Annotated in this window: 48 protein-coding genes and 1 pseudogene (2 of these 49 only partly in view); 28 read left to right on the forward strand and 21 right to left on the reverse strand. The window is 73.3% G+C overall.

Annotation, left to right across the window (positions count from 1 at the left end; all coding sequences use genetic code 11):
- Positions 1–5510, reverse strand: partial view of a hypothetical protein gene (locus OIB37_RS28900; protein WP_330460548.1) — the 5' portion only. The gene continues 2746 nt to the left of window position 1, outside the view; only the first 5510 of its 8256 coding nucleotides appear in the window; it begins with the start codon at positions 5508–5510; its stop codon lies beyond the left edge, outside the window.
- 448 nt (positions 5511–5958) lie between these two features.
- Between OIB37_RS28900 and rsgA the strand changes: the two genes are divergently transcribed.
- The 5 genes from rsgA to OIB37_RS28925 all read left to right on the forward strand — a co-directional run bounded on the left by rsgA (position 5959) and on the right by OIB37_RS28925 (position 11278).
- A complete protein-coding gene (rsgA, locus tag OIB37_RS28905) occupies positions 5959–7116 on the forward strand; it encodes a ribosome small subunit-dependent GTPase A (RefSeq protein WP_330460549.1) in 1158 nt (385 codons plus the stop codon).
- A 222-nt stretch (positions 7117–7338) separates the two neighbouring features.
- Positions 7339–8763 (forward strand): DNA-3-methyladenine glycosylase 2 family protein, encoded by a 1425-nt coding sequence (locus tag OIB37_RS28910; RefSeq protein WP_330462000.1) that lies wholly within the window; start codon positions 7339–7341, stop codon positions 8761–8763.
- Between the two features lie 95 nt (positions 8764–8858).
- Entirely contained in the window at positions 8859–9377 is a 519-nt protein-coding gene (locus tag OIB37_RS28915; protein ID WP_330462001.1) for a methylated-DNA--[protein]-cysteine S-methyltransferase, read from the forward strand.
- A gap of 26 nt (positions 9378–9403) precedes the next feature.
- The gene (locus OIB37_RS28920; protein WP_330460550.1) at positions 9404–9748 is read left to right on the forward strand and encodes a hypothetical protein; all 345 of its coding nucleotides are present in this window, start codon (positions 9404–9406) and stop codon (positions 9746–9748) included.
- Positions 9749–10054: 306 nt separating this feature from the next.
- The gene (locus OIB37_RS28925) at positions 10055–11278 is read left to right on the forward strand and encodes an SGNH/GDSL hydrolase family protein (RefSeq protein ID WP_330460551.1); all 1224 of its coding nucleotides are present in this window, start codon (positions 10055–10057) and stop codon (positions 11276–11278) included.
- A gap of 67 nt (positions 11279–11345) precedes the next feature.
- On the opposite strand, the gene OIB37_RS28930 is transcribed toward OIB37_RS28925, so the two are convergent.
- Both OIB37_RS28930 and OIB37_RS28935 read right to left on the reverse strand, forming a co-directional pair.
- Positions 11346–11828, reverse strand: coding sequence for a DUF456 domain-containing protein (locus tag OIB37_RS28930; protein WP_330460552.1), 483 nt, complete (start codon positions 11826–11828; stop codon positions 11346–11348).
- Positions 11829–11864: 36 nt separating this feature from the next.
- Positions 11865–12854 carry a helix-turn-helix domain-containing protein gene (locus OIB37_RS28935; protein ID WP_330460553.1) on the reverse strand — a complete coding sequence of 330 codons (990 nt, stop codon included), beginning with the start codon at positions 12852–12854 and terminating at the stop codon, positions 11865–11867.
- A gap of 501 nt (positions 12855–13355) precedes the next feature.
- Between OIB37_RS28935 and OIB37_RS28940 the strand changes: the two genes are divergently transcribed.
- From OIB37_RS28940 to OIB37_RS28950, 3 genes are all read left to right on the forward strand, one after another.
- On the forward strand, positions 13356–15164 hold the full coding sequence (locus tag OIB37_RS28940; RefSeq protein ID WP_330460554.1) for a protein phosphatase 2C domain-containing protein: 1809 nt from the start codon (positions 13356–13358) through the stop codon (positions 15162–15164).
- Positions 15165–15244: 80 nt separating this feature from the next.
- Positions 15245–16987, forward strand: coding sequence for a pyruvate dehydrogenase (locus OIB37_RS28945; protein ID WP_330460555.1), 1743 nt, complete (start codon positions 15245–15247; stop codon positions 16985–16987).
- A 324-nt stretch (positions 16988–17311) separates the two neighbouring features.
- On the forward strand, positions 17312–17785 hold the full coding sequence (locus OIB37_RS28950; RefSeq protein WP_330462002.1) for an ATP-binding protein: 474 nt from the start codon (positions 17312–17314) through the stop codon (positions 17783–17785).
- A 106-nt stretch (positions 17786–17891) separates the two neighbouring features.
- On the opposite strand, the gene OIB37_RS28955 is transcribed toward OIB37_RS28950, so the two are convergent.
- A complete protein-coding gene (locus OIB37_RS28955) occupies positions 17892–18929 on the reverse strand; it encodes a DUF2637 domain-containing protein (RefSeq protein ID WP_330460556.1) in 1038 nt (345 codons plus the stop codon).
- Positions 18930–19268: 339 nt separating this feature from the next.
- Entirely contained in the window at positions 19269–20114 is an 846-nt protein-coding gene (locus OIB37_RS28960) for a (2Fe-2S)-binding protein (protein ID WP_330460557.1), read from the reverse strand.
- Between the two features lie 224 nt (positions 20115–20338).
- Between OIB37_RS28960 and OIB37_RS28965 the strand changes: the two genes are divergently transcribed.
- Positions 20339–21097: a GntR family transcriptional regulator gene (locus OIB37_RS28965; RefSeq protein ID WP_443058291.1), complete on the forward strand. Its 759-nt coding sequence runs from the start codon at positions 20339–20341 to the stop codon at positions 21095–21097.
- Between the two features lie 267 nt (positions 21098–21364).
- Here the strand turns inward: OIB37_RS28965 and OIB37_RS28970 are convergent, their stop codons facing one another.
- Positions 21365–22147 carry a hypothetical protein gene (locus tag OIB37_RS28970; protein ID WP_330460559.1) on the reverse strand — a complete coding sequence of 261 codons (783 nt, stop codon included), beginning with the start codon at positions 22145–22147 and terminating at the stop codon, positions 21365–21367.
- A 151-nt stretch (positions 22148–22298) separates the two neighbouring features.
- The gene (locus OIB37_RS28975; protein WP_330460560.1) at positions 22299–23972 is read right to left on the reverse strand and encodes a PucR family transcriptional regulator; all 1674 of its coding nucleotides are present in this window, start codon (positions 23970–23972) and stop codon (positions 22299–22301) included.
- A gap of 358 nt (positions 23973–24330) precedes the next feature.
- Here OIB37_RS28975 and OIB37_RS28980 point away from each other — a divergent pair, with 358 nt between their 5' ends.
- From OIB37_RS28980 to OIB37_RS29000, 5 genes are all read left to right on the forward strand, one after another.
- On the forward strand, positions 24331–25233 hold the full coding sequence (locus OIB37_RS28980; protein WP_330460561.1) for an FAD binding domain-containing protein: 903 nt from the start codon (positions 24331–24333) through the stop codon (positions 25231–25233).
- On the forward strand, positions 25233–25835 hold the full coding sequence (locus OIB37_RS28985) for a (2Fe-2S)-binding protein (RefSeq protein ID WP_330460562.1): 603 nt from the start codon (positions 25233–25235) through the stop codon (positions 25833–25835). Before OIB37_RS28980 ends, OIB37_RS28985 begins: the two co-directional genes overlap by 1 nt.
- A gap of 1 nt (position 25836) precedes the next feature.
- Positions 25837–28257, forward strand: a complete 2421-nt coding sequence (locus OIB37_RS28990; RefSeq protein ID WP_330460563.1) for a xanthine dehydrogenase family protein molybdopterin-binding subunit — start codon at positions 25837–25839, stop codon at positions 28255–28257.
- Between the two features lie 118 nt (positions 28258–28375).
- Positions 28376–29611, forward strand: a complete 1236-nt coding sequence (locus tag OIB37_RS28995) for an XdhC family protein (protein ID WP_330460564.1) — start codon at positions 28376–28378, stop codon at positions 29609–29611.
- A gap of 183 nt (positions 29612–29794) precedes the next feature.
- On the forward strand, positions 29795–30436 hold the full coding sequence (locus OIB37_RS29000; protein ID WP_330460565.1) for a LysE family translocator: 642 nt from the start codon (positions 29795–29797) through the stop codon (positions 30434–30436).
- A gap of 43 nt (positions 30437–30479) precedes the next feature.
- Here OIB37_RS29000 and OIB37_RS29005 read toward each other — a convergent pair whose 3' ends face one another.
- Positions 30480–30920 carry an SRPBCC family protein gene (locus OIB37_RS29005; protein ID WP_330460566.1) on the reverse strand — a complete coding sequence of 147 codons (441 nt, stop codon included), beginning with the start codon at positions 30918–30920 and terminating at the stop codon, positions 30480–30482.
- 305 nt (positions 30921–31225) lie between these two features.
- Here OIB37_RS29005 and OIB37_RS29010 point away from each other — a divergent pair, with 305 nt between their 5' ends.
- Positions 31226–31876 (forward strand): phosphoribosyltransferase, encoded by a 651-nt coding sequence (locus OIB37_RS29010; protein ID WP_330460567.1) that lies wholly within the window; start codon positions 31226–31228, stop codon positions 31874–31876.
- Positions 31877–31893: 17 nt separating this feature from the next.
- Complete coding sequence (locus OIB37_RS29015) at positions 31894–32472, forward strand: TIGR03668 family PPOX class F420-dependent oxidoreductase (protein WP_330460568.1); 579 nt, start codon at positions 31894–31896, stop codon at positions 32470–32472.
- 124 nt (positions 32473–32596) lie between these two features.
- Here OIB37_RS29015 and OIB37_RS29020 read toward each other — a convergent pair whose 3' ends face one another.
- The 6 genes from OIB37_RS29020 to OIB37_RS29045 all read right to left on the reverse strand — a co-directional run bounded on the left by OIB37_RS29020 (position 32597) and on the right by OIB37_RS29045 (position 40012).
- Positions 32597–33439, reverse strand: a complete 843-nt coding sequence (locus OIB37_RS29020) for a patatin-like phospholipase family protein (RefSeq protein WP_330460569.1) — start codon at positions 33437–33439, stop codon at positions 32597–32599.
- A gap of 86 nt (positions 33440–33525) precedes the next feature.
- Positions 33526–34698, reverse strand: a complete 1173-nt coding sequence (locus OIB37_RS29025; protein ID WP_330460570.1) for a magnesium and cobalt transport protein CorA — start codon at positions 34696–34698, stop codon at positions 33526–33528.
- 233 nt (positions 34699–34931) lie between these two features.
- Complete coding sequence (locus OIB37_RS29030) at positions 34932–35723, reverse strand: S1 family peptidase (protein WP_330460571.1); 792 nt, start codon at positions 35721–35723, stop codon at positions 34932–34934.
- Positions 35724–35924: 201 nt separating this feature from the next.
- Positions 35925–38825: a helix-turn-helix transcriptional regulator gene (locus tag OIB37_RS29035; RefSeq protein WP_330460572.1), complete on the reverse strand. Its 2901-nt coding sequence runs from the start codon at positions 38823–38825 to the stop codon at positions 35925–35927.
- A 33-nt stretch (positions 38826–38858) separates the two neighbouring features.
- The gene (locus tag OIB37_RS29040; RefSeq protein ID WP_330460573.1) at positions 38859–39068 is read right to left on the reverse strand and encodes a hypothetical protein; all 210 of its coding nucleotides are present in this window, start codon (positions 39066–39068) and stop codon (positions 38859–38861) included.
- A gap of 107 nt (positions 39069–39175) precedes the next feature.
- The gene (locus OIB37_RS29045) at positions 39176–40012 is read right to left on the reverse strand and encodes a response regulator transcription factor (protein WP_330460574.1); all 837 of its coding nucleotides are present in this window, start codon (positions 40010–40012) and stop codon (positions 39176–39178) included.
- A gap of 269 nt (positions 40013–40281) precedes the next feature.
- Here OIB37_RS29045 and OIB37_RS29050 point away from each other — a divergent pair, with 269 nt between their 5' ends.
- Together OIB37_RS29050 and OIB37_RS29055 are read left to right on the forward strand one after the other, a co-directional pair.
- On the forward strand, positions 40282–41955 hold the full coding sequence (locus tag OIB37_RS29050; protein WP_330460575.1) for an AMP-binding protein: 1674 nt from the start codon (positions 40282–40284) through the stop codon (positions 41953–41955).
- A complete protein-coding gene (locus OIB37_RS29055; RefSeq protein WP_330460576.1) occupies positions 41952–43562 on the forward strand; it encodes an AMP-binding protein in 1611 nt (536 codons plus the stop codon). The genes OIB37_RS29050 and OIB37_RS29055 overlap by 4 nt, the downstream gene beginning before the upstream one ends.
- Positions 43563–43634: 72 nt before the next feature.
- Here OIB37_RS29055 and OIB37_RS29060 read toward each other — a convergent pair whose 3' ends face one another.
- Together OIB37_RS29060 and OIB37_RS29065 are read right to left on the reverse strand one after the other, a co-directional pair.
- Positions 43635–44402, reverse strand: a complete 768-nt coding sequence (locus OIB37_RS29060; RefSeq protein WP_330460577.1) for a hypothetical protein — start codon at positions 44400–44402, stop codon at positions 43635–43637.
- A gap of 459 nt (positions 44403–44861) precedes the next feature.
- Positions 44862–45095 (reverse strand): hypothetical protein, encoded by a 234-nt coding sequence (locus OIB37_RS29065; RefSeq protein ID WP_330460578.1) that lies wholly within the window; start codon positions 45093–45095, stop codon positions 44862–44864.
- A 147-nt stretch (positions 45096–45242) separates the two neighbouring features.
- Here OIB37_RS29065 and OIB37_RS29070 point away from each other — a divergent pair, with 147 nt between their 5' ends.
- The 8 genes and pseudogenes from OIB37_RS29070 (at position 45243) to OIB37_RS29105 (ending at position 52624) form a co-directional block, all read left to right on the forward strand.
- On the forward strand, positions 45243–45770 hold the full coding sequence (locus OIB37_RS29070) for a peptidylprolyl isomerase (RefSeq protein WP_330460579.1): 528 nt from the start codon (positions 45243–45245) through the stop codon (positions 45768–45770).
- Positions 45771–46023: 253 nt separating this feature from the next.
- Entirely contained in the window at positions 46024–48252 is a 2229-nt protein-coding gene (locus OIB37_RS29075) for an N-acetylmuramoyl-L-alanine amidase (protein ID WP_330460580.1), read from the forward strand.
- Positions 48253–48474: 222 nt separating this feature from the next.
- Positions 48475–48714, forward strand: a pseudogene (locus tag OIB37_RS29080) (hypothetical protein); the annotation flags it as partial.
- A gap of 104 nt (positions 48715–48818) precedes the next feature.
- Entirely contained in the window at positions 48819–49181 is a 363-nt protein-coding gene (locus OIB37_RS29085; RefSeq protein ID WP_330460581.1) for a helix-turn-helix domain-containing protein, read from the forward strand.
- Between the two features lie 154 nt (positions 49182–49335).
- Positions 49336–49848, forward strand: a complete 513-nt coding sequence (gene uraD / locus OIB37_RS29090; RefSeq protein ID WP_330460582.1) for a 2-oxo-4-hydroxy-4-carboxy-5-ureidoimidazoline decarboxylase — start codon at positions 49336–49338, stop codon at positions 49846–49848.
- A gap of 4 nt (positions 49849–49852) precedes the next feature.
- Positions 49853–50233, forward strand: coding sequence for a hydroxyisourate hydrolase (gene uraH, locus OIB37_RS29095; protein ID WP_330460583.1), 381 nt, complete (start codon positions 49853–49855; stop codon positions 50231–50233).
- Positions 50234–50239: 6 nt separating this feature from the next.
- Positions 50240–51166 (forward strand): factor-independent urate hydroxylase, encoded by a 927-nt coding sequence (gene pucL / locus OIB37_RS29100; RefSeq protein WP_330460584.1) that lies wholly within the window; start codon positions 50240–50242, stop codon positions 51164–51166.
- A 78-nt stretch (positions 51167–51244) separates the two neighbouring features.
- Positions 51245–52624: an 8-oxoguanine deaminase gene (locus OIB37_RS29105; protein ID WP_330460585.1), complete on the forward strand. Its 1380-nt coding sequence runs from the start codon at positions 51245–51247 to the stop codon at positions 52622–52624.
- 156 nt (positions 52625–52780) lie between these two features.
- On the opposite strand, the gene OIB37_RS29110 is transcribed toward OIB37_RS29105, so the two are convergent.
- From OIB37_RS29110 to OIB37_RS29125, 4 genes are read right to left on the reverse strand one after another with little or no spacing between them, the layout of a single operon-like run.
- The gene (locus tag OIB37_RS29110) at positions 52781–53203 is read right to left on the reverse strand and encodes an acyl-CoA thioesterase (RefSeq protein ID WP_330460586.1); all 423 of its coding nucleotides are present in this window, start codon (positions 53201–53203) and stop codon (positions 52781–52783) included.
- A 52-nt stretch (positions 53204–53255) separates the two neighbouring features.
- Entirely contained in the window at positions 53256–53951 is a 696-nt protein-coding gene (locus tag OIB37_RS29115) for a hypothetical protein (protein WP_330460587.1), read from the reverse strand.
- A gap of 4 nt (positions 53952–53955) precedes the next feature.
- Positions 53956–54171 carry a DUF397 domain-containing protein gene (locus OIB37_RS29120; protein WP_443058218.1) on the reverse strand — a complete coding sequence of 72 codons (216 nt, stop codon included), beginning with the start codon at positions 54169–54171 and terminating at the stop codon, positions 53956–53958.
- Positions 54171–54992 (reverse strand): helix-turn-helix domain-containing protein, encoded by an 822-nt coding sequence (locus OIB37_RS29125; RefSeq protein ID WP_330462003.1) that lies wholly within the window; start codon positions 54990–54992, stop codon positions 54171–54173. Before OIB37_RS29125 ends, OIB37_RS29120 begins: the two co-directional genes overlap by 1 nt.
- Before the next feature lie 203 nt (positions 54993–55195).
- On the opposite strand from OIB37_RS29125, the gene OIB37_RS29130 reads away from it, so the two are divergent.
- Positions 55196–55657: an ATP-binding protein gene (locus OIB37_RS29130; RefSeq protein ID WP_330460589.1), complete on the forward strand. Its 462-nt coding sequence runs from the start codon at positions 55196–55198 to the stop codon at positions 55655–55657.
- Positions 55658–55673: 16 nt separating this feature from the next.
- Here the strand turns inward: OIB37_RS29130 and OIB37_RS29135 are convergent, their stop codons facing one another.
- A complete protein-coding gene (locus tag OIB37_RS29135) occupies positions 55674–56882 on the reverse strand; it encodes a pyridoxal phosphate-dependent aminotransferase (protein ID WP_330460590.1) in 1209 nt (402 codons plus the stop codon).
- An 87-nt stretch (positions 56883–56969) separates the two neighbouring features.
- Here OIB37_RS29135 and OIB37_RS29140 point away from each other — a divergent pair, with 87 nt between their 5' ends.
- On the forward strand, positions 56970–57159 hold the beginning of the coding sequence (locus tag OIB37_RS29140; RefSeq protein ID WP_330460591.1) for a winged helix-turn-helix transcriptional regulator. The gene runs 437 nt beyond the window's last position; 190 of the gene's 627 nt are visible here — the first part of the coding sequence; its start codon is at positions 56970–56972; its stop codon lies off the right edge, out of view.

A 57159-nucleotide genomic window follows, 5' to 3' on the forward strand; every position in this document is an offset into this window, starting at 1 on the left:
CGCAGGATCTCCAGCTCCCGGGTCCGCATCGGCAGGTCCAGATCCTGCTTGGTGGTCAGGGCCTCCTGGTGCAGGGCCGGGTCGCCGCTGCTGCGGGCCGCCTGGATCCACTCCTCGACGGCGGGCGCCAGCCGCGGACGCCCGGGGGCGTACGCCAGTTCATGGACGACCTCGCGGTAGGCCTGCGCGGCCTCGGCGCTCTCCCCGTCCTGCCAGAGCATCCGGGCCCACAGCCACCGTGCGTCCGGGGACACCGCGCGCCGCTGTTCCAGCAGGGTGCGCATCACCCGCAGCCGGCGGTGCGAGGGCTGGTCCCGCCCGAGTTCCGCCGAGCGCGCCTCCGCCAGCTTCTTGAGCGGGCCGGCGCCGAGGAGGCCCCGGACCAACTGGAGGTGGTCGGGGCGGCGCTCGCGCAGCGACGCCGCCACGATCTCGTTGACGTGCTGGATCGGCGGCATCAGGCTCCGGTACGCCTCCGCGACCAGTTCCTGGTCCCTGGCGTCCTGCCCCAGCAGCAGGGCGACCACGCCGAACATGCGCGCGAGGCCCGGCGGGCGGTCGGTGGCCACGGACAGCAGGGTGCGGCCCGCGGCGAGGGGGTCCCCCAGACTGTGCAGCTCGAGTCCGGCCTGCGCCAGCGGCAGGTCGGTACGGCCGAGGCCGAGATCCTCGTCGCGCATCCGGGCGATCTCCTCGATCGCCCCGGCCGGACCGCCGACGGCGTGGGCCAGCGCGACCCGCGGACGGATGAAGGAACTGCTGAACGCGAACCCGTCGACGAGTTGCCGGGCCAGGGCGTGTTCCTCGGTGTGCAGCAGGGCCAGCACCAGACCGGAGGCGACCACCTCGTTGCGCGGGTGGGCGTCGTAGGCCGTACGCCACGCGTCGGCCGCCTCGCGCCAGCGCTTCTCCTGCGCCGCGGTGAGGCCCGTGGTGAAGGCGGCGGCCGCGACCGGGCTCATCCGCATGAGGAGTTCGGGGCTGAGCGGCCCGGGCGCCGGCCGGACGAAGCGCTCGGCCTCCCCGGCCAGTCCCGCGATGAGGCGCTCGTAGTCGGCACGCAGCAGCAGGGTCTGCTGCTGGAACCGGGGGGTGCCCGGTTCGCTGCCGCGCAGTGCGTTGCGGAACGCGTCGCTGAGGCGGCGGTTCTCCCACTCCTCGGGCTTTGCCCGCAGCGGCGCGGCCGGGGACGGCTCCTGTACGGCGCCGAGCCCGGAGGTGTGCGGAGCGGCCCCGTGCGGAGCGGAACCGTCCGGAGCGCTGCCGTCCGCTGAGGAACCGTCCGGAGTGCTGCCGTCCGGGGCAGTGCCGTCCAGAGCACTGCCGTTCGGAGCGGAACCGTCCGGGGAAGGTCCCGAACCGGGAAGTACCGACCGGGCGATGACGGAGGCACTGCTCGGGGTGAGCAGCCCGCGGGGCGACGGCCGGCCCACCAGCCGGAAGATCTCGTCCACGTCCGCCCTGTCCTCCGCCCCCAGCGCCGTCCAGCTGCTGATCTGTGCCTCGATCTCGAGCGTGTCCGCGGCCTGCTCCAGCAGGCCCAGCTGGGCGTACGCCGTCGCGATGTTCCAGGCCGCCATGGAACCGGTCCAGAGCCGGTCCGCGTACCTCCGGTACAGCTCCAGGGCCTCTTCGGCGCGGCCCGCGGTGACCAGGGTGCCGAGCGTGTGCGGGTAGGCCAGCACCTGTCCGGACTCCAGCGCGGCGCACCAGAGGTCGGCGGCCGCTCCGGGGCCGCGCAACTGCTCCAGCTCCTGCGCCTCGTGGAGAGGGGCGGGACCGTCCTCCGGGCGGGACGGCAGCACCAGGTGCGAGCGGCGGGGCAGCAGCCGTACGGCCCGGCCGGGGTCGGGGCGCAGCGGCTGCGCGGGCAGCGGCGGGGTGGTCCGGGCGACGAGCCGGTCGGCCTCCTCCTCCTGCCCGTTGCCACGCAGCAGCCCGACCAGCCGGTGCCGGATCCTGGGCCGCAGGGTCGGCTTGCACTGCTCGGCGAACTCGGTCAGCAGCCGGATGGCCTCCCGGTGGTCCCCGGAGTCGTCGAGCGCCGAGGCGAGCCGCTCGACGAGTTTGGCGTCGCCCCCGGCCACCACCTGCTCGACGAGCCCGGCCGGGGCCTCCAGGTCCGGTTGCTCGGCGACCCGGTCGATCAGCAGGTCGAGCAGGGTCAGACAGACCCAGGGCGCCGTGCGTTCCAGCTGGCGGGCGACCGCCAGGACCGGCGACGGGCCCCGCTCGTCGAGCAGCTGCCGGGCCGGCTCCAGCAGCGAGGCCTTGTTCTGGCGGCCGTTCAGCGCCTGCTGGACGATGTGCTGTTCCGGCGTCGGGGCGGTGTGGCCGACGCCCGGCGCCCGCGGCCCGTTGGGTACGTGCGGGAGCCCGATCCGCCGGTCCAGCTGTGCGATCCAGTCGGCGGGGCCGCCCAGCGCGCCGGCCTGCCGCCGCATGTCCAGGGCGACGTTGGGCCGTCCGGCCGCGACCGCCACCAGACCGGCCTCGTAGCAGAGCCGCCAGTCGTCCTCGCCGAGTGCGCGCCGCTGGGAGACCAGGGCGAGCGCGTCGTCCAGCCGTCGGCTCTCGCGCCAGATCTTCATCAGCAGCAGCCGGCCCGGGGTGCGGGGCGCGGCCTCGACCAGGGCACGCAGCAGCCATTCGGCGTCCCGCAGCCGGCCGACCGTGAAGAGGCGCTTGGCGAGCGACTCGAAGTGCTGCACGGTGGTACTGCTGATGCGGGCGGGCGGCCGGGGGGCGGCCGAGGGACTGTGCGGGGACGGCGGCACCGGAATGCCGGCCGCGGCGAGGCGCTCGGCGACGAGCGGCCACACCGCCGGCGGCGGCTGGTCCCCGGTGCCGAGGGCCCTCTCCAGGTCGCGGGCGGCGCCCTCCGCGTCCCGCAGGAGTTCCCGCGCGCAGGCGCGGTTCCACAGCAGCCAGCCGGAGGCGTCGGCGGGCAGCAGGCTGTCGGCCCAGTCGCCGGCGAGGTCGGCGTCACCGGCCCGGCAGGCCCAGCCGACGGCGCACGCCGCGGCGGCCTGCGCGGCGGCACCGTGGGCGTCGGCGGCCCAGTCGGCGAAGCCCTGCGCGGCCTCCGACGGGTTCTCGATCCGGGTCAGCGCGGACAGGAGCCCCGCGGGCAGGCTGTCCGTGTCCAGTGCCAGCAGGTCCTCGTGCAGCAGGATGGGCGGCAGGCTCCCCGCGTCCGCGTGGGGCCGCGCCGTCGGCGAGAAGGGCGCGCTGTACGCCGCCGGAGCCTGCGCGGGCACCGAAGGCACGGCGACGGCGGGACGGGTGGGCGTGAGCCGGCGGTTCAGTTGCAGCAGGTGCTGCTCCGGAGCCCCGGACACGGCCAGCCGGTCCCGCAGTTCCGTCGCCCGGCGCATGTCACCGCTCTCGGCGGCCACCAGCGCGAGGTCGAACTGGAGCATCCAGTCGGCGGCGCCACGCGAGGTGATGCGGGACACGAACTGCTCGGCGTCGGCGAGCCGGTGCTCCTCCCGGTAGATCTTCATCAGCAGGGAGCGGCCGGGAGCCGTCGCGCTGACCTCGGTGAGTGCACCCAGGAGCAGCTCGGCGTCGGCCGTGCGCCCGCTCAGCCGCATCCGCTTGGCGGTGGCCTCGAACCGCTGTCGTACGAAGGCGTCGATCCGGGCGTCGGGGACCGGACCGTGCTTGAGGGGCGGGCGGAACGGGCAGGGGCGTCCTGCCGCCCGGAAGATGTCCAGCACCGGTTTCACGACGAGCTGGGGCGTGCTGTCGCCCAGCCTGACGACGCTTTCGAAGGCGGTGACGGCGCCGTCGATGTCGCCGAGCGCGGCGCGGGCGCATCCCTCGTTCCAGTACCGGGTCGCCGAGCCGCTGGCCTGCTCGGCGAGCCGCGCGTGCTGCTCCAGCGCGCGGTCGGGCTCCCCGCCGAACACGGACCATCCGATGGCGCACACGGCCGCGGCCCGCTGCGCCCGGCCCGATCCGTCGGCCGCCATCTCCTCGAACGCGGCGGCGGCCGCGCCGGCTCCGGCCGGCGCGCCCACCGCGGTCACCGCACCGGCTCCGATCACGCCGCGCAGGGCCCGCGGCAGCAACGGATGCCACGGTTCCTCCAGCAGCTCCGCGAGCAGCAGGATGGGCGGGACGGACACGGGCTCGCCGCTCGGTACGACGGCTGCTCCCCGCGGTCCGGTGCGGCGGGCACCGCCGACGGCCGCCCCGTCGGGTGTCAGCCGCTGTGCCATCTCCTCGGCCATGGTGAGCAGTTGCTCGGCGGCCTCCTCGTCCTCGGTGCGCTCCGCGGTGTCCACCACCGTCGCGAGACGGGCCAGTCCGGCGTTCGCGTCGCCGGTGCGCTCCTCGTCGTCGCCCTCGGCGCTCCCCGCGCCGCTCTTCGCCAGCTTGTCGCGCAGGGCGCGGGTCCGCTCCAGGCGTCTGCCCCGCGCGACCAGCGGGCGCGCCAGCTCGATGAGCGAGTCGACCTGTCCGGTCCACCCCTGTGCGACCTCCGCGCGGACCTCTTCGAGGAACTCGACCAGTTCGGGGCTCTCCGACATGTGCCGGGCGACGCCGTCGAGACGGCCCCGGACCGACGTCAGGTACGCCTGGGCCTCCGCGACCGCTCCGCCCTTACGGCCCGTCTCGGCGAGCGCGAGCGCGGGACGGACCGCCTCCGGCGCCTCCAGCAGGGACAGGCGTTCCTCGACCAGTTCGAGCACGGGGGCCGGGTCGAACGCCTCGCCGTCCTGCTCGACCAGGTCCAGCAGGACCATCGGCAGCAGACAGCGGGCCGCCTCGGACAGCTGGGCGACGTCGTCGGCACCGAGGCGGAGCGGCTCGGGCGGCGGCGAGTCGCGGACGATGTCGGTGAGTTCCAGCACCTCCCGCATGCGGCCGGCGATCCGCGCCGTCGTCTCCACCGTCTGCTGATACCGGACCCCGCCCATCGTCAGGGGCTTCAGCAAGGCGCCGTTGACCGACTTGACGGCGTCGTCCGGCGTCCTGGTCAGCAGCAGGCAGGTGTCGGGGCCCTCCTCGGTGAACACCTGCAAGGGGCGCAGGAAGAGGTCCTTGCCCATCACGTGGTTGGCGGCGGCGGCCGCCTGGGCCTCCGACTCCAGCCTGCGCCACGCCTCGCGCAGCAGGCCTCCCTGGGCGGCCTGCAGGGCGGGCCGGCCTCGCGCGGACACGATGGTCTGCAGGGAGACCTTGAGGGGGTGGGGAAGGGTCTCGTCGCCGAGGAAGGTCCCGGTGGCGAACCGGCCGGTCCACGCGAAGTGCCAGAAGTCGAGGAGGGCGCCCACGCCTGAGGGGTCGTCCCCCGTGAAGGTCCGCGCCAGGGCGTCGACATGACCCACGGCGAGCGACTTCTCCGGTGCGACGGCGTGCGCGTGGAAGATCGCCTTGCGGGCGATCACGACCGCCACGGGGGCGGCCGCCGCCGCGACGTCCTGATGGAGTGCAGTGCCGGTCGCCAGCGATGTGGTGTAGCAGTCCACAGCCGTTGCCCACTCGACAGCTTCACTCACCCGGCACCCCCGCACCAGCAACGAGTATCTGACGGACAGACAAGTCCCGTCTGAAGAGGAAAAGTTGTGTCACCCCGGAATACCTCAGGTTATCAGCCGGCACCGTTCTCATCCCTGCTCATGCCGGTGTCGGGTCACGTGCCGCGCCGGTGCCGCCGGCGGCCCGGCCGGGGCCTCGTACGCGCGTCGCGGTCCGTCCCGGCGCGCCGGGGAAAAAGGGTGGCGCGCGGACGCCGCCGGAGGTTACGGTCCTTTTCATCCGGTGGCCGCGGGCCACCGGAACGATGCGTGTGTGATCCAGGAGGTGTTGACCGATGACTGTCGCCGCGATGGGCGCTGCCCACATCCGGAAGTTCGTCAAGTCCACCTCCGTGGCCTCCGGCTGATCTCACCTCTCCATCCGCGCGCCACGCGCGACGCCGGGGGCACCTCTGTGAAGGGTCACCCCTTGTCTTCCTCCTCTGTTCCGAACCCGTCCTCCCTCCAGTCGCTCGCGCCCTATGGCTGGGACGCCGGCTGGGAGTCCGAGTTCACCCCCTACGCCGAGCAGGGTCTCCTGCCCGGCCGTGTCGTACGGGTCGACCGCGGCCAGTGCGATGTGGTCACCGCCGAGGGTGTCGTCCGCGCCGACACCGAGTTCGTCGTGCCCCGCGACCCGATGAAGGTCGTGTGCACGGGCGACTGGGTCGCCGTCGACCCCGAGGGCGGCGATCCGCGGTACGTGCGGACGCTCCTGCCACGCCGCACCGCCTTCGTGCGGTCGACGTCGTCCAAGCGTTCCGACGGCCAGGTGCTGGCCACCAACATTGACCACGTCGTCGTCTGCGTCTCGCTCGCGGCCGAACTCGACCTCGGGCGGATCGAGCGGTTCCTCGCGCTGGCGATGTCCTGTTCGTCCGGCGACGCGCTGCTGCGCGGGCCGGGCTCCTCCCCGGAGTCCGCCGCACAGCCCGTGGTCGTCCTCACCAAGGCCGACCTCGTGCCCGACCCGGCGACCCTCGCCCACCTCGCGCAGGACGTGGAGACGAGCGCCCCCGGCGTGCCCGTGCTCCCCGTCAGCGCCCTGAACGGCGACGGCCTCGACGTCCTGCGCGCCCTCACCGGCTCCGGTACGACCGTGCTGCTCGGCCAGTCCGGCGCGGGCAAGTCCACCCTCGCCAACTCCCTCACCGGCGAGGACGTCATGGACGTACAGGCGGCCCGCGACGTCGACGGCAAGGGACGCCACACCACGACCACCCGCAACCTGCTCGTCCTGCCCGGCGGAGGCGTGCTCATCGACACCCCCGGGCTGCGGGGCGTCGGCCTGTACGACGCCGGGAGCGGGGTCGGGCAGGTGTTCACCGAGATCGAGGAACTGGCCCGGCGGTGCCGGTTCCACGACTGCGCGCACGAGTCCGAGCCCGGCTGCGCGGTGCTCTCCGCCCTGGAGAGCGGGGAGCTTGCGGTGCGGCGGCTGGAGAGCTACCGGAAGCTGACCCGGGAGAACCAGTGGATCGTCGCGAAGACCGACGCGCGGGTCCGTGCGGAGATCCGGCGGGACTGGAAGCGGAAGGGCGCCGAGGGGCGGGCGGCGATGCAGGCCAAGCGGGGGCGGTGGGCGTAGCCTCCCCGCGCCGCGCCGTGACGGGTGCCCGGGGGCTGCCGCTCCCGGGCACCCGTCACGGCCCCGCCCCGCCTGACCTGACCCCGCCCGACCTGACCTCGCCTGATCTGACCCCGTCGGTCGTACGCCGGCCGCGCGTCGGTCGTACGCCGGCCGTACACCGACTGCACGTCCGATTTCCGCCAGCCCGGATCGGCGGGTCGTCCGACACTGGAAAGCGTGATGGACGAAGACAGCAGGTACGAGGCGGTGCGGAGCCGGGACGGGCGGTTCGACGGGGCCTTCTTCTTCGCTGTGCGGACCACCGGGATCTACTGCCGGCCCAGCTGCCCGGCGGTGACGCCGAAGCGGCGGAACGTGCGGTTCTTCCCGACGGCGGCCGCCGCGCAGGGCTCCGGATTCCGGGCCTGCCGGCGGTGCCGGCCGGACGCCGTGCCGGGGTCCGCGGACTGGAACGCGCGGGCGGACGTCGTCGGCCGGGCCATGCGGCTGATCGCCGACGGCGTCGTCGACCGCGAGGGCGTGGCCGGGCTGGCCTCCCGGCTCGGCTACAGCGCCCGGCAGGTGCAGCGGCAGCTCACCGCGGAACTCGGCGCCGGCCCGGTGGCGCTCGCCCGCGCCCAGCGGGCACACACCGCCCGCACGCTGCTGCAGACCACCGAGCTGCCCGTCACCGAGATCGCGTTCGCGGCCGGGTTCGGGAGCCTGCGCCAGTTCAACGACACCGTCCGGGAGGTGTACGCCTCCACACCGACCGAGGTACGCGCCGCCGCGCCCCGGGGCAGGGGCGCCCGCCGGGCCGCCCCGGGCGCCGGCATCCCGCTGCGGCTCGCCCACCGCGGGCCGTACCAGTCCGGCGCCGTCTTCGACCAGTTGGCACGGGAGGCCGTGCCCGGCGTCGAGGAGGTGAGCGGCGCCCCGGGTGCCCGCACCTACCGGCGCACCCTGCGGCTGCCGTACGGCACCGCGCTCGCCGCCGTCGACGAACGCGCGCGCGAGCCGAAGGCGGGCGGCGCCACGCATCCGGGCGGCTGGCTCGACGCGCGGCTGCACCTCACCGACCTCCGGGACCTGACCACCGCCGTGCAGCGGCTGCGCAGGCTGTTCGATCTCGACGCCGACCCCTACGCGGTGGACGAGCGGCTCGCCGCCGACCCACGGCTCGCTCCGCTGGTCGCCGCCCGGCCCGGACTGCGCTCACCGGGCGCCGTCGACCCGCTGGAGCCCGCGGTACGGGCCCTGGTGGGGACGGAGGCCGCCCTGGACAGACTCGTACGGCGGTACGGCAAGGCACTCGACGCGCCGTCCGGGAGCCTCACCCATCTGTTCCCCGAGGCTTCCGCTCTCGCCGAGGCCGAGCCCGAGGGGCCCTTGGGCTCGCTGGCCGCCGCCCTCGCCGACGGGGCCGTACGACTGGACCCGGGGGCCGACCGGGACCAGGCCCAGCAGACGCTGCTCGCGCTGCCCGGCATGGACCCGGCCGTCGTCGCCGTACTGCGGGCGCGCGCCCTGGGCGACCCGGACGTCGCCCCGCCCGGGGCGGAGGTGCCCGAGGCGTGGCGGCCCTGGCGGTCGTACGCCGTCCAGCACCTGCGGGTGGCGGGAACGGTGGGAACAGCGGGAACGGCGGGAATGCCGGGGGAGTGAGGGAGGCGACGGACATGAGGGAGACTGCGAGAACCATGAACGCGATGGATGCGATGAATGCGATGAATGTGATGGGCGCGAGGGCGGCGACGGAGATGGCGGAAACGGTGGAGACGACGGAGACGGCGGGGGCCGTCTACTGGACGCACGTGGAGGCGCCGGTCGGGCCGTTGCTGCTCACCGCCGACGCGGACGGCGCGCTCACCTCGCTGTCCGTGCCCGGGCAGAAGGGCGGCCAAAGCGTCCAGGACGGCTGGCGGCACGATCCGGGCCCTTTCCGGGAGGCCGCGCGGCAGCTCGACGCCTACTTCGCCGGTGAACTCAAGGAATTCCGGCTGCCGTTGCGCACCCACGGAACCGAGTTCCGGGAGCGGGTCTGGGACGCGCTGGACGCGGTGCCGTACGGCGCCACGAGCACCTACGGCGAGATCGCCCGGCGTATCGGCGCCTCCCGGGCGGCCGTTCGGGCCGTGGGCGGGGCGATCGGCGCCAACCCCCTGCTCATCGTGCGGCCTTGCCACCGTGTCATCGGGGCCGACGGCTCGATGACCGGATACGCGGGGGGACTTGAGCGGAAGGTGTGGCTGCTCACCCTGGAGGGTGTGCTCGGCTGACCGGTTAGGCTCGTACGAAGCGGACCTTGAGCCAGATTGCGAGCCGCACGGTGATACGAGATTTGTACAACGTCAGGCTGCGGCCCGCGGACGACGCTCCCTCGCCGCTGACCGACGAGGAGGAACAGCGCTTCCGGGCGGTGCTGTTCAGCGAACTCGGCAATACGATCGCCGACCGGGGCTGGGCCCGTTTCCCGGCGTACACGCCCGAGGACCGCCGCCGGCTGGTCGAGGTCGCGCACCGGCTCACCGAGCACTGGGGCCGGCGGGTGATCGTCGAGGCCGAGGACCACTGCCGCCTCCTGCTCCGCCTCGCCGGAGCCGAAGTCGAAGCCGAAGCCGTCCCGGACGCGCTGCCCCGGCACCTCTGAGCCCGCCGGTACGGCACGTCGCGGCGCGCCGCACGCCAGGTGACGACCGCCACCCAGCCCCCTGACTCCGGGTCCTGAACCCACGCCCCGAGCCCACGCGCCGTGCCCACGCCCCGAGCCCGCGCGCCGGACCCACGCCCAGATCCCCTTGTGTCACCCGCCCCCGTGCCCCGCTGGGCCGTGCGGGTGGACCCGCTGGTGACGTTCCGCTGTTGCGCGGCACCCGTGTGGCACGGTCACCTGCGACGGACGGACGGACGGACGGACGGACGGACGGGCCGGGCCACGGGAAGGGCGGACGCATACATGGCGCACAGCGGCAGGGCCGCAGGCATCCTGGCGACACTCCTGCTCGCGACGGTGCCGGGTACGGCGTCGGCGGTGCCCGGGGCAGCGCCGCCCCGGCGTACGGCGGGCACCGCCCATGCCGCCGCGCGCTCGTGGGCCGGAAGCTGGGAGACCGCCCCCTCCGGTACCGCCGCCGCGCTCCCCGGTGCCGCCGTCAGGAACGTCGTCCATCTGAGCGCCGGCGGTGGCACCCTGCGCGTCCGGCTCAGCAACCGGCTCGGCAGTGCGCCTCTGCGGCTCGGCGCGGTCACGGTCGCCCTGCGGCGGGGGTCCGGTGCGGACGCCGTGCGCGGCACGATGCGCACCGCCACCTTCCACGGCGCACGGACCGCCACCGTCGCACCGGGCCAGGACCTGCTGAGCGACCCGGTGCGGCTGGCCGTCCCGGCGGCGGCCGACCTCCTGGTCACGGTGTTCACCCCGGACAACTCCGGACCCGCCACCTACCACCGCACCGCCCTGCAGACCAGCTACCTGGCGCGGGCCGGTGCCGGCCGGGCCGACGACCTGGGCGGTGGCGCGTACACGACGGCCATCAGCAACTGGTACTACGTCACCGGCGTCGACGTCCGCGGCACCGCGGCCGGCAGCGTGGTCGCCTTCGGGGACTCCCTCACCGACGGCGACGGCTCCACCCCCGAGGCCAACCACCGCTGGCCCGACCTGCTCGCCCAACGCCTGCGCGACCGCCTCCTCGGCGTCCTCAACGCGGGCATCTCCGGCAACCGCCTGCTGCGCGACAGCGGCGGACCGAGCGCCCTCGCCCGTCTGGACGCCGACGCACTGGACCGGGCCGGGGCCCGGTTCCTGGTCGTCCTGGAGGGCATCAACGACATCAAGGGCTCCCCGGACGCCCTCGACGCCGGCGCCTACGCGGACGCGTACCGCACCCTCGTCACCCGCGCCCACGCCCGCGGCATCCGGGTCGTCGGAGTCACCCTGACCCCGTTCGGCGGTTACTCCGCCTACACGCCGGCCCGCGAGGCGGTCCGGCAGCGGGTCAACGAGCTCATCCGCACCGGCCGGATCTTCGACGCGGTCGCCGACGCCGACACCGCCGTACGCGACCCCGCCGACCCGCGACGCATCCTGCCCGCCTACGACCCCGGCGACCATCTGCACTTCAATGACAGGGGCATGCGGGCGGTGGCCGACGCCGTAGGCCACGCCCTGCCGCGCTGAGCCCCAGCCCGCCGCTCCGGCCGCTCCGGCCGCGCCCGCCGCGCCGGCTCCACGGCACCGACCATCCTCACCCCCAGATCACCGCCCCCAGCCAGGCCCCCGCGATCAGCTGGCAGGCGAACAGTTCGGCCAGCACGCTGGAGCCGCCCGAGCGCATCACCGTGCGCAGGGCGGCCATGGCCTCGCCGTGCCGGCCGAGGCGGCGCCGCTCGTGCAGGTAGATGCCGGCCATGAAGCCCGGCAGGGCGCCCACCACCGGGAGCAGGAAGAAGCCGAGGAACGCGCCCGCCCCCGCGTACCCGGCCAGAGGGGGCGTGGCGCCGCTCTCGCGCAGCCGGCGCGGGGGCAGGGCCCAGCGGACCAGGAGGGACAGCAGCAGGACGACGGTGGCGCCCACCAGGACGGCCCAGGCGACCGGCCGCGGGTCCTGCAGCGCCCACCACAGCACCCCGGCCCACACCAGCCACGACCCCGGCACCCCGGGCACCAGCACTCCGCACAGGCCGAGCACGATCACCAGACCGACCAGCAGGAGTTCCCACACTCCCATCTGCCCAGAGTGCAGGAGGCCGGGGCGGGCCGCAGGTCAGGAGCCGCCCCCACGGGAAACCCAGCCGCGTTCGTAGGCGTGCCAGCCCAGCTGGAGCCGGGTCGTCGCACCGGTCAGCACCATCAGCCGCCGCACCCGCCGCTGCACGGTCCTCAAGCCCATGCCGAGCTGTTTGGCCACGCTCGCGTCGGTCAGCCCGGCCAGCAGCAGCGACAGCACCTCCAGATCCGTGGCGTCGGGGCCGTCGGGCCGGTCCTCACTCACCCCGGCCGCGCCCAGCCTGAGCGGCAGCGCCTCGCGCCACACCGACTCGAACAGCCCGGCCAGCAGCTCCAGCAGCCCGCTCGCGTGGACCACCAGCGCGGCCGGCCCGGCCGTCCTCGACGTCAGCGGCACCATGGCGAGGGAGCGGTCGGCGATCACCAGCTTCGTCGGCACCCGGTCCGCCACCCGTACGCGCTCGTCCCGGCCGAGCGCCTCCGTCAGGCCGCTCAGCGCGTCCGGCAGGTCCAGCACCGCGCGTTCGACCACCACCCGGTAGCGGACCCCGCGCCCGGCCGCCTGCTCCTCCGCGTCGTTCTCCGCACCGGAGACCACCATCGGATCTCCGGTGACCAGCGCGCACACCTCCTCGGCGGCGCCCAGCTGGAGCTGCAGGAAGCGCTGCGTGACCGCCGACGCTCCGGTCACCACCTCCACCAGGTCGTGCACCTCGGGTTCGGCCGCCGCCGCCCGGTACTCCCGCGCGAGCAGCGCCGCCGCCAGCTCCGCCTTCTCCAGCTCGTGCCGCTGCTGGGTGAGCAGCGCGCCCAGCCCCACCCCGGGCGGCGCCGCGACCCAGCGGCCCGGCCGCGCCGGGGACTGGGCGGCCAGCCCCTGCCGCTCCAGCCTCCGCAACGCGCGCTCGGTGTCCGGCTCTGCCAGCGACAGGCGCCGCGCCAGATCCGCCACCTCGGCCGCGCCCACGGACACCAGCGCCCGGTACGCCGCCTCGTGCGCCTCGTCCAGCCCTATCGCAGCCAGCATCGACCTACGTTCCTCCCCTGAGAGCGGGCGACGGAGAGCCAGGCACCCGACGGCCGGCAATCCGGGCGGTGTGCCGTGGCGGGAACCGGCCACGGCGCGAACCCGCCGCCGGACATCATCGCCGCAGCGGCGGTGACTCTGCCAAGGTGGCTGCACCGCGGCACCCGCGACCGTGCTCGTGGACCGCGGCGGCGACGCCGGAAACCATCGCGATCCGGCCGTTCTGGCAGGCTCCCTCGGTGGGCCGGCCGCGAGAGACGGTGGCCTGGGCCCGGGCGTGCGTGAGGCACGCGAAGGGGAATCCGGGGCCGGGTCACTCCAGCCGTCGCCGGGCGGTTCTCCCCTGGGGGGTGGGGCCGTCCGGCGACCTCCGAGACGGCGGTTCCCCCTTTCGTACGACCGTTCGGCCTGTCCCTCGATACGCCGTTCGAGGGGGGTCGGCGTGCCGCAATTTCCCGATGCACCGTTTTCACGCGGCCCGTGCCGTGGACAATCAAGGGCATGAGCCAGCAGGGGGGAAGGCCCGCCCGTCACGAGGACGACTGGTGGGAAGAGCTGTACGACGACTCCACCGAGGACACCGGCCCCACGGCCGCGCCCGATTCCCTGGACGACCGCTTCACCTCGGCGAAGAACGCGGTGGCGGGACATCCGCGGGGGGCGCGGGGACCGTCCGGGCCGAAGGCGTCTCCGGAGCAGGAGCAGGAGCAGGAGCAGGAGCAGGAACGGGAGCAGGAGTGGGAGCCGCCCGAAGGACCCCACCCGACCCCCACGCTCCCGGCCCAGCGCACCACCTCCCCACCCCCCACGGCGGCTGCACCGCCCAACTTCGCTGAGGCGCCGCCCACCCCTGCCGTACCGCCCACCCCTGCCGTACCGCCCACCCCTGCCGTACCGCCCACCCCTGCCGTACCGCCCACGGCGGCTGTGCCGCCCGCCCCCGCTGAGGCGCCTCCCGCCCCCGCCGTGCCGCCTGAGGCCCCCGCAGGACCACCCGGGCGGCAGACTCCGTGGGATGTTCCGCCCGTCGCCCCCGAACCCCTTCGGAGCTACGCCCCGGCACCGGGCAGGCCCTGGGGGCCGGCCGAGGCGGCGCCCGCCCTGGAGCCACGCCCGGAGCCCGCCTCGGGGGCCGTACCCCCGGCACCCCCGGCACCCCCGGCCGTCGTACCGACCGGCGCCCCCGAGTCCGTCGTACCGCCCAGGCCCGCGACACCACCCGAGGCCACCGCCTCCTCCGAGCCCTTCGCGCCCTCCGCGTCCCCCGAGCGCCCGGCCCCTCAGGGAGTTCCCGCTTCCCTCGAACCGCCCCCGGCGCCGCCCTCCGCTCTCGACTACGTCGGCTCCGGGCCGCCCACCTACGACCCCGAGCCCGGCGCCCTTCCGGGTGCCGATCCCGAGGAGTTGGGGGAGCTGGTCGCCGACACCGTGCTGGACGGGGCGCGGTACGGGGCGTGTGTGCTGCGGGCCGTGTCGTTGCGGGGGGACTCGGCGCGGTACCGGGGCGAGTCGCGCCGGGACGCGTTGCTCACCGCCCGGTTCGGGACGGGGGAGCAGGCGTTGGTGCTGGTCGCGATGGCGACCGGCGCGCGGGGTACGCCGAGTGCGCAGCGGGCCGCGGCCGAGGCGTGCCGGCTGATCGGGCAGGCCGTGGGCCGCAGTCACCAGCGGCTGGCCGAGGACATCCGGGCGGCCCGGCGCGGTGAGCTGAAGTCAGGACTCCAGCGGCTGACCGACCGCAGCCTCGGCAGGCTGCGGGCCGGTGCCGCCGCGCGGGACCTGGACCCGGAGGAGTACACGGCGACCCTGCGCTGTCTCCTGCTGCCCGCCGACCCCGACTGCCGCACCCGCGTGTTCTTCGGCGCGGGCGACGGCGGGCTGTTCCGGCTGCGGGAGGGCGAGTGGCAGGACATCGAGCCGTCCGTGGCACCGGACGGCGTCGCCGGACCCGTCGTCGGCTTCGGTTCGCCGCCGGCCGAGACGCCCGACGGGGACCGTCTCACCATGGACTTCGGCATCCCGACGCCGCCCAGTCCGTACGAACCGTCCCTGGAGCCGCCGCGGGAGCCCGGGCCCCCCCGCGAACCGTTCCGGTTCCGGGCCTCGGTAGCCCGGCCGGGTGACGTGCTGGTGATGTGCAGCAGCGGCCTCGCCGACCCGCTGCGCGGCGAGCCCGCCCTCTGCGCCTACCTGTCCCGCCGCTGGTCCTGCGGCACCCCGCCCGGCCTCGCCGAGTTCCTCGCGGACGCGCGGGTGCGGGTGAAGGGCTACGCGGACGACCGTACGGCGGCGGCCGTCTGGGAGGCGTGAGGAGGCGCGACCCCGGCCCCTGTGACTTGATGGAACGGCAGGGGGGACTTCCGGGTCACCGAAGGGGCAGGACGGCAGCCATGGCCAAGCAGAACGTCGCCGAGCAGTTCATCGACATCCTCGTCCGCGCGGGCGTCAAGCGGATGTACGGCGTCGTCGGGGACAGCCTCAACCCGGTCGTGGACGCGATCCGCCGCAACTCCGCCATCGACTGGGTCCATGTGCGCCACGAGGAGACCGCCGCGTTCGCGGCCGGCGCCGAGGCCCAGATCACCGGCAAGCTGGCCGCCTGCGCCGGTTCCTGCGGCCCCGGCAACCTCCACCTCGTCAACGGCCTGTACGACGCCCACCGCTCCATGGCCCCGGTGCTCGCCCTCGCCTCCCACATCCCGTCCGGCGAGATCGGTCTCAGCTACTTCCAGGAGACCCACCCGGACCGGCTGTTCCAGGAGTGCAGCCACTACAGCGAGATGATCTCCAACCCCCAGCAGATGCCCCGCCTGCTGCAGACCGCCATCCAGCACGCGATCGGGCAGAGCGGCGTCTCCGTGGTCACGCTGCCCGGCGACGTCGCCGCCGAACCCGCCCCCGACACGTCCTTCGAGAGCGCGCTGGTCACCTCCCGGCCCAGTATCCGGCCCGGCGACGCCGAGATCGACCGGCTCGTCGAGCTGATCGACCGGGCCGGCAGGGTGACCCTGTTCTGCGGCAGCGGCACGGCCGGCGCGCACGCCGAGGTCATGGAGTTCGCCGGGCGCATCAAGTCCCCCGTGGGACACGCCCTGCGCGGCAAGGAGTGGATCCAGTACGACAACCCCTACGACGTCGGCATGAGCGGTCTGCTCGGGTACGGCGCCGCCTACGAGGCCACCCACGAGTGCGACCTGCTGCTCCTGCTCGGCACCGACTTCCCCTACAACGCGTTCCTGCCGGACGACGTACGGATCGCGCAGATCGACGTGCGGCCCGAAGTCCTGGGACGACGCTGCCGGCTGGACCTCGCGGTGTGGGGCGACGTGCGCGAGACGCTGCGCTGTCTGATCCCTCGGGTGAAGGAGAAGACGGACCGGCGCTTCCTCGACCGGATGCTGAAGAAGCATGCCGACGCACTGGAGGGCGTGGTCCGCGCGTACACCCGCAAGGTGGAGAAGCACGTCCCGATCCACCCCGAGTACGTGGCCGCCGTCCTCGACGAAGTCGCCGACGACGACGCCGTGTTCACCGTCGACACCGGGATGTGCAACGTATGGGCCGCCCGGTACATCTCGCCCAACGGGCGCCGCCGGATTATCGGTTCCTTCACACACGGCTCGATGGCCAACGCGCTGCCCATGGCGATCGGCGCCCAGTTCACCGACCGGCACCGGCAGGTCATCTCCATGTCCGGCGACGGCGGGTTCACCATGCTGATGGGTGACTTCCTGACCCTCGTGCAGTGCGATCTGCCGGTCAAGGTCGTGCTGTTCAACAACTCCTCCCTCGGCATGGTCGAGTTGGAGATGCTGGTCGCGGGACTGCCCGCGTACGGCACCACCGACGTCAACCCGGACTTCGCCGCCGTCGCCCGTGCCTGCGGCGTCTTCGGGGTACGGGTGGAGAAGCCGAAACACCTCGCCGGAGCTCTCAGGGACGCCTTGCGCCACAAGGGTCCGGCCCTGGTGGACGTCGTCACCGACCCCAACGCGCTGTCGATCCCGCCGAAGATCAGCGCCGAGATGGTGACCGGGTTCGCGCTGTCCGCCTCGAAGATGGTGCTGGACGGCGGCGTCGGCCGCATGCTCCAGATGGCCCGCTCCAACCTGAGGAACGTGCCGAGGCCTTGAGCCCGCCGGGGTCCCGCACGCGCCGGAGAAGGCTCCGCGTCCGTCGGGCCGGGCGGTGGTTTCCGGCCAGTTTCACACCGAGTGACGGACCGTCGGCAGCGCGTGTAGGACCGCCGCTTGCTGCGGCGATGGGGCGCACGTGACGTCGTACGGCCGCCCGGACCGGCCGGAGGCGGGGCCGGGCACGGCCGGGGCGCCCTGCCGGGGTGGCCGAACAGGCGGGCGTCGGCGGGTGGCCATGACTGGCCGGAGGCCCACTGGGCATGGATCCCCGTGAACGTGTTCGACCAGGAGGGGCAGGTCCGAAACGTGTGGGCGGGGGCCATGACGAGGCAGGTGCGAGGGGGAGGTCCCGGGAGGGCCGGTGACTCCTCGGCGACGACGGGGGAACAGGCCGGGACCATCGCAGGACGCGCGCGCAGGCTCAGTCGTACCCTGGGCCGCGCGGACCTGGGGGCGGTCCCCGAGGCGCGCCGGGAACTGCGCGAACTGCTGCGGCACTGGGGCAGGCCGGGCCGCTCGGAGATAGCCGAACTGCTCACCAGTGAACTCGTCACCAACGCGCTCGTGCACACCGACCGCGACGCCGTCCTGACCGCCGTCCTCTCACCGGGCGGACTGCGCGTGGAGGTGAGGGACTTCGTCGCCCGCAGGCCGCGCCTGTGCGCCCCGGAGGCGAGCGACGGCACCCACGGCCGCGGCCTGGTCCTGGTGCAGAACCTCGCGGACGCCTGGGGGGTACGGCCGCACGGGGTGGGCAAGGCGGTGTGGTTCGAACTCGGCACCGAGGCCGCGTGATTCGTACCGGGCACGCGCACGGCGACGGGACGGGGGCGTGACTCACGCGGTCACGCCCCCGTCCCGTCGCCGAGCCGAAACCCTGGCCGAAGCCCGAGCCGAAGCCCTAGCCGAACTGCTGCTCGAGGTCCTTCAGCTTGCGCTCCAGTGAGTCGAGGCGCGGGAGGGCCATGGTGTCGTCCTCCGCGGTGAGGTCGACGGTCGCGGGCTCAGCGCCGTTGCGGACCGGCTGAAGGGAGGGCCGAGAGCGTACGGGCAACTGTTCCGCCGCCGGTATGACAGGCTCCGCGGTCGCCGGCGCCGCACCGCGCTCCACCGCCTGCACCTCGACCTGCCGGCCGCGCCCGACGAAGCCGCGGTGACCCCGGCTGATCGCCTTCAACTGGGCGCGGTCCAGACGCTGCTGGTCGCGCCGGCGCTGGCGCTCCTCCTCCTTCTGGCGCTGGTCGTCGCGGACCTCGTCGACCGCCTCGTCCAGACTTCGCACGTTCTCCAGCAGCATGAGCGACCAGGCCCTGTAGGTCTCGCGGGGGGCCCGCAGCCAGCGGACTATGCGGATCTGCGGCAGCGGGCGCGGCACCAGACCCTGTTCGCGCAGCGCGGCCCGGCGGGTCTGCTTCAGCGCCCGGTCGAACAGGACGGCCGCCGACAGGGACATGCCGGAGAAGAACTGCGGCGCACCGTCGTGCCCCGCGCCCCGGGGTGCGTGCACCCAGTTGAACCACGCAGCCGCGGCGGCGAACAGCCACACGAGCATCCGGGAACCGAGGGCCGCGTCACCGTGGCTCGCCTCGCGCACCGCGAGGACGGAACAGAACATGGCCGCGCCGTCCAGGCCGAACGGCACCAGGTACTGCCAGCCCCCGGTCAGCCCCAGGTTCTGCTCGCCGAAGCCGACCAGGCCGTGGAAGGACAGGGCGGCCGCCACCGCCGCACAACAGAACAGGAGCACGTAGGAGGCCGTGCCGTAGAAGGCTTCCTTGCGCCTGCGGCGCTCCTCGCTGCGTTCCCAGGAGTCGTCCGTGCTCGCGTTCTCCCTGGACGAGCGCTTGCCGCGCGCGAGTACCGCAACCGCCGCCAGCATGCCCAGGAGCAGCACGGCGCCCGGAAGCAGCCAGGTCAGCGATATGTCGGTCAATCTCATCAGGGGGTCCCTTGCATTGGGATAGGGCGTAACGCCCGCCATAGTGGCCCACTCCGGACAGCCCTCAGGGGGTTTCGGGGCAAGAGGCCGCCAAGGAGGTGCAAGGGGATGCCCGGGGCGGCGTTCTGGTCGAACTACCGCATGATGGGCGGGAATTGAGTTCGAATAAGATTGACCGTACGGATGGTTCCGCCAAAAGTTCCCGCAATGTGTGGGGAAGTGGTGGCTTCCTTGCCCGGAGCGAGCGATCCCATCGCGATGATCTCGGTGGGCGCCGGGCTGTGCTCCTGGCTGCGCTCCCGGCTGTTCTCCGGATGGCGGCCCGGGCCTGATTGGCCCTCAGGCGGCTGCGGCCGTCGTCAGTTTGGCGATCCGGTCGGTGTCGCAGGTGCGCGGGCAGGTGACGCAGGTGTCCTCGGGGCGCACGGTGTAGAACATGCAGCAGCTGGCCCGGTCCCGGGTGGGCAGCGGCTCGCCGTCCGGACCCGTCAGCGCCCGGAACGCGGCCGAGCCGACGTACGGCCGGGTCGCCCCCGGCAGCAGCAGTTCCAGCTCCCGTACGGCCCGCCGCTCCTCCGTCTCCCCGAGCACGCCGGCGACGTACCAGAGCCCCTCCACGATCTCGTCGGTCACCATGCCCCACAGCGCCCGCCCGCGCCGCCGCATCCGCGGCCCGAAGGCGGCGAGCAGCGGCTCCAGGTGCTCGGCGACGGCCGCCCGCACCTCGGTGCGCAGCGCCTCCTCGTCCGGTACGACGACGGCGCCGGGCAGGGTGGCCGCCGGGTCGTCCGGCAGGCAGGCGAAGGAGGCGGGGCGTACGGTCATGCGGCCGGCGGTGCGGTCGTACGCGACGTGCGCCGCGGGCAGCCGGGGCACCCGGCGGTGCAGGAACCAGGGGAGGGTGATCAGCAGGCAGGCCGGCCACGCGTAGCGGTGCAGGCCGAAGCTCGCGACGACGTCCGGGCGGGCCCGGCTGCCGTAGTCCCGCAGCACCTGCGCGTCGTCCCAGGCGAGGAAGGCGTCGAGGTGGGCGCCGCCCTTTGCCAGTCCGGCGCCGGTGACCCAGCCGCCGCCCTCGGGCAGCGGTTCCCGTGCAGCCGGGTCCAGGACCTCCACGGTCAGGCCGGGGTATGCCTCGGCCAGGCGGGCGTACGCGGTGGTGAGCGGCGAGGCCGCAGCGGGCATGGCGAGGTCACCGATCCTTGATCGCGGGCTGGAGCGCAAAGGTAAGCCTAACCTTAGCCGTTCTTGAGAGAATTTGAACTGCCGCCTTGTGCGCCTAAGGTGCTTGACGGACAAGTGACAATCCGCCGTCTCTGACCCCGACCGCCGACCAGCCGGAGGAGGATCCCGTGCCGCACGGCCCCTATGACTCCGCCGTGACGCGGGCCGCAGTTGCCCGGGTGCCGATGCAGCAGCGCTCCGCCGCTGCCACCGCCGCCGAGGCCGACGCCGTGGCCGTGGCCCGCGGCCGGGCCACCGGGGCGCCGGAGGTGCGCGGTGAGCACACGCACAGCGAGCCGCCGATGCCGCCGGTGAAGACCGTCGTGCAGCGCTCCTCGGTGCGCGGGCAGATCCTCGACGCGCTGCGTACGGCGCTGGTGTCGGGCGAACTGGTACCCGGCGAGGTCTACTCCGCGCCGGTCCTCGGCGACCGCTTCGGGGTGTCGGCCACGCCGGTGCGCGAGGCCATGCAGCAGCTCGCGATCGAGGGCGCCGTCGAGGTCGTTCCCAACCGCGGCTTCCGGGTCGTCGAGCGGGGCTCCCGCGAACTGGCCGAACTGGCCGAGGTGCGGGCGCTGATCGAGGTGCCGGTGATGCTGCGGCTGGCCCGCACCGTGCCCGCCGAGTGCTGGGCCGCGCTCCTTCCCCTCGCGGAGGAGACGGTACGCGCGGCGTCCTCCGGGTGCGCGGCCGTCTACGCGGAGTCCGACCGCGCCTTCCACCGGGCCGTGCTGGCCCTCTCCGGCAACGAGCAGCTCGTCCGGATCACGGAGGATCTGCACCGCCGTTCCCAGTGGCCGCTCGTCAGCGGTCCGGTCCTGCACGGCCGGGCGAACCTCGTGGCGGACGCGGCCGAACACACGGCGCTGCTCGAGGCGTTGATCGCGCGGGACCTGGACGTGGTGCGCGCGCTGGTGTCCGAGCACTTCGCCGGCGCGGCTTAGAGGTTCTCAGTGCGGCCGGCTTCCGGGTGCGGGCTCGCTGTGGTTGGTCGCGCAGTTCCTCGCGCCCCTGGGGGTGGTCCCGCTGCTTGTCGTGCGGAGCCCTCGGTTACGGGACTCTTCCGGCGGACCTGTGCGCCCATAGGGGCGCGGGGAACTGCGCGACGAGCCCCCACCGGACCGCACCGGCGATGATCCCGCACCCACCCGCAACCGCCCCGCCCCCACCCGCAACCGCCCCACCCCCGAACACCCCGCCCCCGCCCCGCACTACGCGGTAGCCGCTCCCGCGGCCGGTGGGGTCAGTTGGTGGGCCAGCCAGGTGGGGACGCCGCCCAGGAGGCGGAAGAGGCGGCGCGCCTCCTCCCGGAGGCGGGACGCCTCCGGCTCGGACTCCGCGTCGGCCAGGGACGCCAGCGCGGGAGCCGTGCCCACCAGGTACCCCAACTCCTCACGGATGCGCAGGGATTCGGCGAAGCCGTGCCGGGCCTCGGCCAGTTCCCCGTCACGCAGGGCCAGTCCGGCGAGGTGGCGCCACGTGAAGGACAGCAGCAGCGGGTCGGGGTGGGTGGTGGCGCCGGCGTGGGCGCGGCGGTAGGCCGCGCGGGCCGCCTGCGGGGAACGCGCGAGGTTCTCGGCGATCAGCCCGCGCCGGAAGTCCAGCAGGGCCCGTCCCGCCGTCCCCGGAGGGATCAGCGCGGCCGCCCGCCCCAGCGCGGCCCGCGCCTCGTCGGCGCGGTCCCGCACCCCGTGCAGCGTGGCCGCGTAGGCGAGCTGGCCGCGCTCGCACGCGGCGGCCCCCCGCTCCTCGTCGGTGTGCGCCGCCGCCTCGGCCGTGCGCAGCGCGTCCTCCGCCTCCGCCCAGCCCCGCTCGGTGTACAGGCACCGCTCGACCATCAGCGTGGCCCGTTGCAGCGCGGTCGCCGGGGTGTCGTGCGGCAGGAGGGCCGCCGCGTCGGCCCAGCAGGCCCGCGAGCGCAACCGCCACACCGCGGTCTGGAGAGGATCGTCACCGGGGGTCGTTCCGTAACCAGACATGGCGGAATGCGCCACGTTGCCCTCCCCGAGCACGCCGTCGAGCTGTTGAGTGGTGGCGGCATTCCAGCACCAATGCCCGGCCCCGGCCAAGAGGGTGGGTGAAAGATTTCACAAAGTGGCGGGGCGGGGACGTGTCCGGGCCGGACCGCCCCGCACCCCGCTGACCTCAGCTCATGCGCAGTGCCAGGAAGAAATCGAGCTTGTCCTCCAGCCGTGAAAGGTCACGACCCGTCAACTGCTCGATGCGGCCCACCCGGTAGCGCAGCGTGTTGACGTGCAGGTGCAGCCGGGTGGCGCAGCGCGTCCAGGAGCCGTCGCACTCCAGGAACGCCTCCAGCGTCGGGATCAGCTCCGCGCGGTGGCGTCGGTCGTACTCCTTTAGCGGGTCCAGCAGGCGTGCCGTGAAGGCGCGGCGGACGTCGTCCGGGACGAACGGGAGCAGCAGCACGTGCGAGGCCAGCTCCTGGTGGCCGGCGGCGCAGACCCGGCCCGGGCGGGCCGCGGCGACCCGGCGGGCGTGCCGGGCCTCCTCCAGGGCGCCGCGCAGCCCCTCGGCGGAGTGCACGGCCGCGCTGACGCCGAGGGTGAGCCGCCCGTCGTCGGTCAGGCCCGCCGACAGCGGGTCCCGTACGGCCCGGAGCAGCGCGTCGGCGAGCAGGCCGGACTCCGAGCCGTCGTGCTCGGAGGAGACCGCGGGCAGCGGCACCAGGGCGACGGCCTCGTCGCCGGTGTGGGCGACGGCGATGCGGTCCGAGGGCTCCGGGCCCGTGGCCGTCGGGTCGACCAGGACCTCCTCCAGCAGCGACTGGGCGACCGGGCCGCCCTCGCCCTCGGCGCCGTCCCACTCGACGCGGGCCACGACCACCTGCCAGTGCGGGGCCGCCCCGAGTCCGGGCAGCAGCACCGGCGCGGCCACCCGCAGGCGGGCGGCGATCTCGGCGGGCGCGGCGCCCGTCTGCACCAGTTCCAGCACCTCCTGGGCGAGCCGGCGCCGTACCGTGCGCGCCGCGTCCCGGCGGTCCCGCTCGACGGCGATCAGCTGGGTGACGCCCTGGAGCAGGTCCATGCGCTCCTCGGGCCAGTCCCCGGCGTCCGCCTCGACGGCCAGCAGCCAGTCCGACAGGACCGTCTCGCGTATGTCCCGCTCCCCGCGCGGGGAGCGGCCGGAGGAGCGGACCGGGAAGAGGGAGTACGCCGTGCCGTCCAGCACGACCCGGTGGGGCGCGGGCCGGCCCTCACGGGTGGCCGAAAGGTGCTCCGCGGCGAGCCGCGCGCAGGTCTCGGCCGGCAGCTCCGGGCCCGCGACCTTGGAACCGGCGATCAGCCGGCCGGTCGGCGAGAGCACCCAGGCACGCAGGTCCAGGTCGGAGCCGAGCAGGTCCAGGACCACGTCCGGGCCGCCGCCCGCCGGACCCGCGGTCATCATCCGCCGGTGCCGGTCCACCACCGCCGCGAGGTCCCCGGCGCGCTCGCCGGACACCTGCCGTACGACGTGCTCGGTGATCGTCGCGAACGCAACCGACTCGTCCACCGCGAACAGCGGCAGCCGGTGCCGGGCGCAGGCCAGCACCAGGTCGTCCGGCACGTCGCTGAGCTCGGCCTCGCCGGCCGCCAGCGCGGCCACCCCGGCCTGCACCAGGATCCGTACGAACGCCTCGGAGTCGCCGGCGTCCCGGCGCCAGGCCAGGCCCGTCAGCACCAGCTCGCCGCCGGAGAGATAGCGGCTCGGGTCGCGCAGGTCGGTGGTCATGACACCGCGTACCGCGCGGTCCAGTTCGTCCTCGCCGCCGAGCAGCCGCAGGCCCAGCGCGTCGGTGTCCAGCAGTGCGCGCAGCCGCATCTCGTCGCCGCCGTTCTTTGTCTAGAAATCTACGATGAGTCTTGTCGGGTGACGGGGGGAGCGGTCCGGCGCAGGGGCGCGCGGGCCGTACTCCGGGTCGTCCGGCCGTGCCCTGCGTCTCCAGAGGAAACGTTTCCTGAGGAAAACGGAGAGGTTACCGATGACCTCCGTTCATACGAATCTACAAGATTACCGTTGTGGCCAGCCAACTCCTTCATGGTTTCGGTGACTGACCCTGCCGGAGTACGCGGCGGTGTACTGAGTCCGCGCCGCGTGAACAGGTCATGGACGAGCCGGGTCCGCAGGACGGGGATCGGCTCGGTCCGCACGGCCCACAACACGAAGAAGAGAGCCGGTCATGGACTTCCTTCGCCCCGCCAGCTGGGAGGAGGCGCTCGCCGCGAAGGCCGAGCACCCCGCGGCTGTGCCGATCGCGGGTGGCACCGATGTGATGGTCGAGATCAACTTCGACCACCGCAGGCCCGAGTACCTGATGGACCTCGACCGCGTCGGCGATCTCCACGAGTGGGAGGTGGGCGCCGACACCGTACGGCTGGGCGCGTCCGTGCCGTACACCAGGATCATGGAGCACCTCCGTGCCGAGCTGCCGGGCCTCGCGCTCGCCTCGCACACGGTCGCCTCCCCGCAGATCCGCAACCGCGGCGGCGTCGGCGGCAACCTCGGCACGGCCTCGCCCGCCGGCGACGCCCACCCCGCCCTGCTCGCCGCCGGCGCGGAGGTCGAGGCCGAGTCGGCGGCCCGCGGCATCCGGATGATCCCGATCGACGCGTTCTACACCGGCGTCAAGCGCAACGCGCTCCGGCCGGACGAACTGATCCGCGCCGTGCACATCAGGAAGGCCGACGGCCCGCAGCAGTTCTCCAAGGTCGGCACCCGCAACGCCATGGTCATCGCCGTCTGCGCCTTCGGCCTCGCGCTGCACCCGCAGACGCGCACCGTACGCACCGGCATCGGCTCGGCCGCGCCCACGCCGGTACGGGCCACGACCGCCGAGGAGTTCCTGAACGCTGCCCTGGAGGAGGGCGGCTTCTGGGACGGCGGTCAGACCCTCCCCCCGTCGGTCCTCAAGCAGTTCGCGGACCTGTGCTCCGCCGCCTGCAACCCGATCGACGACGTACGCGGCACCGCGAGCTACCGCCGCCGCGCGGTCGGCGTCATGGCCCGCCGGACGCTCACCTGGACCTGGGAGTCCTACCGCGGCGGCCGCCGTGCCGCCTTTCCGGAAGGGGGCGCCGCCTGATGCGCGTCAATCTCACCGTCAACGGACGCCCGCAGGAGGCCGACGACGTCTGGGAGGGCGAGTCCCTGCTGTACGTCCTGCGCGAACGTCTCGGCCTGCCCGGCTCCAAGAACGCCTGTGAACAGGGCGAGTGCGGATCCTGCACCGTCCGCCTGGACGGCGTACCGGTGTGCGCGTGCCTGGTCGCGGCCGGCCAGGCCGAGGGCCGCGAGGTCGTCACCGTCGAGGGCCTCGCGGAGTACGCCAGGCAGCGGTCCCACGCGACCGACGGGACCGACGCGACCGACGCGCCCGGCACGTCACTCGGCGAGCCCGGCACGTCACTGGACGAGGCCAGGCGCTGGGAGGCCAGGCCGGCCGCCGAGGCGCCCGACGCCCTCTCCCCGGTCCAGCAGGCGTTCATCGACGCGGGCGCCGTCCAGTGCGGCTTCTGCACCCCGGGCCTGCTCGTCGCCGCCGACGAGATGCTGGAGCGCACCCCCGACCCGACCGACGCGGACATCCGCGAGGCACTGTCGGGCAACCTGTGCCGCTGCACGGGCTACGAGAAGATCATGGACGCGGTCCGCCTCGCGGCCGCCCGGCAGTCCGAGGGGGTCTGACATGCCACCCCGCAGGCCCACCGCCGCTGCCGCCAGGGACCGCGCGCCCGCCGGCGCCCCCACGAAGATCACGCAGGGCTCCCGGACCAAGGGCGGCGTCGGCGAGTCCACGCTGCGCCCCGACGGCATCCTCAAGGTCACCGGCGAGTTCGCGTACGCGTCCGACATGTGGCACGAGGACATGCTGTGGGGCCAGATCCTGCGCTCCACCGTCGCGCACGCCGAGATCGTGTCGATCGACACGGCCGAGGCCCTCGCCCTCCCCGGCGTCCACGCCGTCATGACCTACGACGACCTGCCCACCGACGCGCGCACCTACGGACTGGAGATCCAGGACACCCCCGTCCTCGCCCACGGCAAGGTCCGCCACCACGGCGAACCCGTCGCCATCGTCGCCGCCGACCACCCGGAGACGGCCCGTCGCGCCGCCGCCAAGATCAGGGTCGAGTACCGGGAACTGCCCGTCATCACCGACGAGGCCTCCGCGACCGCCCCGGACGCGGTCCTCGTCCACGAGCACCGCACCGATCACCACAGCCGTCACGTCCCGCACCCGAACATCGTCCACCGCCAGCCGATCGTCCGCGGCGACGCGGCGGCGGCCGCCCGGCGGGCCGACGTGATCGTGACCGGCGAGTACACCTTCGGCATGCAGGACCAGGCCTTCCTCGGCCCCGAATCCGGCCTCGCCGTCCCCGAGGAGGACGGCGGCGTCCACCTCTACATCGCCACCCAGTGGCTGCACGCCGACCTGCGCCAGATGGCGCCCGTCCTCGGCCTGCCCGAGGACAAGGTCCGCATGACCCTGTCGGGCGTCGGCGGAGCCTTCGGCGGCCGCGAGGACCTGTCGATGCAGATCCACGCCTGCCTGCTCGCCCTGCGCACCGGCAAGCCCGTGAAGATCGTCTACAACCGCTTCGAGTCCTTCTTCGGACACGTGCACCGGCACCCGGCGAAGCTCACCTACGAGCACGGAGCCACCAGGGACGGCAAGCTCACGCACGTCAGGGCCCGCATCGTCCTGGACGGCGGCGCGTACGCGTCCTCCTCCCCGGCGGTGGTGGGCAACGCCGCCTCACTAGGGGTGGGACCGTACGTCGTCGACGACGTCGACATCGAGGCCCTCGCGCTCTACACCAACAACCCGCCCTGCGGCGCCATGCGCGGCTTCGGCGCGGTCCAGGCCTGCTTCGCCTACGAGGCGCAGATGGACAAGCTGGCGAAGCGCCTCGGCATGGACCCGGTGGAGTTCCGGCAGCGCAACGCGATGGAGCAGGGCAGCCTCCTGCCGACCGGACAACGGGTCGACTCCCCGGCCCCGGTCGCCGAACTCCTGCGCCGCGTCAGGGCGATGCCCCTGCCGCCCGAACGCCAGTGGGAGTCCAGCGAGGGCGCCGACGTACGGCAGCTGCCCGGCGGTCTGTCCAACACCACCCACGGCGAGGGCGTCGTACGGGGGATCGGCTACGCGGTCGGCATCAAGAACGTCGGCTTCTCCGAGGGCTTCGACGACTACTCCACCGCCAAGGTGCGCATGGAGGTGGTGGGCGGCGAACCCGTCGCCACCGTGCACACCGCGATGGCGGAGGTCGGCCAGGGCGGGGTCACCGTCCACGCACAGATCGCCCGTACCGAACTCGGCGTCTCCCAGGTGACCATCCACCCCGCCGACACCCAGGTGGGCAGCGCCGGTTCGACCTCCGCCTCCCGGCAGACGTACGTCACCGGCGGCGCCGTACGGCACGCCTGCGAGCTGGTCCGCGAGCAGGTCCTGGAGCTGGGCCGGCGCCGGTTCGGCAGCTACCACCCCGCCTGGGCCACCGCCGAACTCCTGCTGGAGGGCGGCAAGGTCGTCACCGACGCGGGCGAGGTGCTCGCCGGCCTGGCGGACGTCCTCGGCGACGAGGCCGTCGAGGTCGAGGAGGAATGGCGGCACCGGCCGACCGAGCCCTTCGACCTGCGCACCGGCCAGGGCAACGGGCACGTCCAGTACTCCTTCGCCGCGCACCGCGCGGTCGTCGAGGTCGACACCGAACTCGGCCTGGTCAAGGTGATCGAACTGGCCTGCGCCCAGGACGTCGGCAAGGCCCTCAACCCGCTCTCCGTCACCGGGCAGATCCAGGGCGGTACGACCCAGGGTCTGGGCATCGCCGTCATGGAGGAGATCGTCGTCGACCCGAAGACGGCGAAGGTGCGCAACCCGTCGTTCACGGACTACCTGATCCCGACCATCCTCGACACGCCGAGCATCCCCGTCGACCTCCTCGAACTCGCCGACCACAACGCCCCGTACGGCCTGCGCGGCGTCGGCGAGGCCCCCACCCTGTCGTCCACACCGGCCGTCCTCGCGGCGATCCGGGACGCGACCGGGCTGGAGCTCGACCGTACGCCGGTACGGCCCGAACACCTCACGGGGCCATGACCCTCCGGGGCCTCGGCCGGCGCACGTCCGGGGCCGTGACTCCCGCGCGCGTGCGGTGCGCGGGAGACGTCCCCCGCCGAACTCCCGCTGTCGCGCGATCCCGTGAGGAGGCCGAGAGATGCTGGACATCGCCGAGGAACTGAACCGGTGGGCCGAGCAGGGCCGTGACTTCGCCGTCGCCACCGTGGTGGCCGTCGGCGGCAGCGCCCCGCACGGGCCCGGCGCCGCCCTCGCGGTGGACGCCGACGGCGCCGCCCTCGGCTCGGTCTCCGGCGGGTGCGTGGAGGGTGCCGTGTACGAGCTGTGCCGGCAGGCGCTCCAGGACGGCGAGACCGTGCTGGAGCGCTTCGGGTACAGCGACGCGGACGCCTTCGCCGTCGGCCTGACCTGCGGCGGCGTCATCGACGTCCTCGTCACGCCGGTCCGCGCGGCCGACGCCGCCCGGCCGGTGCTCGCGGCGACGCTGTCGGCGGCCGCGCGGGGGGAGACGGCGGCGCTCGCGCGGATCGTGGCGGGCCCGGCCGAGCTGCTGGGCCGCGCCCTGCTCGTGCGCCGCGACGGCACCTCGGACAGCGCCTACGACGGCTCCCGCGACCGTTTCCCCCACGGCTCCCACAGTGCCCGTAGTGCGCACAGCTCACACGGCTCCTACGACGGCGGCTTCGGCGTCCACCCCGAGCTGGACCGGACCGTCGCCGCCGAGGCCGGTGCCTTCCTGGACGCGGGCCGCACCGGCACCCTGGAGGTCGGTGAGCAGGGCGCGCGCTGCGGCTCCCCGCTCACCGTCCTGGTCGAGTCCTCCGTCCCCCCGCCCCGGATGATCGTGTTCGGCGCGATCGACTTCGCGGCGGCCCTGGTCAGGGTGGGGAAGTTCCTCGGCCACCACGTCACGGTGTGCGACGCCCGCCCCGTGTTCGCCACCCGGGCCCGCTTCCCCGAGGCCGACGAGATCGTCGTCGACTGGCCGCACCGGTACCTGGAGCGCACCGAGACCGACGGCCGTACCGTCCTGTGCGTCCTCACCCACGACGCCAAGTTCGACGTACCGCTGCTGCGGCTGGCCCTGCGCCTGCCGGTCGCCTACGTCGGTGCGATGGGATCCCGGCGCACCCACCTCGACCGCTGCGAGCGCCTGCGCGAAGCCGGCGCCACCGAACTGGAGCTGGCCCGCCTGCGTTCCCCGATCGGCCTCGACCTCGGTGCCCGGACCCCGGAGGAGACGGCGCTGTCCATCGCGGCGGAGATCGTCGCCGACCGGCGGGGCGGGAGCGGGCTGTCGCTCACCGGGGCGCACACCCCGATCCACCGGGACACGGCCGCACGGCCGGCGGTCCGGATCGGGTCGGTGGCCTGAGGCCGCCCGAGACCGCCTGAGGCGGCCTCAGGGCACCTGAGGCCCCGCCGGGGCGCCCGAGGGTGCCCGAGGCGCCAGAGGCCGGAGGGGACGAGCCGGCGGGGGCAGGGAGCGGCGGCAGAGGGCCGCAGGGCGCCGAAAAGCGCTTGCCGCCCGCCGCCACCCCTGTGCTTGCATGGGCCCATGGTGTCCACCGACCGGTTGTCGGCCTTCGCGGCCCTGTCCCTCCTGCTCATCGTGGTGCCCGGCCCCAGCGTGCTGTTCGTGGTCGGGCGGGCGCTGGCGCACGGGCGCCGGGCGGCGCTGACCACCGTCGTGGGCAACACGATCGGCGCCTACGTGCTCGTCGTGGCCGTGGCGCTCGGCATCGGATCGATCGTGGAGCGCTCGGTACTGGTCTTCACGGTGCTGAAGCTCGCCGGCGCCGCCTACCTGGTGTACCTCGGCGTGCGGGCATGGCGGCAACGCGGTTCGCTGCGGGCCGCGTTCGCGGAGTCCGGCGGCCCGGCGCACGGCGGCCTGCGCACGCTGGGGGAGGGGTTCGCGGTCGGCGTGGCCAACCCCAAGACGATGGTCTTCTTCGCCGCCGTCCTGCCCCAGTTCGTGAGCCGCGACCAGGGGCACGTCCCGGCCCAGATGCTGCTGCTCGGCCTGGTCTTCAACGCCATCGCCCTCGCCTCCGACAGCGTCTGGGGGCTGGGCGCCTCGGCCGCCCGCGACTGGTTCGCCCGCTCGCCCCGGCGGCTCGCGGCCGTCGGCGGAGTGGGCGGACTGGCGATGGTCGGCCTGGGGGTGACGGTCGCGGTGACCGGCCGCAAGGACTGACCGGGTCCTTCGGCATCACCCGGCAGGGACCCGGCGCTCCGGCTCACTCCTTCCTGAGCAGCTGGTTCACCGCCCGCCCGAACACCGTGCGCGCCGTTCCCTCCACCACGCCGTCGAAGGCGCCGGGCAGGAAGCGGATCCGCAGGTCCTCCCGCCACAGCACACGGGTACGGCCACCGGGCCCCGGCCTGACCTCGATCGCGGCCCAGCCCAGGACCACCCGGCCACGCTTCTCCAGGTGGCACAGCCCCGGCTCGCCGTCGGCCGGCGGATGCCAGAGCGTCACCTCCATCGGGTCCTCGAAGACGAACGGCCCGATGCCCGAGCGGGCCACGACACGGGTGCCCTCGCGGGTCGGCCCGGGGGTGAGCACGGTGACGTGGGTCAGCGGTACCACGTCACCGTGGCGGGGCCAGTCCGTGAGCCGCCGCCACGCCTCGTCGAGGGGGAGCGGCACCGTACGTTCAAGCGTGAAGAGGGGCACGGCACGATCGTAGGGAATCGTGGCCCGCCACCAGCGCGTTGGCCGCCGCCTCACCTGCCTGGCGGACAGTCCGCGGTACGACGTTCGTACCGTCGCTCGCCGACTCCGGGACGGCGGCTTCGCCGGGACTCCGGCCTCCCGGGCGCGAGGGGCACGGGCCGACAGCTATACACGGTGTTCATAGTATGTGTGTACGAATCCTCGCCCTGGCTGCTCGCCCCCGGACCGGGTGAGCGCCGCGAGGCGGCGCCGTAGCACCATGGAGGTACGAAGGCGGAAAGGACCTCTGCGGAGAGGACGGGCCCATGCGTTTCCGGGACCGCGCCGAGGCCGGCCGGGAACTCGCCGGCCTGCTCAAGGACCTGCACGACCGCGGGGAACTCCCCGACCCCGTCGTCCTGGCCCTGCCCCGCGGGGGGATCGCCGTCGCCGGGCCGGTCGCCCGCGCCCTCGGGGCCCCGCTCGACGTGCTCGTCGTCCGCAAGATCGGCGCTCCGCACCACGAGGAGTTCGCCGTCGGCGCGCTCGCCGCCGACGACCCGCCCCTCTTCGACCTCGCCACCCTCGCCCGTCTCGGCCTGACCGAGGGGCGGCTCGCCTCCGTGGTGGAGCGGGAGCGGCGGGAACTGCGGCGCCGCGAGCGCCGCTACCGGGGCGACCGCCCGCCCCTCGACCTGACGGGCCGTACGGTGATCGTCGTCGACGACGGCCTCGCCACCGGCGCCACCGCCCGCGCCGCCCTGCGCCATGCGCGCCGTCGGCAGCCGGCCCGGCTCGTCCTCGCCGTCCCCGTAGGTGCCCCGGAGTCCGTCGCCCTGCTGGCCGCAGAGGCCGACATGGTGGTCTGTCCGCTCCGGCCGGCCGGTTTCTGCGCGGTCGGTCAGTGGTACGACGACTTCGCACAACTGACCGACGCGGAAGTGCTCGACGCGCTCGACGCGCCGCACACCGACTGAGCCCCCAGGGAGTGCGCATGCCCGCACTGAACGCGGCCGAGGCGCGCCGCCGCTTCACCACGGCGCGCGTGGCCCGCCTGGCCACGACCGACGCGACGGGCCGCCCCCATCAGGTCCCGGTCGTCTTCGCCCGGCACACCGAAGGCGGCACCGATCGCATCGTCACCGCGGTGGACCACAAGCCCAAGACGACCACCGACCTCAAGCGGCTCGCCAACATCGCCGCCCACCCCTCGGTCTGCCTCCTCGCCGACGCCTACGACGAGGACTGGGACCAGCTGTGGTGGGCCCGCGTCGACGGCGAGGCATGTGTCCTCCCGCCGCCGCCGGCCCGGCCCGACCCGGCCGACGCGCCGGGCGAGGCCGAAGACGCGGGAGCACTGCCCCGCGACCCCGGCACGGCCGGCCCGGCCGACGAGGCCCGCCCGACCGACGCTGCCGACGCGGCCGTACGACACGCGTACGAGACCGCCGTCGAGGCCCTCCGGGCGAAGTACCCGCAGTACCGTGACCGTCCGCCGACCGGACCGGTCATCGCTGTCACCGTACGGCGGTGGACGGGATGGGAGGCGCGCCGGCCGGGCTCGGGCGGCTGAGCCCGGCGTCCGAGCCCGCGCGCTTTCGTCGGCGGACCCGACCCACAGGACAGGCCCCGGGAGGGGCGCTCGGAGGTCCGGTCCGGACCCCTCGGGCCGCCCCGCGCTCTTCAGCCCGCCCTCCTCAGCCCTGTCCCCAGAGCGCCCCCAGCCCTCGCCCCTGCGCGCGGCCCGCCTCCGCGGCCGGGCGGCGGGTGGCGGGGTCAAGGGGGTTGTCGCCGATGGCCTCCAGCGATGCCTCGTCGGGGGCGACGACCGCCACCTCGGCGCCCCGGGCTCGGAGTTCCTCGATCGCGCGCTCCACGGGCCGTTCGCTGGGGAAGGGCTCGGTGACGCCCATCGGGACGACGACCAGCACCCGGTCGGCGCCGGCGGCGTAGTCGGCGTTCGCCATCGAGCGGACACCGCCGTCGACGTAGCGGCGGCCGTCGATGGAGACCGGGGGCCAGACGCCCGGCACGGCGCAGCTCGCGGCGACGGCGTCGACGAGCGGTACGCCGGAGTCCTTGTCGAAGACACGGGGCTCGCCGCTCCCGGCGTCGACGGCGACGACCTTCAGCGCGCGCCCCGGCCAGGTGCGCGACGGCAGCCGGGACTCGATCACCGCGAGGCGCTCCGGTTCGGAGACGGTACGGGCCGCCAGCGCCACGCGTCCTACCGCGCGCCGCATCTCCGGCACCGACGCGGCGGCGCCCAGTGCGGCGCCGATCTCCGCGGCGAACTTCTCCAGGTCCATCTCGGCCATGATCTCGGCGGACTGCAGCGCGGGGTCCACCTGCCGGGCGTACAGCTCCTCCAGGCCGAGTCCGCTGCCCACCTGGGCCGCGACGGCCGCCCCCGCGGACGTACCCACCAGCAGACCGGCCCCGGTCACGTCCTGCCCGCCGTCGGCGAGCCCCGCCAGCAGTCCGGTGATCCAGGCGATCCCGCCCACACCGCCACCGCCCAGCACCAACGCCTCGCTCATACACGCTCCTTGAAGTCCGTGAACCCGTCGACGGCCCTCCGGTGAGGACGCCGGACCCGGCCGCGAGCGTTCCATCAGGGGTCCTGTCAGAGCCAGTCGCGGCGCTTGAAGACGAGGTACAGGGTCGTGCAGACGACGCCCATCAGCCCGATCGCGAACGGGTAGCCCAGCCACCAGTGCAGCTCCGGCATATGGGCGAAGTTCATGCCGTAGATGGTGCCGACGAGTGTCGGCGCGAACAGGATGGCCGCCCAGCTGGAGATCTTCTTGACCTCCTCGTTCTGCTCGAACCCCGCCTCCGCCAGCGCCCGCATCTCCGCGTTCTGCTGCTGGGTGACCAGCGTCGCGTTGACGGTGAGGATGTCGGTGAGTGCCTGGCGGAAGACGTCGACGCGTTCGCTGATGTGCGTGACGTGGTCGGCGACGTCCCGCAGGTAGCGCTGGAGTTCCTCGTCGGTCTCGTACTTGGCGAAGCCCGCCATCAGGCCGTGCAGCATGCCCACGAGCGGGCGGGTGGCCCGCTGGAACTCGACCGTCTCGCGGGAGAGTTCGTAGATGCGCCGGGAGACCTCGGGGTCGCCGCGGAAGACCTCGGTCTCGATCTCGTCGATGTCGTTCTGCACCCCGGCGACGACCGGCGCGTACCCGTCGACCACCGCGTCGAGGATCGCGTACAGGACCGCCTCCGGACCCAGCGCCAGCAGTTCGGGGGAGTCCTCCATGCGGCGGCGGACCGCGGACAGGTCCGGGGCCGCGCCGTGCCGGACCGTGATGACGAAGTCGGGGCCCACGAAGACGTGCAGTTCCCCGAAGTCGACCTCCTCCGACGCGTCCAGGTAGCGGGCGGCGCGCAGGACCACGAACAGCGTGTCGCCGTACCTCTCCAGTTTCGGCCGCTGATGCGCCTCCATCGCGTCCTCGACCGCGAGCGGATGCAGGTCGAACTCGGCCGCCAGCGACAGGAGTTCGTCCTCCGTGGGGCGGGCGAGGCCGATCCACGCCATGCCGGCCGGCCGCTCGCGCAGCTCGCGGAAGGTCTCGGCGAGGCCGGCGGGGGAGGAGACGCGGACACCGTCCCGGTACAGGGCCGCCTGGACGACGCTCGCGGGCCCGGCCGGCTCCTCGGGCTGCCCCTGGGCCGCCCCGGGCTCGCCCGCCCCCGGCTGCGGTGACGCGGGGGCGCGGCGCCGGACCGGCCTCCGGCCGCCGTTCCTGCCGCCGTCGCGGCCGCCGTTCCTGCCGTCAGGACGCTCGGGCATCGGCTGCCTCTCCGTCGAACCTGCGTACGCCGTGATCACGAAGCGGGGTACGTGCAGGATAGCGGCGGCCCGGCGCACCGGGGGGCGTGAAACGTACGCGGGGAAGGCGCGTCGCACGCCCGTGAAGGACGCCGAGCGTGTGGAGATGGATAGGGAGGCGCTGCGGGCCGCTCGTGGTCGCTCGCAGCGCCCCCCTGGCTGTCACCCGAGGGAGGCTCGGGAAGTGTTCCGGGTCAGGAGTTGACCTGTGCGGTCACCAGGTCCGAGAAGGTGGTCAGCCGGGTGTAGACACCCGGGAAACCGGCCTCCGCGCACCCCTCTCCCCAGGAAGTGATCCCTGCCAGGGCGCCCCCGATGAGCAGGGGACCGCCGCTGTCGCCCTGGCAGGTGTCTACGCCGCCGGACGTGTATCCGGCGCAAACCATGTCGGTCTGGACGAAGTCCGAACCGTAGGAGCTCTGGCAGCTCGAGTCGGACACGACCGGGACGGTCGCGGTCCGCAGCTGGTTGGAGGAGCTGCCGTTCTCCGATGTGGTGCCCCAGCCGAGGATCCGGGCCGTGGTGCCGGCCGCGTAGACGCCCGTCTGGGAGGAGGAGACGTACGACGCCGGCGTGTACGGCATCGACGTCGAAAGGGTCAGTACGGCCACGTCGTCGCCGTTGGTGGCGTCGGTGTAGTCAGGGTTGATCCAGATCTTGCTGACCCGGCTCACGGTGCCGTTGGTGCCGTTGAGGTAGGTGCGGCCGCCGACCACGCGGACACTCCCGGTCGACTCGCCGACCATGCAGTGCGCGGCCGTCACGACCTTCTTGGCCGCGACCAGGGTGCCACCGCAAAACTGGTTACCGGAGGCGTCCGTGATCTGCATCATGAACGGGTACGCGGTCGTGGTCGTGGTGGTACCGCCCACGATGGGCTGGGGGGCGGCGCTCGCGGTGGGGGCGACGAGCAGCGCGGTCGTGGCCGCCGCGGCGGCGGCCGCCACGGTCATGGCGGTCTTTCTGGCACCTCTGAGCCCGAACATGAGTCTCCTCAGTGAGGGTTGCCGGTGGGGTTCGCACGGGTGTGGGGGGTAGAGCACGGGGCGGCGGACCGACCCCGTGTGCCCGGGCGAGCGGCACGCCCTTACGCTAGGACCCGGAACTCCCGCCTCCCAATGAGGGAACCCCCTAGGGGGGCAGGGGAGGGAAAACCCTCGGTCCGGCTCAGTTAACCGGGGGCGGGGTCACTTCGCTCGGCGACCTGCCGCCAATCGGACGATGTCCACCCGCGACCGGATCCCCAGCTTGCGGTAGACCCGGGTCAGGGTCGCCTCCACCGTCTTGACACTGACGAACAGCCGGGCGGCTATCTCCCGGTTGGTGGCTCCCTCCATGACCAGCGCGGCGACCTGACGCTCCATCGAGGCCAGCGGGGCCAGGGCGTCCAGCGCGTCCGGCACCTCGACGGCGGGTCCGGGCTCGGGCGTGGCACGGGCTTCGTCCACTTGGCGCAGCCACGGCAGCGCCCGGCAGCGCCGGAACAGCCGGGTGGCCTCGTCGTACGCCGCCGTCCGCCTGTTCCCGCTGTCCGTCCGCCTGCCGTCCCCGCCCTCGGCCGGCCCGATCCCGTCCTCCGCGCGGCCGCCGCCGTCCTCCGCGCGCCGGGCGCGCAGCCGGGCCAGGGCGAACGCGGCCCGCGCCTCCTCCAGGCCGTAGCCGAGCTTGGCGAGCCGGTCCTGAGCGGACGTCAGCTGGGCGACGGCGGCCTCCTGGTCGCCGCGGGCGGCCCGGACCAGGGCCTCGGCCCGGTCGAGGACGGCGAGCACGCTCTCCCGGCCGAGCCGGAGGGCGTGCTCGCGGCTGGCGTCGATGAGGTCCTGGGCCTCGGCCGGTTCACCGATACGGACCAGCGCCTCGGCGAGGTCACCGTGCCAGCGGCCGCGCGCCGGGTCGGTGATGCCGAGGTCCCGCTCCAGCCGGCGCACCCGGCGCAGCGAGCGGACCGTGCCCGAGGGATCGCCGGCCACCAACTGGGCGTAGCCGAGAGCGGCCAGGGCCCGGGACAGGTACATCTGGTCGCCGTCCTCCTCGGCGTGCTCCACCGCCTCCCGGGCCAGGGCCAGGGCACGGTCCACGTCCCCGCCCGAGGCCTCGGCCAGCGAGGTGAGCATCGCCGAGGCGGTCTCCCCGATCCCGGAGTCCCGGGCCAGCCGGAGGCTGTCGCGGGCCAGTTCCAGGGCGCGCCCGCAGTGCCCGGCGTGCAGCTCGGTCTCGGCCAGCCCGCGCAGGAAGTGCACCTCGCTCTCCACCGAGCCTCGCCGGCGCACCTCGCCCAGCAGCGCGGTCACCGTCGTCCGGGCCTCGCCCAGCTGGTCGCCCATGACCAGCCAGCGGAACCGGGCGCTGCCCGCGCCGTTGTGATGGCACGCCACCCGGGGATCCTGGGGCTCCTTCAGGGCACGCTTGATGGTGCGCGGGGCCTCCGGATGACCCATCAGGGTCTCCGTCTGCGCCTGGAAGGCCAGCGCGAGCAGCTCGGTGCGCCGGTCGGCGCCGCGCGCGGCGAGGTCGGCCGCGTGCGCGGCGGCCTCGCGGGCCTCGGTGAAGTCGCCCTCCACGATCAGCGCCCGCCAGGCCAGCTGGTAGTGCACGAGGGCCAGCAGCCGCGGGTCGTCCCCGGCGTCGGCGAGCGCCTGCGGGAAGACCGAGTCGACCACGGCCATGGTGTGGCCCGCGGTGTCGATGACGATCATCCAGGCCCGCACCCGCTCGGCGGGCACACTCGACCGGCTGAGCACCTCGCGGGCGATGTCCCGGGCCAGATCGACCTCGCCCGCGGTGATCGCGTCCTCGGCGGCCTGGAGCCGGCGCTCCTCGGGACCGGGGCGGCTGTCGGCGGGGGTTCGCCGGGCCGCGAGCAGCCCCAGCTGGGCCGCCACCGACGGGGCGCCCCGGTCCCGGGCGAGGGTCGCGGCCCCGGCGAGCCGGGCCGCCACCTCCGGGTCGGTGCCGGCGGTGGCCAGGGCCAGGTGCCGGGCCCGTTCGATCGGGTCGGAGGCCGCGGTGGACAACGCGGCGTGCGCGGCCCGCCGTTCCGGCGCGGGCGCCTCCGCGTACAGCGCGGCGGAGATGAGCGGGTGCGCGAACCGTACGGCCGGGGCGTCCGGCTCGGTGGCGAGCAGCCCGAGTTCGGCGGCCTGGGCGCACTCGGCCTCGGCGTTCTCCCGGCCGGCCGCGTGCAGCAGCGCCGGGGTGGGCCGGGCGCCGGCGCTGGCCACCAGCAGGGTGCGGCGGGCCTCGACCGACAGCATGTCCAGCCGGCTGAGCACCAGCGCGCGCAGCGAGGTCGGCACCGGCAGCGGCTCGCCCGGCCGGGGCGGGGTGGGGCTGTCGGCGAGGGCGCGGCCGAGTTCCAGGGCGAACAGCGGGTTGCCGCCGCTGGTGCGGTGGATCTCGCGGACGGTGGAGCGGGGCAGGCCGCCGTGACCGCGGTGGTCGAGCAGCCGCGCCACCTGGGTGCGGTTCAGCGGGCCGAGGCGGACGGCGACGGTGCCCGGCGGGCAGGCGCGCAGGTGGCGGTCGTACTCCTGGCTCTGCGGTCCCTCCGTGCGGACCGCGCACAGCAGTTGCACCGGGGTGCCCTCCAGGCGGCGGGCGGCGAAGCCGAGCAGTTCGGCGCTGGCCGGGTCCAGCCACTGCAGGTCGTCGGCGACGACCAGCACCGGACCCCGGGCGGCGAGCGTGCGCAGCGCGGAGAGCACCGCCAGGCGCAGGGCGAGGCCGTCGCGCAGGAGGCTGGACTCGCCGCGGCCGGTCAGCGCCGACTCCAGGGCGGTGCGCTGGGCGACGGGCAGCCGCGGCGCGACCTCGTCGAGGACCAGGCCGAGGAGGTCGGCGAGGGCGAGGAAGGGGAGGTGCGATTCGGACTCCGTCGCGGAGCAGCGCAACACCGTGCGCGCCGTCGCGCCGTATTCCTCGGCCAATGCCCGCAGGACGGTCGATTTCCCAATTCCGGCGGGGCCGTGGAGCAGCACACTGCCCCCGGAGGCGATTTGCTCCCGTGCGCTCGCGAACAGCTCCTCGCGGCCGATGACCAGGTCGGGGCGGCATCGGGCAGGCTCCTGGAAGTCCCGTCGCACGGTCACCGCTCCCCTCGTGTGTCGTGTTCGGGCCAAATTCTAGGCAACGATCCCTGAAATTCGGACGGAAGCCCTGGTGAGGGAAATAACAAACGGGCAAGGGGAATTCAAAGCGACGGCACGCGCGCGCCCGGGTTTCCGCGCGGTCGTCACCACCACAGCCGTCACCACAGCCGTCACCACAGCCGTCACCACGGTCGTCACCGCCACGGTCATCATCACCACGGTCGTCACCGCCTTGGCCGCCATCACCAGGTTGTCACCGCCACGACCGCCCCGACCGCTCTCGCCGCCCCGACCGCTCTCGCCGCCCCGACCGCCCTCGCGGCCCCGGCCGGTCCGGCGCACGGCCCCGGCTACGGCAGCAGCCCGGCCCGGCGTGCCGCGGTCACCGCCTCCCCTCGTGTGTGCGCGCCCAACTTGCGCATCGCCGAGCGCAGATACCCCTTCACCGTCTCCGGACGCAGCCCCAGCCGCTCGGCCACGACCGCGTTGGTGGCGCCCGCCGCCACCCAGGACAGCACGTCCAGCTCGCGCGGCGCCAGGCTCACGCCGACGGACGGCCCCGGCGCGGTCAGCAAACCGCAGGCCGCCAGCAGTTCGCCCCGCAGACCGGGATCGACGATCCGGGGCGCGAGCGCCCGCAGCGCCGCATGCGCCTCGCGCACCTGCTCCCACCCGGCCCCCGCGCCCCGGGGTCCGTCGGCCGGCTCCGGCCGGGCCGCCGCCAGCAGCCCCCGTGCCTCGTCCCGCACCAGCAGCGCCTGTTCCACGTCCCGCGCCGCCGCCACCGCGGCGTTCAGGGTCCGGTCGCCCAGCGGCTGGGCCGTGCGCAGCGCGCCGTAGAGCACCCCGCGCACCCGCCGCCGTACGACCACCGGCACCGCCAGCACGGAACGGATGCCCTCGACGGCCACCGGAAGGTCGTACTCGTGACTGATCTGCCGCGAGTGCGAATAGTCCGTGACGGCGCACGGACGGGCCAGCGCGACGGCCTTGCCGCCCAGCCCGCTGCCGGAGGTCACCGCGAGCGAGCGCAGGGCGGCGGTGGCCGTGCCGCTCAGTTCGCTGATGCGGATCCGCGGCCGGCCGGAGTCGATCAGCCCCCCGAACGCGACAGGAAGCCCCGTCGTCCGCCGCAGCCGGGCCAGCGCACCACCGAACTCCTCCGCGGCCACGGTCTCTGCTGCCACCACATCGCTCCTTCGGCGCGGCCGTCCCGTTCGGTCCCACCGGGCCTGTCCTGCGGATCTCGCCGGGGCCGCGGGGCGAAGTCCGGCACAGTGGGTGGAGCCGGCCCGATCCGGAAGACAGGCCCTACCCCCGTTCGGGGGTGGTGAGACCCGCATCACGGATTAGACGATGCCAGAGAGCCGCCCGGCAATGGTCCGGAACCCGGGAGCGGGCCCAACCGGTCGAAAACAGGCCGGAGGCGACCGCGCCCATGAGCCAAGGAGGACGGATGACCACGGCGACGGAGGCGTTCCGCAGCGCCCGGGACTTCCTGCTGGAACACCGCGAGGACTATGCCACCGCCTACGGCGGCTTCCGCTGGCCGCGCCCCGGGCACTTCAACTGGGCGCTGGACTGGTTCGACGTGATCGCCGCGGGCAACGACCGGACCGCGCTGCACATCGTCGAGGAGGACGGCGGCGAGACCCGGCTCTCCTTCGCCGAGCTGTCCGAGCGCTCGGACCGGGTCGCCAACCACCTGCGCGCCCGGGGCGTCGCGGCCGGCGACCGCGTCCTGGTCATGCTCGGCAACCAGGCGGAGCTGTGGGAGACCGCGCTGGCCGCGATGAAGCTGCGCGCCGTGGTCATCCCGGCGACCCCGCTGCTCGGGCCCGCGGACCTGCGTGACCGCGTCGAGCGGGGCCGGGTGAAGCACGTGATCGCACGGGCCGAGGACGCCGCCAAGTTCGCGGACGTGCCCGGTGCCTACACCCGTGTCGCGGTCGGCGGCCGGCTCCAGGAGGGCTGGGAGCCGTACGAGGACGCGTACACCGCCCCCGCCGGCTTCGTCCCGGACGGCCCCACCCTCGCCGACGACCCCCTGATGCTGTACTTCACCTCCGGTACGACCGCCCGCCCCAAGCTGGTCGAGCACACCCACACCTCGTACCCGGTCGGGCATCTGTCCACCATGTACTGGATCGGTCTCAAGCCCGGCGACGTGCACCTCAACATCTCCTCGCCCGGCTGGGCCAAGCACGCCTGGTCCAACCTGTTCGCCCCGTGGAACGCCGAGGCGACCGTCTTCCTCTTCAACTACACGCGCTTCGACGCGGGCCGCCTGATGGCCGAGATGGACCGGGCCGGCGTCACCACGTTCTGCGCGCCGCCCACCGTCTGGCGCATGCTCATCCAGGCCGACCTCACCCAGCTCGCCACCCCGCCCCGCGAGGCCGTCGCGGCCGGCGAACCGCTCAACCCCGAGGTCATCGAGCAGGTCCGCCGGGCCTGGGACGTCACCATCCGGGACGGCTTCGGGCAGACCGAGACCGCCGTGCAGGTCTCCAACAGCCCCGGCCAGCCGCTGAAGACCGGCTCCATGGGCCGGCCCAGCCCCGGCTTCCGTGTGGAACTCCTCGACCCGGTCACCGGCGCGCCCGGCGCCGACGAGGGCGAGATCGCCCTCGACCTGTCCGACCGCCCGGTGGGCCTGATGGCCGGCTACCACGGCGACCCCGACCGTACGGCGGAGGCGATGGCCGGCGGCTACTACCGCACCGGCGACATCGGCAGCCGGGACGAAGACGGCTATGTCGTCTATGTCGGGCGAGCGGATGACGTGTTCAAGGCCTCGGACTACAAGATCAGTCCGTTCGAGCTGGAGAGCGCCCTGCTGGAGCACGAGGCGGTCGCCGAGGCGGCCGTCGTGCCCGCACCCGACGCGGTGCGGCTGGCCGTGCCCAAGGCGTACGTCGTCCTCGCCGAGGGCTGGGAGCCCGGCCCCGGCACGGCGAAGGCCATCTTCGAGCACTCCCGCGAGACACTCGCCCCCTACAAGCGCATCCGCCGGCTGGAGTTCGGCGCGCTGCCCAAGACCATCTCCGGCAAGATCCGCCGCATCGAGCTGCGCGAGGCCACGGCGGCGGGCGCCGGCGACGAATACCGCGAGGAGGACTTCCGGTGACCACGGAACCGTCGTACACGCACGGCACGGGCACCACCGCCCTGCTCGGCGACACCATCGGAGCCAACCTCGACCGGGCCGTGGCCGCGTGGCCCGGCCGTGAGGCCCTGGTCGACGTCCCCTCCGGGCGACGCTGGACCTACTCCGAACTCTCCCGCGACGTCGACCAGTTGGCGTACGCGCTGCTCGCGAGCGGCATCGCCAAGGGCGACCGGGTGGGCATCTGGGCGGTCAACTGCGCGGAGTGGGTACTGGTCCAGTACGCCACCGCCCGCATCGGCGCCGTCATGGTCAACATCAACCCGGCCTACCGCACCCACGAGGTCGAGTACGTCCTCAACCAGGCCGGGATCTCCCTGCTGTTCGCCTCCGTCAGCCACAAGACGAGCGACTACCGGGCGATGATCGAGGAAGTCCGGGGCGCCTGCCCGCAGTTGCGGGAGGTCGTGTACATAGGAGATCCCGGCTGGGAGGGACTGCTCGGGCGCGGGACACCCGACCACTACGAGGAGTTCTGGACCCGCAGGAGCGAACTGTCCTGCGACGACCCCATCAACATCCAGTACACCTCGGGCACGACGGGCTTCCCCAAGGGGGCCACGCTCTCCCACCACAACATCCTCAACAACGGCTATTTCGTCGGTGAGTCGATCGCCTACACGGAGCAGGACCGGATCTGCATCCCGGTGCCCTTCTACCACTGCTTCGGCATGGTCATGGGCAACCTGGCGGCCACCTCGCACGGCGCCTGCATGGTCATCCCGGCCCCCTCCTTCGATCCGAAGGCCACGCTGGAGGCGGTCCAGCGGGAGCGGTGCACGTCCCTGTACGGCGTACCGACCATGTTCATCGCCGAGTTGAACCTGCCGGACTTCGCGGCGTACGACCTCTCGACCCTGCGCACCGGCATCATGGCGGGCTCCCCCTGCCCGGTGGAGGTCATGAAGCGGGTCGTCGCCGAGATGCACATGGAGCAGGTCTCCATCTGCTACGGCATGACCGAGACGTCACCTGTCTCCCTCCAGACACGGATGGACGACGACCTCGAACACCGCACCGGAACGGTCGGCCGGGTCCTGCCGCACATCGAGGTGAAGGTCGTCGACCCGGCGAACGGCGTCACGCAACCACGTGGAGTGCCCGGGGAGTTGTGCACCCGCGGCTACAGCGTGATGCTCGGCTACTGGAACGAGCCCGCGAAGACCGCCGAGGTCGTCGACGCGGGCCGCTGGATGCACACCGGGGACCTCGCGGTCATGCGCGAGGACGGGTACGTCGAGATCGTCGGCCGCATCAAGGACATGATCATCCGGGGCGGCGAGAACATCTACCCGCGCGAGATCGAGGAGTTCCTCTACGCCCACCCCAAGATCCGCGACGTCCAGGTCGTCGGCGTACCGCACGAGACCTACGGCGAGGAGGTCCTCGCCTGCGTCATCCCGCACGACACCGACGCCCCCCTCACCCTGGAGGAACTCCACGCCTTCTGCCGGGGCCGCCTCGCCCACTACAAGATCCCGAGCCGGCTCCAGATCCTCGCCTCCTTCCCGATGACCGTGTCGGGGAAGGTGCGGAAGGTGGAGCTGCGGGAGACGTACGGGGGGTGACGCCTCGGCGGGCGGGGCGGTGTGCCGCGGCGGCCGGTGCGGTCGTGCCGCCCGCCGCGGCCGCGGGTGCCGTCACGTCCCCCCGTCGCGACCGCGGGTGCCGCCGCCGTTGTCGCCGCCGCCGCGTCCGCGGGCGGCCGGGCGTGCCGCGCCCGACTCGGTGAGCCGCACCCCGGGGCCGTTCACCGGCGTCGGGGTGCCGGTGAGGTCGAGGACGAACAGGGGGACGCCCAGGGTGTCGGCGCGGGCGCGGGCGTCCTCGGTGAATCCGGCGAGGGAGAAGTAGACCCCGCAGGCGGACTCCGTCATGGCCGTCAGCCACAGGCACTCCACGTCCCGCGGCGCCGCCGGGCGCACGGTCGGGTCGACCTGGGCGACCAGGCCGGGCGCGGCGAGCCCGATACCGGACGGCGGCCGCTGGTCCGCGCGGCGTATGTCGCCGTAGCCCAGCCAGCGCAGATAGAGCGCGGCGGTGGTGACCGCGTCGAGGGCGGTGCGGATGGTGACGGGCTGGAAGGCGGGCCGCCGGGTGGCGGCGCCGGGCCGGTCCGCGGACGAGGTGTGCCGGGGAGGCGCACCCGCACCGGCCACCGGCAGGCGCAGGAGCGTGCCGCACGAGCAGCCCAGCTCCGGCTGCGGCCACTGGTTGCGGCGACCGCAGGAGGCGCAGGGGACGGTGACCCAGTCCTCGTCCCAGGTCCGGTGCGCCAGGGCGGCCGGCACGGCGGCCGGATCCGGCCGGAGGGTGGTGGAAGTGCCGCAGACGCAGGGGTACGACGGCACGGTGTGGACGTGCTCGCGCCCACAGGCCGGACAGCGCACCGGCACGCTCTCACCCATGACCCACCCCCGGGTCGCGTCGTCTCGGGACCGCCGCGCCCGGACGGTCGTGCCGGGACACTCGTGCGGGGACAGTCGTGCCGGGACACTCACGCCGGGTCGGCGTGGCTCATCCTCCTCCTGCCGCACCCCGCCTGTCCGGCCGTTGCCGCCTCTGCCCCGCCCGAACCCGCCCACTCCCGGCGGGGGCAGGCCGCTCCGCCGGCACCTCACGACCGACGACCGTCACGGCACCCCGGGCGCCCCCGCGCAGCAGGGCGAGCGCGTACGGGTCCAGTGGTTCCGTCGCCGTACGCCCCATAGCTACCCCCGGGCGGGGCCCGCCGCCCCCGTGCCGACGGGCCCCGCGTGCTCACAGTCTCCCCGCCGCCGACGGTCGCCGAAGCCTGCCCGGCGGTGTTCAGAGCTTCATTTGAGGGTGACGTAGACCGGGTACGACGGCTGCCGTAGCCGGTGCGGCTACACCTCGTGCTCGGACAGCCCGGGCCAGTCGTCCGGGCCGCCGCCCTGCCACTCGATGAGGTCGCTCTCCTCCACCTCGATCCGGTCCAGGTCGGCGAGTCGCAGGATCTCGACGACGTCGTCCAGATGCGAGGCGAGCCCCAGCGTCACGTCCCCCTCGGTGACCCGCCGGGACCCGTCGAGGGCCGGGGAGTGGACCACGATGTGCGGGTAGTGCGTCGGATTGCCCATGGCTTCAGCGTGCTGCGGAAGCCGGGGACGCGCACCCGGAGACCGCGCCTCCACAGGAGTGGTCCGCGGGCGGTGACAGTACACATCGAGGTGACCGTGTGTGATTATCGAATACCGTCCGTGACGTAGCGCAGAGAGGGTATCGCCGTGGCAGAGGAGCTGTACGCGACGCTGAAGACCGACCGGGGCGATATCGTGGTCCGGCTGCTGCCGAACCACGCGCCGAAGACGGTGCGGAACTTCACCGAGCTGGCCAAGGGGGAGCGGGAGTGGGTGAACCCGGAGACGGGGCAGCCGACCACGGACCGGCTGTACGACGGCACGGTCATCCATCGCGTGATCGAAGGCTTCATGATCCAGGGCGGCGACCCGCTGGGGAACGGCACAGGGGGCCCCGGTTACAAGTTCGCGGACGAGTTCCACCCCGACCTGGCCTTCACCAAGCCCTACCTGCTGGCCATGGCGAACGCCGGCCCCGGCACGAACGGCTCCCAGTTCTTCATCACCGTCTCCCCGACCACCTGGCTCACCGGCAAGCACACCGTCTTCGGTGAAGTGGCCGACGAGGCGAGCCGGAAGGTCGTCGACGCCATCGCGACGACGGAGACCGACCCCCGCACGGACCGCCCGGTGCAGGACGTCGTCATCGAGTCGGTGACCGTCGAGACCCGCTGACGCTCACGGATCACGAAACGGCCTCGATCCGGCCGCCGTTCACAACCTGTGGCACCGATGAAGCATCAACTAAGCGTCAACAAAGCGCCAGTGGAGTGCCGGTGCGGTGCCAACGGGGTGCAAATGGGGCGCGGGTCAGGCAGAACGATGCTGTGAAGATCCCGTCGTCGTGCTTCCATTGCCCCGGCACGCATCGGTCGAGGATTGCTCCCGATGCGCGATGCCGTATGCCGTGAAAGGGCGACGAAAAAGCATGAAGAGACGTGTGTGGGGGACCGCTGCCGCCGTGGTGGCCGCGGTGACCGGCGTCGTCGTGTTCCAGGGGGTTCAGGGGGATGACGGAGGGAAGAACGGCGCGAACGCGCCGTTGGTGACCGGGCCCGTGCGCACCTCGGTGCACACGGCGTCCGTGAAGGCCGAGGGCGACCGGGCCGAGGTGCCCGAGCGCGATACCGCCGCGTTCAGCCTCGTCGGTCTGTCATGGACCAAGCCGTCCGCGCAGATACCGGGCACCGTCCAGGTGCGCACCCGCAGCGCCCGCACCGGCGCGTGGGGATCGTGGATCACCCTTGACACCGGCGGCCACGGTGCCGCCGCGGAGGAGAGCCGGCGCGGCGCGACCGAACCCGCCTGGGTCGGGCCGTCCGACGGCGTCCAGGCCCGCGTGGACGGCCGCGGCACACCCCTTCCAGCCGGGATGCGGCTGGAGATGGTCGACCCGGGCGCCGGCCGTGTCGCGATGAACGCCGATCCGGTCGCGTTCGCGGCCGACGACCCCACGGCGACCCCGGGCGACGAGACGAGCGCGCCGGCGGACACGGCCACGGAGGCGCCCACACAGGCGCCCACGGACGAGCCGACCCCGTCGCCCAGCACGCCGTCCGCGAGCGACCCGGCGCCGACGGCCACGACCACCCCGGCTCCGACCCCGACGCCGACCGCGTCGGGCACCGCCACGCTGCCGCCGGCCCCGGTCTCGACCGCGCCCGAGCCGCCGGTCGTCACCCGCGCCCAGTGGGGCGCGGACGAGTCGCTGAACAACGAAGCGCCCGAGTACGGCACGGAGGTCAAGGCGGTCTTCGTCCACCACACCGTGGACGCCAACGACTACTCCTGCGCCGACTCCGCCGCCATGGTCCGCGCCATCCGCACGTACCACATCCAGTCCAACGGCTGGAAGGACATCGGCTACAACTTCCTCGTCGACAAGTGCGGAACGATCTTCGAGGGGCGCAAGGGAGGCGTGGACCGGCCGGTGATCGGCGCCCACAACCCGGGCTTCAACACCAACACCGTCGGCATCTCGGTCCTGGGTGAGTACACCTCGATCGACGCCTCCGCCGCCGCCAAGGCCTCGGTGGCCCGCGTGGCCGCCTGGAAGCTCGGGCAGTACCACTACGACCCCACCGGCAAGGTCGACCTGACGGCCGGTATGGACAACGGCAAGTTCAAGCTCGGGCAGACGGCCAGTTTCTACCGGATCTCCGGCCACCGCGACGGCTTCTCCACCGAGTGCCCGGGCGACAAGCTCTACGCCTCCCTGCCCGGGATCCGCACCCTCGCGGGCGGTCCCGTCAGCGGACTCGCCCTCAAGACCTTCGGTCAGGCGAGCGTCTCCGGCAGCACCGCCTACACCAAGGGCCCGCTCACGGTGAACTGGGCCATCACCTCCCCGACGGCGCTGGTCAGCCGCTACGAGGTGCTCGTCGACGGCAAGGTCGCGAACACCGCGACCCCCACCGCCACTTCCGCCTCGCTGTCACTGGCCCCCGGTACGCACACCGTCGCCGTGCGAGCGGTGCACGTCTCGGGCCGCACCGCGGTGACCCCCAACGCCACCGTCGTCGCCGACACCACCGCACCCTCCTTCGCCACCAAGCCCTCGGTGGCGCTGCGCGCCGGCACCGTCAACACCACCGCCGTTCCCGTCACGCTGGGCTGGAAGGCCGCCGACAGCGCGGCGCTGAAGGAGGCGCGCCTGACGTCCCCGTCCGCGCACACCTATGGTCCGACCGTCTACAGCGCGGCTCTGACCTCGAACTCCGGCACCGCCACCACGTGGTCGATGACGGCGTACGACCAGGCCGGCAACACCGCCCGAGCCACCGTCGCGGCCACTCCGGTCATCCTCCAGGAGACCTCGGCCACCCGGACCGGCACCTGGACCACCAAGTCCTCCAGCAGCTACCTGGGCGGCAAGTCCTACAGCTCCAGCTCCAAGAACGCCTCGCTCACCTGGAAGTTCACCGGCCGCTCGGTGGCCTGGGCGGTCTCGCGGGCCAGCACCTCCGGCCAGGCGTACGTCTACGTCGACGGCACCAAGACGGCCACCGTGGACCTGAAGTCCAGCACCACCAAGTACCGCGACGCGCTGTGGACCAAGACCTGGTCCGCCGGCGCGGCCCACACCATCAAGATCGTCGTGGTCGGCACCTCCGGACGCCCGACCGTCACCACCGACGGACTGGTTTACATCAAGTAGCCGATCCCGCATGTCCCGCCACGGGCCCGGTCATCCGCGTGATGGCCGGGCCCGACGCGTCATCTCCGCTGCGGGGGGCTTCCGTTAGGGTCGTGCCCCAGTCGCCGCGGCAGGTGGCGGGCCGGCCGCCCGCCCGAGGCCCGGGGGAGGGGCGTCCGGATGCGTCCTGTCGGTGGGATCCTGGGAGAACACGCAGGTCGGAGTCGATATCGAGGGGGCGCAGTGCGATTGCGGGTGGAGTTCACGACCGAACCGTTCGACCTGGAGGAGGCCCCCGCGCACGCCGTCGTGGCCCGTGAGGTCATCGAGGGCGCGAAGCTGGACGCCGTCGACGTCGGCCCGTTCGGCAACACGGCCGAAGGGAGTGCCGGCGACGTGCTCACCACCGTCGACGCGCTGCTGCGCCGGGCCCTGGACGCCGGTGCCACCCGGATCTCGCTCCAGGTCAACGTGATCGGCGAAACAGTCGGCGAAACGGCCGGCGAAACAGCCGGGGAGACGGCTGGGGAAACAGTCGGGGAGACGGCTGGGGAAACAGTCGGCGAGTCGGCCGGGGAGGAGCTGCGGTGACCGGGGAAGAGGCGTTCGTCGCGGCGCTGAAGCCGCTGGTCGACGCCATGGGCGGCCGGCTGGTCCCGCCCGACGAGGCCGGCCGCGAGGACGTCGTCCTCGCATGGGAGGGCGCCGACGTCGTCGCCGTACGGCTGCCCCAGCTCGCGGAGTCCCTGGACCACATCCTCGCCGCCCTGGAACGGCGGCACGGCCGGCCGCTGGCCGACCTGGACCGCAAGGCCAAGCAGGAGGTCGTACGGACGCTGGAGGCGCGGGGCGCCTTCGCGGTGCGGCACGGCGTGGAGACGGTGGCCAACGCGCTCGGCGTCAGCCGTTTCACGGTCTACAACTACCTCAACCGGGAGAAGGGGAACTGAACGGTTCCCCGCACCCCTCCGGGGGGCGCGCCCGAAACCCAGAATCTTCAACAAAGTGTTGACGTCGACGTTCCGGGGGCGTTAGCTGGCGGCAGCCCGTCGAGCATGACGGCCACTCGCGGCGACGACGGCCCTCGCGGCCACGGAGGCTTCCGTGACGACGACTTCCCCGCCCCCGGGCCTGGCCCGGTTCAACGCCCTGGAGGAGAGCGCGGCCCTCGCCGCCCTCCGCGAGGCGTGCGCCTGCGCCGTGTGGGCCCGCCGGCTGCTCGTCGTACGTCCGTACGCCACCACGGACGACCTCTACGTCGCCGCCGACGCCGCGCTGGCCGGGCTGAGCACCGCGGACCTCGAAGAGGCGCTGGCCGCCCATCCGCCGATCGGCCGCCCGAAGCCCGGCGACCCGGCCTCCACCCGGGAACAGCACGGCATGGCCGGTGCCTCCGAGACGCTCAAGGCGGAGATGCTCGCACTCAATCTCACCTACCAGGACAGGTTCGGCCACGTCTTCCTCATCTGCGCCACCGGCCGGACCGGGGAGCAGATGCGTGACGCGCTCAAGGAGCGGCTGGGCAACACGCCGGAGCGGGAGTGGGAGACCGTCCGTACCGAACTGGGAAGGATCAACCGCATCCGGCTGGCCCGACTCGTCGAAGAGGACGCCTGACACCATGAGCACCCGCACCACCACCGCCTCGGTGTCCACGCACATCCTGGACACGTCCGCCGGCCGCCCCGCCGGGGGCGTCACCGTCCGCCTGTCCGCCCGTGCCGGGCGCGACGCGGACTGGCAGGCGCTCGGCGGCTCCGCGACCGACTCCGACGGCCGGTGCAAGGACCTGCCGGTCCCGCCGGAGGGGAGCACCCATGTACGGCTCGACTTCGCCGTCGAGGCCTACCTCGAGAAGCGGCGGGACGCCACCGCGGGCCCGGACGGCGGTGCCGCGTTCTTCCCCGAGGTGACGGTCACCTTCGCCGTGCGCCCCGGCGAGCACTTCCACGTGCCACTGCTGCTCAACCCGTTCGGCTACTCCGTATACCGAGGGAGCTAGCACCACATGACAGACGAGCACCTTCCGGGCCGCCCCGTGGTCCTGGGACAGAACCAGTACGGCAAGGCCGAGAACCGGGTCGTCAGGATCACGCGGGACGGCGCCACCCACCACATCAAGGACCTCAACGTCTCCGTGTCGCTGAGCGGAGCCATGGACGAGGTCCACTACTCCGGCTCCAACGCCCACGTCCTGCCGACCGACACCACCAAGAACACGGTGTACGCGTTCGCCAAGGAGCACGGCATCGAGTCCGCCGAGCAGTTCGGCATCCACCTCGCCCGCCACTTCGTCACCTCCCAGGAGCCGATCCGCACGGCCCGCATCCGCATCGAGGAGTACGGCTGGGAGCGGATCGTGACCTCCGGCGCCGACGAGGCCGGACACTCCTTCGCACGCACGGGACAGGAGGTCCGGCTGGCGCAGATCACCTACGACGGCTCGTCGTGGGAGGTCGTCTCCGGCCTGAAGGACCTGGTCGTGATGAACTCGACCGACTCCGAGTTCTGGGGTTTCGCCAAGGACGGGTACACCACCCTCAAGGAGGCGTACGACCGCATCCTGGCCACCCGGGTCGCCGCCCGCTGGCGCTTCGGCTGGTCCGACGACGAAGAGGAGATGCCCGACTGGGAGCGGTCGTACGCCGAGACCCGCAGGCACCTGCTCCAGGCCTTCGCCGAGACGTACTCCCTCTCGCTCCAGCAGACGCTCTACCAGATGGGCGCGCGGATCATCGACCGCCGCGACGAGATCGACGAGGTCCGCTTCTCGCTGCCGAACCAGCACCACTTCCTGGTCGACCTGGAACCCTTCGGGCTGAAGAACGACAACGAGGTCTACTTCGCCGCCGACCGGCCGTACGGCCTGATCGAGGCGACCGTCCTGCGGGACGGCTGCGAGGCGCGGATACCGGCGGACCTCACCAACCTCTGAGCTCCCACGCCTTCACGCCCCCGCCTTCGCGCCCCGCCTCTGAGCCACCTCGTGAGCCCTCCCGGAGAAGGACGAACCATGGCAGCAGCCCAGCGCGTCGTCATCGAGAACTGCGCGATCGCGACCGTCGACGCCGAGGACACCGAGTACGCCTTTGGGCACGTGGTCATCGCCGGCAACCGCATCGAGGCGGTCGGCGCGGGCAGGGCCCCCGAGGGCCTGGAGCGCGTCGTACGCCGGATCGACGCCACCGGGCACCTCGTGACCCCCGGCCTGGTCAACACCCACCACCACTTCTACCAGTGGATCACCCGGGGCCTGGCGACCGACCACAACCTCTTCGACTGGCTGGTCGCGCTCTACCCGACCTGGGCACGCATCGACGAGCCGATGGTCTACGCGGCGGCCCAGGGCTCGCTCGCGATGATGGCCCGCGGCGGCGTCACCACCGCCATGGACCACCACTACGTCTTCCCGCGCGGCTCCGGCGACCTCTCCGGCGCGATCATCCGCGCCGCCCGCGAGACAGGCGTCCGCTTCACCCTGGCCCGCGGCTCCATGGACCGCGGCGAGAGCGACGGCGGGCTGCCGCCGGACTTCGCCGTCGAGACGCTGCGGGACGCCCTCGCCGCGACCGAGGAGACCGTACGGCAGTACCACGACGCCTCCTTCGACGCGATGACCCAGGTCGCCGTGGCCCCCTGCTCACCCTTCTCCGTCTCCACCGAACTACTCCGGCAGGGCGCCGAGTTGGCCCGCCACCTCGGCGTACGGCTGCACACCCACGGCTCGGAGACGGTGGAGGAGGAGAAGTTCTGCCACGAGCTGTTCGGCATGGGCCCGACCGACTACTTCGAGTCCACCGGCTGGCTCGGCGAGGACGTGTGGATGGCGCACTGCGTCCACATGAACGACACCGACATCGCCGCCTTCGCCCGTACCGGGACCGGCGTCGCCCACTGCCCATCCTCCAACGCCCGCCTCGCGGCCGGCATCGCCCGCGTCCCCGACATGCTCCGGGCCGGCGTCCCGGTCGGCCTCGGCGTGGACGGCACCGCCTCCAACGAGTCCGGCGAACTCCACACCGAGCTGCGCAACGCGCTGCTGATCAACCGCCTCGGCGCCCACCGGGAGGCGGCCCTCACCGCCCGCCAGGCGCTGCGCCTGGGCACCTACGGCGGCGCCCAGGTGCTCGGCCGCGCCGCCGAGACCGGTTCGGTGGAGCCCGGCAAGCTGGCCGACCTGGTGCTGTGGAAGCTGGACACCATCGCCCACGCCTCCATCGCCGACCCGGTGACGGCTCTGGTCCTCGGCGCGGCGGCCCCGGTCACCGCGTCCTTCGTCGACGGCCGCCAGATCGTCGAGAACGGCCGCCTCCTCACCGTCGACGAGGACGCCATCGCCCGCTCCACCCGGGCCGAGGCCCAGCGGCTGGCGCGGATCGCCGCCCAGGACTGACAGGGCGCGTAACTCCGGCCGGTGCCCACGGCGGTGGCCGGGATGAGGGCCTCGCCGTGGCCGAGCGCAACCGGGTGTACGTCGCCGAGGCGCGGGCGGCCTACGACGCCGAGCACCGGCCGGAGTTGCTCGACGCGTAGAGGCGGCCGCCGGTGGTCAGAGACCGAAGAGGCCGAGGTCCGCGGCCAGTTCCTTGAAGACGTCCCGCGGGTCGGCGACCAGCTTGCGTGCCTTCAGGTCCATGATCCCGCCGACCGCCGTGACCTCGGCCGCGACCGTGCCGTCGGACTTGCGCACCTCCTGGCGGATCCGGAAGGTCTTGCCCTCGCCCCACTCGAACGCGCAGGTCACGTCGACCTCTTCACCGGCGAGCAGTTCGCGCCGGTAGCGGATGGTCGTCTCCAGCGCGACAGGGCCCACACCCCGGCCGAGGAACCGGGCCTGGCTGATCCCGGCTGCCTGGAGCAGTGACCAGCGGGCGTGTTCCGCGTAGTTGAGGTACACCGCCTGGTTGAGGTGACCCTGCACGTCGGTCTCGTAGCCACGGACGGTCACACGGACGGAAAACGGTTCGGACACTGCTTGCCCTTCTCGCGTTGTGTTTCTCCGGTGATCCGATCTTGGCACGCTCTTACGTCCGGCGGGGCGACGCCAGCAGATAACGCACCCTGGTCCGCGGCTCGGTGTACTCGCCGGACTGCCACCCGGCCCGCTCCAGCGTGGCCGCGCAGGCCTCCAGCGTCGCCGCGTCCGGCGCGTACACGGCGACCGCCTCCGGCTGCGGGGTGCCCCGCACGCGGTAGCCGTCGCGGTCCCGGCCGGCCGGCCGTTGTCCGGCGGCCTCCAGGGCGAGCGCGGCGGCCCGCACCAGATGCGTGCGCTCCCAGCCGCAGGGCCGGTCGGTCGCCCCGTCCGGGTTGGTCATCCGGCGCAGCTCCAGCAGCCCCTGCCAGGCACTGTGCACCTCACGCACCCGGGCCACCTCCCCGGGTCCCGGCTCCACCTCGTCCTCCTCGCCGCCGACGCGGGCCGCGAAGACTCCGGAGGAACCGGTCGCCGGGGCCTCGCCGGCTCCGGGCGGTTGCGCCTCCGCCTTCGCGTTCGCCTTCGTTGCAGGCTCCGGCTCCGTCTCCGCCGTCTGTATGCGATGACCCGCCGGTGTCAGGAAGCAGTCGTGCGGCGGCCGCGGATGCCGGAAGGCGAGACCGAGCCGCACCAGCGCCGCGAGCTGCGCCTCCGTGCCCCGCAGCCGCCCGGTGACCGGGTCGGCGGCGTCGATGACACGCCGCTGTGCGGCGGTCGGCGGTACGCCACGACCGTGCCGCACCGTGTCACTCCGCCCGGTGCGGCCAAGCCGCCGAACTGACGAAGGCGGTCCAACCGGCGAAAGAGAAGGCGAGTTGGGGACCCCGCGTGTGCTTGGAGTCGCGTACGTGGATGGTGTGGGGGGTGGTGGCGACCTCGACGCACTCCGGGCCGTCGTTCGTGCTGTAGCTGCTCTTGAACCACTCCAGCGCGGAACCGTTCCCCACCGAGGGGTTGGTCATCATGTCTCTCCCAGCACTTTCTCGATGAAGGACAGCGATTCACGGGGAGTGAAGGCCTGGGCCCGGATGATGCCATAGCGGATCTCAAGGATCTGAATCTCCCTGGGGTGGGAGATCAGGCTGCTGATGAGCTGTACCTCGTTGTGTCCTACGGTGTCCCCTCCCTTGAGCCGCAGGAGTTGGAGCGATCCCGCGAGACCGGCGTGATCGTCGCGGTCCGTGGGCATCACCTGGATCTCCACGTTCCGTCGCTGACCGATTTCCAGCAGACGTTCGAGTTGCTTGCGCATCACCATCCTGCCCCCGAGAGGGCGGCGCAGAGTCACCTCTTCCTGGACGAAACTGAAGACGGGCGTGGGCTGCCGGTCGAAGACCTCCTGGCGCGCCATGCGCGCGGCGACAAGTCGTCCCAACTCGTCCTCGGTGAAGGGCGGTCGGCGCATCCCGTACAGAGCCTGCGCGTACTCCGGGGTCTGGAGCAGTCCATGGACGACGGTGTTGGCGTAGGCGCACAACTCCACCGCCTCCCCCTCCAGCTTGGCCAGATCCCGCACCTTCTTCGGGTACCGGGCCTCCTCCACGTCCCTCTTCAGGCAGGCGATCATTCCCCCGGCGCCCAGCGCCTCGTCCGCCGCCTCCAGGAACTGACTCTTCGGCGCGCGCCGACCCCGTTCGACCGAGGACACCTGCTCCTCGCTGTAGCCGATGGCCGTGCCCAGCTCGGCCTGAGTGAGTCCCTTACGCTCGCGGCACATCTTGACGACCTTGCCGACGGTCCGCAGTACGGCCGCCGACTCCTCGTCCGCGCCGTACGGTTCCATGCCGTCACCGGTCTGCGGCCCCTGTCCCGTCACGCCAACGCCCACGCTCCGACACCTCCACCTGCCGCCCGTACGCCAACTCCCGGTCGGTCCGCCGCGTCACGCGTCGCCGCCCGTACAGAGCCGGACGGCGCCCGGACAGCGAAGCCGCGTACCACCCGTGTCGCTGTTCAGAGTAGAGACAGCCGACCACGCTGAGTGACATGAACGCCGATATCGCTCACTCGACCGTGTCCACCTCCGACGCCTCCGCTTCCGTCTCCGTCGTCCGGCTGTCGGCCACGCCGAGAGGCGCCCGCCTCGCCCGTCACCTGGCCGCCGAACAACTCCACCGCTGGGGCTGGTCGTACGACACGGAGGCGCACCGCACGGCCGCGCTCCTCGTGGCCGAACTCGCCGCGAACGCGGTGGTGCACGGCCAGGTGCGGGGCCGCGACTTCCGGCTGCGTCTCACGCTCCACCACGACGACGCCACGCTCCGGATCGAAGTGACCGACGCCCGTCCCGAGCGTCGTCCGCCCACCCCCGGCACGCTCATGCCGCCCCGGCCCGAGGAGGAGTCCGGCCGGGGCCTGGTTCTCGTCGAGGCGCTGGCCGCTCACTGGGGGACGACGTGCGCGGACCCGTACACCAAGACGGTCTGGTGCGAGGTCGCCCTCGCGTGACACGGCCGGCGAGCGGTCACTGCCGGTACCCGCTGAGGAACCGGCCGATCCGGCCGATCGCCGCCTCCAGGTCGTCCGCGTGGGGGAGGGTGAGGATGCGGAAGTGGTCGGGGGCAGGCCAGTTGAAGCCCGTTCCCTGGACCACCTGGATCTTCTCCCTCAGCAGCAGGTCCAGGACGAACTTCTCGTCGTCGTGGATCTTGTGGACCTTGGGGTCGAGGCGCGGGAAGGCGTACAGGGCGCCCTTGGGCTTGACGCAGGACACGCCCGGGATCTCGTTCAGCTTCTCCCAGGCCACGTTCCGCTGCTCGTACAGCCGGCCGCCGGGCGCGGCGAGTTCGCCGATGGACTGGCGGCCGCCGAGCGCGGCCTGGATGGCGTACTGCGCGGGGGCGTTGGGGCACAGCCGCATGGAGGCCAGCATGGTCAGGCCCTCGATGTAGTCCTTGGCGTGCTGCCGGGGCCCCGTGATCACCAGCCAGCCGGAGCGGAAGCCCGCCACGCGGTGGGTCTTCGACAGTCCGCAGAAGGTGAGCACCACCAGGTCGGGGGCGAGGGCGGCGGTCGAGTGGTGCACGGCGTCGTCGTAGAGGATCTGGTCGTAGATCTCGTCGGCGAAGACCATCAGGCCGTGCCGGCGGGCGAGGTCGAGGATGCCCTCCAGGACCTCCTTGGGGTACACCGCGCCCGTGGGGTTGTTGGGGTTGATGATGACCACGGCCTTCGTGCGGTCCGTGATCTTCGACGCCATGTCGGCCAGGTCGGGGGTCCAGTCGGCCTGTTCGTCGCAGAGGTAGTGGACCGCCTTGCCGCCGGCGAGCGTGGTCACCGCCGTCCAGAGGGGGAAGTCCGGTGCGGGGATGAGGATCTCGTCGCCGTCCTCGACGAGGGCCTGGACGGCCATGGAGACCAGCTCCGAGACGCCGTTGCCCAGGAACACGTCGTCGACGCCCACCTCCAGGCCGAGGGACTGGTAGCGCTGGGCGACGGCGCGGCGGGCCGAGAGGATGCCGCGCGAGTCCGTGTAGCCGTGCGCCCGCGGCAGCATCCGGATCATGTCCTGGAGGATCTCCTCCGGCGCCTCGAAGCCGAAGAGCGCGGGATTGCCCGTGTTCAGGCGCAGCACACTGTGCCCCGCCTCCTCCAGTGCGTCGGCGTGTTCGATCACCGGGCCGCGGATCTCGTAACAGACCTCGCTGAGTTTGTTCGACTGCCGGAACTCCATGCGCCGCTACCTCTCCGGTATCTGGTGTCACTTGGTTTTACCAAGTAGGAGCTTGGAAAGTCCAACAACCCGTCTAGACTGCGTCGCATGCCACCTCGCCGACGCTACGACCAGTACTGCTCCGCGGCCTGCGCCCTCGACCTCGTCGGAGACCGCTGGACCCTGCTGATCGTCCGTGAGCTGCTGGCCGGACCCCGGCGCTACACGGACCTGCACGCGGACCTGCCCGGTGTGAGCACGGACGTCCTCGCCTCACGGCTGAAGGACATGGAGCGCG

Source organism: Streptomyces sp. NBC_00820 (assembly GCF_036347055.1).
Lineage (GTDB): Bacteria > Actinomycetota > Actinomycetes > Streptomycetales > Streptomycetaceae > Streptomyces.

What these genes read in the sequence shown, in the direction of transcription:
- OIB37_RS29050 (WP_330460575.1), top strand. Translation starts at nt 40,282, where the DNA reads ATGACCACGGCGACGGAGGCGTTCCGCAGCGCCCGGGACTTCCTGCTG.
- OIB37_RS29065 (WP_330460578.1), bottom strand. Translation starts at nt 45,095, where the DNA reads ATGGGCAATCCGACGCACTACCCGCACATCGTGGTCCACTCCCCGGCC.
- OIB37_RS29105 (WP_330460585.1), top strand. Translation starts at nt 51,245, where the DNA reads ATGGCAGCAGCCCAGCGCGTCGTCATCGAGAACTGCGCGATCGCGACC.
- OIB37_RS28935 (WP_330460553.1), bottom strand. Translation starts at nt 12,854, where the DNA reads ATGCTGGCTGCGATAGGGCTGGACGAGGCGCACGAGGCGGCGTACCGG.
- OIB37_RS29120 (WP_443058218.1), bottom strand. Translation starts at nt 54,171, where the DNA reads ATGACCAACCCCTCGGTGGGGAACGGTTCCGCGCTGGAGTGGTTCAAG.
- OIB37_RS29075 (WP_330460580.1), top strand. Translation starts at nt 46,024, where the DNA reads ATGAAGAGACGTGTGTGGGGGACCGCTGCCGCCGTGGTGGCCGCGGTG.
- OIB37_RS29135 (WP_330460590.1), bottom strand. Translation starts at nt 56,882, where the DNA reads ATGGAGTTCCGGCAGTCGAACAAACTCAGCGAGGTCTGTTACGAGATC.
- OIB37_RS28985 (WP_330460562.1), top strand. Translation starts at nt 25,233, where the DNA reads ATGCGCGTCAATCTCACCGTCAACGGACGCCCGCAGGAGGCCGACGAC.
- OIB37_RS28950 (WP_330462002.1), top strand. Translation starts at nt 17,312, where the DNA reads ATGACGAGGCAGGTGCGAGGGGGAGGTCCCGGGAGGGCCGGTGACTCC.
- OIB37_RS28990 (WP_330460563.1), top strand. Translation starts at nt 25,837, where the DNA reads ATGCCACCCCGCAGGCCCACCGCCGCTGCCGCCAGGGACCGCGCGCCC.
- OIB37_RS29025 (WP_330460570.1), bottom strand. Translation starts at nt 34,698, where the DNA reads ATGCCCGAGCGTCCTGACGGCAGGAACGGCGGCCGCGACGGCGGCAGG.
- OIB37_RS28915 (WP_330462001.1), top strand. Translation starts at nt 8,859, where the DNA reads ATGGCGGAAACGGTGGAGACGACGGAGACGGCGGGGGCCGTCTACTGG.
- OIB37_RS29040 (WP_330460573.1), bottom strand. Translation starts at nt 39,068, where the DNA reads ATGGCGGCCAAGGCGGTGACGACCGTGGTGATGATGACCGTGGCGGTG.
- OIB37_RS29010 (WP_330460567.1), top strand. Translation starts at nt 31,226, where the DNA reads ATGCGTTTCCGGGACCGCGCCGAGGCCGGCCGGGAACTCGCCGGCCTG.
- OIB37_RS28945 (WP_330460555.1), top strand. Translation starts at nt 15,245, where the DNA reads ATGGCCAAGCAGAACGTCGCCGAGCAGTTCATCGACATCCTCGTCCGC.
- OIB37_RS28980 (WP_330460561.1), top strand. Translation starts at nt 24,331, where the DNA reads ATGGACTTCCTTCGCCCCGCCAGCTGGGAGGAGGCGCTCGCCGCGAAG.
- OIB37_RS29060 (WP_330460577.1), bottom strand. Translation starts at nt 44,402, where the DNA reads ATGGGTGAGAGCGTGCCGGTGCGCTGTCCGGCCTGTGGGCGCGAGCAC.
- OIB37_RS28910 (WP_330462000.1), top strand. Translation starts at nt 7,339, where the DNA reads ATGGACGAAGACAGCAGGTACGAGGCGGTGCGGAGCCGGGACGGGCGG.
- OIB37_RS28940 (WP_330460554.1), top strand. Translation starts at nt 13,356, where the DNA reads ATGAGCCAGCAGGGGGGAAGGCCCGCCCGTCACGAGGACGACTGGTGG.
- OIB37_RS29130 (WP_330460589.1), top strand. Translation starts at nt 55,196, where the DNA reads ATGAACGCCGATATCGCTCACTCGACCGTGTCCACCTCCGACGCCTCC.
- OIB37_RS29020 (WP_330460569.1), bottom strand. Translation starts at nt 33,439, where the DNA reads ATGAGCGAGGCGTTGGTGCTGGGCGGTGGCGGTGTGGGCGGGATCGCC.
- OIB37_RS29030 (WP_330460571.1), bottom strand. Translation starts at nt 35,723, where the DNA reads ATGTTCGGGCTCAGAGGTGCCAGAAAGACCGCCATGACCGTGGCGGCC.
- uraH (WP_330460583.1), top strand. Translation starts at nt 49,853, where the DNA reads ATGAGCACCCGCACCACCACCGCCTCGGTGTCCACGCACATCCTGGAC.
- OIB37_RS28955 (WP_330460556.1), bottom strand. Translation starts at nt 18,929, where the DNA reads ATGAGATTGACCGACATATCGCTGACCTGGCTGCTTCCGGGCGCCGTG.
- OIB37_RS29000 (WP_330460565.1), top strand. Translation starts at nt 29,795, where the DNA reads ATGGTGTCCACCGACCGGTTGTCGGCCTTCGCGGCCCTGTCCCTCCTG.
- OIB37_RS29015 (WP_330460568.1), top strand. Translation starts at nt 31,894, where the DNA reads ATGCCCGCACTGAACGCGGCCGAGGCGCGCCGCCGCTTCACCACGGCG.
- OIB37_RS28975 (WP_330460560.1), bottom strand. Translation starts at nt 23,972, where the DNA reads ATGCGGCTGCGCGCACTGCTGGACACCGACGCGCTGGGCCTGCGGCTG.
- OIB37_RS28930 (WP_330460552.1), bottom strand. Translation starts at nt 11,828, where the DNA reads ATGGGAGTGTGGGAACTCCTGCTGGTCGGTCTGGTGATCGTGCTCGGC.
- OIB37_RS29125 (WP_330462003.1), bottom strand. Translation starts at nt 54,992, where the DNA reads ATGGAACCGTACGGCGCGGACGAGGAGTCGGCGGCCGTACTGCGGACC.
- pucL (WP_330460584.1), top strand. Translation starts at nt 50,240, where the DNA reads ATGACAGACGAGCACCTTCCGGGCCGCCCCGTGGTCCTGGGACAGAAC.
- OIB37_RS28995 (WP_330460564.1), top strand. Translation starts at nt 28,376, where the DNA reads ATGCTGGACATCGCCGAGGAACTGAACCGGTGGGCCGAGCAGGGCCGT.
- OIB37_RS28925 (WP_330460551.1), top strand. Translation starts at nt 10,055, where the DNA reads ATGGCGCACAGCGGCAGGGCCGCAGGCATCCTGGCGACACTCCTGCTC.
- OIB37_RS28960 (WP_330460557.1), bottom strand. Translation starts at nt 20,114, where the DNA reads ATGCCCGCTGCGGCCTCGCCGCTCACCACCGCGTACGCCCGCCTGGCC.
- OIB37_RS28965 (WP_443058291.1), top strand. Translation starts at nt 20,339, where the DNA reads ATGCAGCAGCGCTCCGCCGCTGCCACCGCCGCCGAGGCCGACGCCGTG.